Here is a 57,671-nt window from a genome sequence, read left to right as displayed (position 1 = left end):
CAATGAATATAACGAAGGAGATACCGTTAGTTTTCATGTAGAGACTGACGATATTTATATTTTTCATAAACAAACGGAAGAAGCTATTTATTAAGTATAGGAAATCACTAAAAAATTAAAAAATATTGAAACAAAAGCAAAAAAGATATCTAACTCATTCACTTTCTCTTAGGAGGCAAAATGGTATGAACATTAAAAAAGTATTTACAAAGTCGACGATCACAGCGATAGCGCTGAGTACAGCAGCAACTTTCTCGTATGCAAGCCCATATGATGATTATAAAGATACTACGTTAGTAGTTAATTTCCCTGCACACCCTCACTATAATGCCGTGATGAAAATTTTACCTGAGTTTACTAAGGAAACTGGGATTAAAGTTGAAGTTGACCAACTTCAATATATGAGAATGCGCGAGAAGCAAACTCTAGAATTAACAAAGAGCAAAGGTGATTATGACCTAATCGCGTACGTCGTTTTCTCAAAAGCTGATTACGTTTACGCTGACCAGCTGGAAAATCTAGCCAAATACTTTATGAATCCCAAGTTGGCAGACCCAAACTTTGACGCAGAGGACCTGATTGATGGATATGTCGCAAACATTGGTGTTGCTGGTGGTAAAAAAGGCTACCTTAAAGGCCCAACTGGCTCGTTGTTCGGTCTACCTTACGGCTCTGAAACCTCAATCTTAGGGTACAGGAAAGATATTTTTGAAAAACACGATTTAGAAGTACCGACCAATTACAAAGAGTTATTATCGCTAGCTTGTGAAATCCCTAAACTTGAACCTGGTATGGGTGGTTTAGCGTCACGTGCGGCGTCAGGTCACCACGCTTCACATGCATTTCTTTTACATCTAGCACCTCTGGGTGGCCGCATTTTTGATGAACAATGGAAACCAATTGTTAACAATGCTCAAGGTGTTGAAGCTGCAAACGCATTGAAAACTATTGTAGATTGTGGTGTTGAAGGTTCGAAGACATTTGGTTTCGCTGAGGCGGGCACTTCCTTCCTACAAGGTCAGTCTGCAATGTTCTTAGACTCGACTGTTTTCGCTGGTCAGGTGAACGATCCAAGCAAGTCTAAAGTTGTTGGTAAAATCGGCTGGGCGCCACACCCTATGGGCGTGCGCAAGGGGTCACAAACTGGTGGTTTCGGTATTGGTATTCCAAAAAATGCACAAAACAAAGATGCGGCATTCTTGCTCATGCAGTGGTTAACGTCTAAGAAAGCTGACAAACTCGTTGCTTTAGCAGGCGGAAACCCTTCTCGTTACTCTACGCACTTTGATAAAGATGTGAACGCGAAATTCCCTCACATGACAGTATTTGGTGAAGCACTTAAAGACGCAGATCCAGATTGGCGCCCAATTATCCCGGTATGGGGTAAAATTAATGCTGACTTAGGTACTAGCTTATCGAAAGTATTGACTGAGGGACTTGATGTTCAAGAAGCGCTAGATGGCGTTGCCGAACGAGCAGAGAAAATAATGGCAGAAGCTGGGTATTATTCTTGGGAAGATAAGTAATTAACTTCTGATAATAATTTGAGTTAAATGGGAATCCATTTCGCCCTGATGTTTAGGGCGAATTCACTACAACTCTGTATAAAGCGGTGTTTTAAATGAAAGATATTAATATTAATCGCATGACTCCGTATGTGTTCTTGGCTCCTGCCTGCATTTTTTTAATATTTGGTCTTCTCTATCCAATTTTATATATGATGTATGCTAGTTTCCTAGATTGGAACCCGAGCCAATTAATTAGTGAAGCTGATTGGGTCGGTTTAAAAAATTATCTTAACTTGTTTCAAGATGATGCATTCCTTGAATCTCTCGGGGTTACTCTGAAATTCGCTGCTGTTATCGTATTTCTAGAAGTTGTACTTGGTGTAGGTCTAGCATTGTTGCTTGATAGAAACATTCGCGGAATGTCCCTACTAAGGACGATATTTATTTTACCAATGATGATTGCTCCCATTGTTGTTGGATTAATGTGGCGTTACATGTACCACCCGACGATCGGTATTTTCAATCGCACGTTAAACGCGTTGGGTTTTGAGTTCATTCCTTGGTTATCTGATGCAGACTGGGCATTAACGTCGATCATAATTGCAGACGTGTGGCAGTGGACACCCTTTATTTTCATCCTCTCACTTGCTGCCTTGCAATCATTGCCTAAATCAACCCTAGAGGCGGCCAGAATAGATGGTGCGACGCAATGGCAACAGATCTTTTACATCAAGATACCTCTGATGATGCCGGTACTCATCGTAACCCTGTTGCTTCGCTTGATTGATGCATTCAAGGTACTTGAGGTCATTTTGGTTATGACCAACGGCGGTCCTGGTCTATCTACTGAAATTTTATCTCTCAGGATCTCTCGTACAGCTTCTGATTTTAGAGAGCTTGGAGAGGCCGCGGCCATGTCAAATATGCTGCTTGTGGTGCTGATGATACTGACCCTAACTATGTTCATTTACAACCGGATAAATGAAAAACGAATCGAGAAGCTGGCGATTGTTAAAAAGGATGAAGAAGAATGAGCAACTCAAAGGAAAATAAACAAAATCCAGCGTTCTACGCGTTGATCGCGGCGCTAATTGTCATGTCGCTCGGTCCGATATTGTTGATGTTGACGACGTCACTAAAATTGAATGTGGATATTTTGAGTGACACAAGCAGCCTGTTCTTCACACCCACATTGAAAAACTATGAGACTGTTTTGTGTGATGTGTTGTGGTACACACCTGAACACGTCGATTTTTGCAGTCCAACGTTTACTCGATCTCTTGGGAACTCGATTTTCATAGCGACCGTGTCGACTATCATCACTTTAACTATAGGTTGTATGGCTGCGTATGCGTTAGTTCGCTTTCAATTTATGGGTAAAAGCACTGTATCTTTGACGACATTGATGATGCGTATGGTCCCACCAGCGGTGTTGTTAGTACCTGTGTTCGGTATTTGGACTTTTGACTACGGTTTGGATGGGACCTTTAGTGGGATAATTTTGCTTTACGTCGCGATGAACCTACCTTTTGTCATATGGATATTACAGAGCTTTATCGCACAAGTCCCACTGCCTCTAGAAGAAGCGGCCAAAGTTGATGGCGCGAGGCCGATGCAAATTTTCTTCTTAGTCGTGCTCCCCATCATTAAGCCTGGATTAGCTGCTGCCGCAATCTTTACATTCAGAATCGCATGGAACGAGTTCCTGTTGGCTAACGCATTATTAGGGCGTGATACCAGAACTGTACCAGTAACCATCGTTAATTCTTTAACGGAATACGATATTGACTGGGGTGTCATTATGTCAACGGGTATGTTGTTGGCGGTACCGCCGATGATTTTCACTTTTATCGCGTCAAAACAAATCATCACTGGCATGACTGCAGGTGCGGTTAAAGGTTAATAGATCCATTTTTTTACAGCTACTTAGGTATACACATGAATTTAGATAAAGGCTATCAATTAGTGATTGGAACATACAGTGATATTGATGCGCTGGCTCACCAACCATACTCTCCTAAACCAGGTCAGGGTATGTACTGTGCCACGTTGACCAAAAATGGACAGCTTGTCGTCAATAGCTCTGTAACGTCGCTTAATCCTGCTGTGCTGATTCCCGGTACGGATAAGAAGTATTTGTACGCTATTTTGGAAACGATCAGAGAAAACGGCACTATCGTACAATATGAAGTTCAAGCCGATGGTAGTTTGACTGAACTATCCTCTTTTCAGGCGAACGGCAAGTCAACTTGTTACTTATCTTTTTCGCCAAATAATGACGCTGCGATTGTCATTAACTACTGGGATGCCATCATTGACGTTGTTGACGTAGATGGTCACGGCCGTCTTGGAGAAGTTCTGCAAACTTTCAAACAGTATTACCGACCTGAGTCAGAATGGCGCCAAGTGCAAGATCGTGAAGACCATTGGAGTAACAGACAAGTTGGTCCACACGCACACTGCGCGCATTTTTGGCATGAGTGGGTATTTATACCTGATCTCGGAGAGAACGCGGTATTCCAGTACCGTTGGGACCCAGAAACTCGCTCGCTAGCAAGAGACACTTGGATTGAGTTCGAACCTGGTTCTGGCCCAAGACACATGGCAATGCACCCCGATTTGGATATTTGTTATGTATCGAATGAATTGTTCAACACGGTTTGCGTCGCTCACTTAGACAGCTCTGATCCTTCAGCAGTTAAACCCCGTCTGATCCCTATTCAATATGAATCTACATTGGATAATCACGACCAAATTAGTTATGTGTCAGAGATAAAGTTATCTCCGGATGCAAAGTTTCTTTATGTATCCAATCGGGGCGATAACTCAATTGCAGTATTTAAAGTACTGGAAGATGGTAAGTTAAAGCGAATTGACATTACTTCAACGAACGGAAAGTTCCCTCGTCACTTTGCGATTTCTCCTTGTGGCAAGGCGGCTATTATCTCAAACCAAGATACTGGTACTGTGATTGTATATTGTAGGGACGTGGAAACGGGTTTGATCACGGTGACTGATGAAATCATTGAGGTTCCAGCGCCAAACTATATCCGTTTTTTGGAATTGTAAGGTCTTCGTTTGATAGAAAAGTCAGCGATGCGTGATTAAATTTTATCGTTGCGACCTGCTTGTGCACCATCGGTTTCGCGCTAATTTAATGCTGACAAAAGCGTTAAAACGCCACCGAAGCATTACGCTAAAACGGTTATTGATAAAGCATGTGGGTAATGGATCATGAATTATTGGATAGGCATTGATTGTGGAGGAACGTATTTAAAAGCGGGTATCTACGATCTAACGGGGCAGGAAATTGGCGTATCTCGTTGCTCTCTCGAACTTATTTCTGAGCACTCGGGTTGGGTTGAGAGAGATACGGCGCAGCTTTGGGCTTCTACTTGCGCCGTTATCAAGCAGGCTATCGAGGAAACTCAAGTCGACCCTGCACTTATCAAAGGTGTCGGAATTTCCGCGCAAGGTAAAGGGGCATTTTTGCTAGATAAGCAAGATAAACCCATGGCGCGCGCTGTACTTTCTGCAGACCAACGAGCGATCGATGTGGTCAAAAGATGGCAGCAAGAGGGTATACCGCAAGCGATCCATCCCAAAACCAGACAAACCCTATGGACGGGACACCCAGTGTCTATTCTGAGATGGTTCAAAGAAACGTTACCTGAGCAATACAATCAGATCGGCACGGTCCTTATGAGTCACGATTATCTCAGATGGTGCCTGACAGGAGAAAAACACTGCGAAATTACCAATATATCTGAATCGAATCTCTACAACTTCGAAACAGAACAATACGACTACGAATTAGCCGAGTTGCTGGGCATCCCTGAAATATTTGATGCACTTCCCCCCATCATCGGGGCCACGAAAGTAGCGGGTGTAGTAAATGTAGCTGCTTCGAAATTGACCGGTCTTCAAGTCGGGACGCCAGTCGTTGGTGGGGTGTTTGATGTGGTTTCAACTACCATTTGCTCTGGTGTTCGAGATTCGCGAGCATTAAATTTAACGATGGGAACCTGGTCGGTAACAACGGGCGTTATGGATCGCGTGCACGAGATCAATGAACCTTACGATAAGCCGCATGTGTTCGGGCACCACGCGCAAAAAGCTCAATACATTACTCACGATGCGAGTCCAACATCTTCTGGTAATTTGGAGTGGTTTACAGAGCTCTTTGCCGACCAAGACTTCGCAGAAATAAATCGTTCCATTAGTGAGTTACCTAAAGCAAGTTCGTCTGTGTTGTTCGCACCATTTTTGTATGGTTCAAACGCTGGCTTAGGTGTTAAGAGCGGTTTGTATGGCGTGCAATCTCTTCATACCAAAGCGCAAATATATCAGGCCGTTTATGAAGGGGTTGTGTTTAGCCACTTGTATCACCTTGACCATGTTCGCCTTCTATATCCTAACCTTGAATACCTCGTCGTGTGTGGTGGGCCTGCACGGTCGAAAGAATGGATGCAAATTTTAGCTGATGCCAGTGGGCTTCCTCTTGTACTACCCAAAATAGAAGAGACGGGTTGCTTAGGCGCCGCAGTCGTCGCCATGGTTGGTAGTGGTGTTTATGACTCAGTGACCGAGGCTATGGATGGCATGAGTATCGACCACGATAAGATTTTACCTGACCAAGACGCATTCGCTGCGTATCAAGTGAAAAAGCAAAAGTATCGCCTATACGTCGAATCTCTGAGCCAGCTTGAAAACGCATTGAGCAAAGTATCTTCTGATTAATCAAAACTGGAGAAAGAGTTATGATCCCAAAATTGCAGGTCGCTCTGGATGTGACAACTGAAGTGCAAGCACTCCAAGCGGCGCAGACGTTAGCTCCATTCGTCGATGTATTGGAAGCTGGCACCCTAATTTGTTTTGCCGAAGGAATGTCTGTCGTACGCGCATTACGCTCTCAGCATCCCACTAAGCCGCTCGTAGTGGATATGAAGCTTGCCGATGCTGGCAACGACCTGGGTGAAATGGCGTTCAGTTCAGGTGGATCGTTACTCACGGTCATATGTGCCGCGCCCATTGCAACGATGGAGAGTGCTTTACAAGTCGCCAACAAATACGGAGGCGATATTCAAATCGAATTATTTGGTGATTGGACGTTCGACCAAGCGAAGGAGTGGCGCAAGATTGGGGTATCTCAAGCGATTTATCACCGAGGAAGAGACGCCCAGGCCAAAGGCCAATCATGGTCACAACAAGATCTTGATTGGTTAGAGCGCATGTGTGATATGGGATTCAAAATGTCGGTAACGGGGGGGATCACCCAAGATACGTTACCCATGTTTACCCATTTACCCATTGATACCTTTATCGCAGGTAGAGCATTGCTCGATGCGCCTGATCAACAACAAGCCGCGACTTCATTTAAAGAATCATTAACTTCACTTTGGGGAAACAAAGAATGACATACATTGACGCTTCACGCACCCATCCTATTGGTATTTATGAGAAGGCATTGCCCAAGCATCTAAGTTGGTCTGAGAGGCTTGCACTGGCTAAGTCCTGCGGCTTCGACTTTGTTGAGATGTCTGTAGATGAAACCGATGAGAGGTTGGCCAGATTGGATTGGTCTAAGGATGAGCGTAAATCTCTCGTTAACGCTACCATTGAAACCGGTATTCGTGTGCCATCGATGTGTTTGTCGGGACATCGCCGATTTCCTTTTGGCAGCCATGATGCTGCGACTCGTGAGCGCGCATACTCGATTATGGAGAAAGCCATTACATTGGCTCAGGATCTCGGCATTCGAACGATCCAATTGGCTGGTTATGATGTGTATTACGAGACGCAGGATGAAGGTACACTTGCGCGTTTTGAAGATGGCCTGAATTGGGCCGTTGATTTAGCAGCAAAATCTCAGGTGATGCTGGCCGTTGAAATCATGGATACGCCATTTATCAATTCGATTACTAAATGGAAAGCATGGCAGGAAAAGATCGACTCGCCTTGGTTTACTGTGTACCCAGATGTCGGCAACTTATCTGCGTGGGGCAACGACGTCACCGCCGAGTTAACATTGGGTATAAACCAAATTGCATCCTTGCACCTAAAAGACACTTATGCGGTCACAGAGACGTGCAAGGGCCAATTCAGAGATGTACCATTTGGTGAAGGTTGTGTTGACTTTGTAAATGTATTTAAAACACTAAAGACATTGAATTACCGAGGTAGTTTTTTAATTGAAATGTGGACAGAGAAAGCAGAAGAGCCTGTGGCAGAGCTAATCAATGCCCGTCGTTGGATTGAGAATAAAATGGAGCAAGGGGGCTGGCATGTATAAGCAACTCAAAGAGGAGGTTCTTGAGGCTAACCTAGCGCTACCAAAACATGGACTAGTGACATTCACTTGGGGCAATGTCAGTGCCGTAGATCGCGAACGAGGTGTAATTGCTATTAAACCCTCTGGGGTTGAGTACGATGTGATGCAGGCCAATGACATTGTCGTACTGGATCTCGAAACGGGCAAGGTGGTAGACGGGGACAAGAAACCCTCATCGGATACGCCAACTCATTTGTGCTTATATCGTGCTTTCACTGAGATAGGGGCTATTGTGCATACGCATTCTCGACATGCTACCATCTGGTCACAGGTGGGGTTGGATATTCCTGCTTGGGGTACCACGCATGCCGATTATTTTTACGGTGCTATTCCTTGCACACGCCCTATGTCGACCGAAGAAATACAAAATGAGTACGAGTGGGAAACCGGTGAAGTGATCGTCGAAACTTTCACTAAACGTCGCATTGACCCTAATCAAATGCCAGCTGTATTAGTGAACGCTCATGCGCCTTTTGTGTGGGGAAAAGATGCATCGACCGCCGTCCACAATGCTGTGGTGCTCGAAGAGGTGGCCTATATGGGGCTCTTTTCACGACAGTTGTCGCCAAATCTTGGTCCAATGCAGCAGACGTTATTGGATAAACATTACCTTCGTAAGCACGGATCGGGTGCGTATTACGGTCAATCTTGATTGTGGTATAACAAAATAGTAAGAAAAATTTTATCAAGTCAATGAGCTATCTCTTGATCATATTTCAGCTTAAAAATCCATCAATGCTGCTGTTTCCTTGCTTAGATAGTAGCCGCTAAGCATATCTTGTAGCTTGTCCCAGCCCAGCCACATAGTTGCCCAACTATCGATGCCTGTACGCTTGGAGTCATAAAAACCACCTAGCCTGCCAATGGTCTGGTATGCCCACTTGAGCGTCGGAATTTCATTGTAGAGCGTTTTAGAGTAACGTCCGCCGCGCTTGTTGGCATTGAGCCAGAGGATGCGCCATTCATCATCAGTAAGTACGTTTGTACATGGCTGTGATTTTATCGCCTCAGCTTGTTCTATGTTTCCACGAGCCTTGAGCTGTACTGCAAGCGTCAAGCTTTCTCGCAGTTGCATCTGCCGCACGCCGACAAAGGCTAAAATTGACACCATGCGCTCAAGGTTTTCCGGTTCAGTCATGCGTTGACGCTCAGCACCAGTTTCCACGCTTTGTGGTAATCCTCAACACGCCAACGCTGAGAGTAGATGTAGGTGAGTTTCATGGCTTGTTTGTTCTGTGAATACAGAAAACCACGGGTTTACCCGTGGATGAATGCCCATTCCAAAATTACAGCGTAAGCTGTTTGTAATTTTGGTCAACGCTTTAGCGTTGTCACGGTAAGTACCCCGGGCATGCACGGGGGAATCTTCGGTGGACGCTGTAACATAAAAGACCCAGCGAAATATAAAAATGGTCGCGTTGCCGACCCAAATTGTGTGGATACCAACCCAGCCAGTTGGCACTTATCTATCCTAAATCAACTGGGTATTTCCAAAAGCAGTCTAATCATGGATGCAACCTACGGTTATCAAGTTTGGAATCAACCTGTTGTTGGTTGTAAGGTGACCTATTTTGGTCCGCAAACGAACCAAACCGCTTCATAACCTGCCGCAGTAACCATTGACCTGAGTAATTATCATAGAGATAGATTATCTAGTTACCGTTCTTCAAACGCCCAAAGCGTGGTTGGCGTTCAGATTGTGGTTAGTTATGTAGTAGAGACACACCCAACCCATAGACGCAGTGACTCGCCACATTACGATGGTATTACTAACGCTACTTATTATTACGATTTGGAGCTTGATCAGAATGGCAATGCAATCGGTGGTGAATGGTATCAGAACCGGCATCCAGATTTCTTGTGGACACCGGCTCCTCAATCAGTGGCTAAGTCTTACTATGATGGTGAAGGTTAGTGGGACATTACACAGCCTGTGCCTCAATCTTGGCAAGACAACGCTCGCAGAGCATCTCAAAGTACTCAACCGCTGACACCGGTAGTGAAGGCTTTGTTTGAAGCATCGAATGGCACGGCCACCGATGGTGAATGGCGAGGCATTGTTAATGAGTCAGAAGATGGATTGAAATGTTTAGATGCCGAGGTCGATGGTTCTAAATCAGGTCTAGTCATTTATGGTTGGCGCTGTCACGATGGTGACAATCAAAAGTAGAAAATGAATGCGGATGGCAAGTTGATCAACAAAGCCGCACCAACTATGTGTTTTGACTAAAATGGTATTGATATCAGCTTAGAGGCGTGCCGAAATCACGAGACTCAACAATGGCGGTGGGATAATGGCCAGATCAAGAATGGCTTGGCAAACTCACTAAAATGGAATGAACGCACTTGGTTGGTGGGAGCTGATATCAACGATAGTCAGTGGCGTTGGAAATAAGCTCAATGGATGGCCCGCATTGTGCGGGCTTTCTATTTCTAGACTAAGGGTGTCAATCAGAAGGTGGAGAAAGCATTAGCTTAATTTTCTCCATCTTGGATAGCTGCGTATTCTTGAGGTCTGTCCATATTAGCCTCCATTCTTGGAAAGTAACCGTGATAGGGTTGAAGCTATTGACTGGTTTGGTGACGCCGTAATGTACAGTTTCCACTTCTGGCTCGAAAGTGCCAAATAGCTTATCCCAGATTATTAGAACGCCAGCGTAGTTTTTATCGATGTATTGCGGGTTCCTGCCGTGGTGAACTCGGTGGTGCGATGGTGTGTTAAAGAGGTACTCAAGAGGCCCTAAGCTTCGAACCCATTGTGTGTGGACAAAAAACTGCAAACCTAGGTTTAAAAGCACCACAAAGACAACCCACTCCGGGTCGAACCCTATGATGACAAGAGGCAACCAGAATAGCCACATCCCCGCGATTGGGTACATTAAGCTTTGACGAAATGCAGTACTAAAGTTCATCCTTTCTGAGCTGTGGTGAGCGACATGAGCGGCCCACATCCAGCGAACACGATGACTCGCTCGATGGAACCAGTAATAGAAAAAATCCTGTAAAATCATGAGCACCATGAAACTCAACATGCTCATCTCTATGTCCATTAAACGCCAACCAAATAACCAGTGGTAAAGCTGAACGATCAGCAGCCCGGTCAATAGATCCGACAGCTGATGCATGCCTGCCAATGTGAAATTACAGATCAGCTCGGATAGCTTATAACTGGAGTTTTCTGGTAAGCGGCCTTGCTTCTGACCAATAAAATACTCGGCCAGCATGCAAATCATGAATAAAGGTGCCAGTACCAACAGCAGCCATTCTGGATGATTGATTAATGCGTCGATATTCATGTTGTATCCTTGTTGAGAAGTCATACTTGAGGTGTCGAGTTCATCGTCTGTGATTGAGTCACCACGAGAGTTTTGTTACCAACGAGCAAAGTGGTCTTCCGTTAAACCAAGTACATGATCGAGTTGGTGCGTGATGCCATCATTGTCTTGGATTGAACCAGAAAAGTGTCCGATGAACTGGCGAAAATTACTCTTTAACAGCCATAGGTTGAGTTTCTCGCTGCGATGGTTGAGGGGAGTAAAAGTCAGGTTGATACGTCCATCAGAAGAGGTTATCTGCCAAGGTAAATGTATGTCTTGGCGGCTAAATGTAAACTGAGCATCAATAAGTAAGTGCCGGGTCCCGTTAATCCACAGTGCGTTTTCACAGCCTCCTGTTTCATTGACACCGGCCGCGAGGTTAAGGCCAATGTTCGAGTTATTGACTAGCGTATTGATGCTAGCCCAACGCCAACTGGTTTCACGTCGCATGTATCCAGCGGAAAAGTCATAGCCAGCACGTGCATTGATAAGAGAGACCTCATGTTGGTTTATCTCAAGTGTCCCAGTTACTTTGAGTGCATTGTGTTTTTGGGTGTAGGTCCACCCTGAATAACCAGTTGGTGTGCACATCGACATAGATAAGCTATCGGGAGCTGGCAGCAAGCAAAAATCAGCATTAATGAGCTTGGTATTGATTGCAACGTTCCACTGTCCTTCTTTGATATTGAAAATAATGCTTTGACCTGCAATTTTTGTCGTACCTTCAAAGGGGGAGTGAGTGATTTGCTTATCAAGCCCTAAAGGTCGCAGCCAATTGGACTCTTCTAAGTGGTTACTCTCTATGTTGTATACGTAACAAAATGCCGAACTCAAGTAACGAATGTCAGCAATAGCCACACCAATGATGTGAGTCTGTGTAACTAAGCTTACAAACTGAAATTGTTTGTAGTGGAAGTGTTTATGCCAAGGGTTTGCTTTTGAGTCCATGGCGTTTCGATAATCGAAGTTTTCTATGTTTAGTTGCTTTGGGATGCCATCGAAATGCCCGATGGTTGGTTGACCATTGGAGTTAATCACGCAGTCTGGGGCTGGAAGTGTGTTTATCATTGCGAGGCTTCACATTAATTTAACAGTTAATCCCATTGTGCGGTGAGTTTAGTAGAATTTGGAGGTCATATTCGGACAAGAGTGCGCGTCAATTCACGACTTGAACACTATGGAATACCTCAGTGACCCAAGTGCAATGAGTGATGAGGGAGATTGGATTGGAAATTATCGCAGAGTACATGCCAACGGAGCATCGGCACCAGTTAGGTACCTTAGATGTCACACTTTTACTCAATACGTTAGAGCAAAAAGGCGTGAACGTTGAAACACTGCTAGGTTGTGCGGGGTTGGAATGCTTAAATTGGAGAGACCCAAATGGAAAGCTAACATACGGGGATAAATTGTCTATCTTTCGTATGGCGAATCAGAATTTCCCGAATGAGGGATTAGGTTTGTCGCTTGGGGAACATGCGAGCTTGAGTCATTTTGGGGTGTTAGGTTATGCGTTATCAACCAGCCCAAGTGTTGAAGAGGCGATCAAAGCGGGCTTTAAATATCTGCGGTTAAACGGGCCTATCTTTTCTGTAAAGTTGATTCGTGATGGTGAATTCGCTGCGATACAAATTGACAACACGCTAGAGGTAGGTGAATTGCTTCCTTTCTGCAGTGAGTACTTTCTTAGTTCAATCGTCGCTTTGTTTAAGGAGTTGACCGGAGAAGCGTTATCGATTGAAGCGCTCTCGTTACTTTACCCCAGCCCAAATTACGCAAAACTTTATGAGAAGCGCTTTCAGTGTAAGGTCACTTTTGAGGAAAATGCTTGTGAACTCTGGTTCGATGCCTCTGTTTTATCTCAAGTGTTACCGACTCATGATGCCTCGACTCTAAAACGTTACCTCAGGTCTTGTCAGTCGATTGTCGAGACGTTGGAGTCTGAGCATCTGCTTACTAACCAAATCAAAACCATCTTTTATCAAACCGCAGGTCATTTCCCTAGCATAGAGCGATTGGCAGAGCTGTTTGGCTGCAGTTCTCGTACCCTTAGGCGCGAACTGAGCAATTACGAAACGAGTTATCAGCAGTTACTGACAGAAGTGCGAGTCGAATTAGCCAAAGAGCTACTGCTCGCTACAAACATGAGTATTGACGATGTTGGTGAAAGGCTTGGCTACAATGATCCTGCCAATTTCAGAAGAGCATTTAAGGGCTGGCTTCATAAATCACCAGCACAGTTTCGCGATGACCTCAGCTGATCCGCTCTCTCGCTAGTTGGCTAGTGATTTGAGGCTATCTTGTTGAACGACGTTATTTAAAGAAGCTCTCCCGAAAGCCAGATATCTGTTGTTGATAGTAGCTATTCCATTCTTGGCTACTCCAGTCCCTATGGCTGGTGGATCGCAATACATCTAAGGACGACTTAAATTGAGCGAACTGTTCGTGATAAGTTGCCACCGTTTGTTGTTGCTGCGCCACTTGCTGCTCTCGAGCCACAATGTTGCTTGCTTGTGATTCATCCAAATAGGTCTCTTGCAGTTCTCTTTTAATGGAGACTAGCTCGGTTGGACTCAGGCTACTCGGAAGTAACGAGATAGCGAGTTCGTATTTTTTGGCTGCGGTATCTGCGTTTAATATTTCGGCTTGGCCTTCCCATTCCATAAGTAGGTTTTGGTAATACAAAACAAACTCCGTTGCTTCGACTTCTTTGATCAAGCTAGCGCTAAGCGTGAAGTTTAAGTGTGCGAACTGATCGGAAAATAGCTGGTGAGTAAGTTCTCCCCATACTTGTTGTGCAGAACGCTCAAATACTCGAACCCTTTCTTTTAAGGTCTCTATCGATTCGAGAGGCATGGTGCTCTCTACCGATTTCCACTCTGCAGAGAGAGTTGGGTAGTGGTTGAGTAATTCAAACCATTCGCTCGGTAACTCATCTTGTAACAGAGTGAGTTGTTCTCTGCAGTTACTAGCTTGTTGGCACTGGAGCCAAAATTGGTCGAGAGCATTGAGCAAGGCTTTACCCTCGAGATCTAACAGTTGTTCTGCAAAAACAATGTGATTAACAGATTCTGGCTCATCTGTTGGGTATGAAGTGTTTGTTCGATTGTCGGCGATGTGATGAGCAGTCAACGGGCGATCTTCGGTGGAATCAGAAACGCTGCCGTGTTCTACCATAGGAGGCGAAGTTTCAGTTTCTTTTGATGACCATGAATAGCTAATCATGCCCACCAATGTGGTGAGCATGATGATTAATATAACGCGATGCATGTTTACTTTACCGCGCTACTTGATCACTGCACTAACAGGGAAATGGTCGGAGAGATTGTAGTGTTTCCAGAGTTCACTGCTGGTGGAGCGAGGCACATCGACACGGTTATTGTTGTGAGTTTTAACCGCGAACTCAGAGCTGACGACGACATAATCAAGATATTCAACGTTTTCTCCACCAGACATTGGCTCACCGGCGAAGTTATTTATACGTGGATCGAATGTCGATTCCGTATAGCCTGAATACTGGGGTTCAATCGCTTGAAGGTTGGCAAACATCTCTTGGTAATCGCTAGGAAATTTAAGCTTGTTTACATTGAAGTCGCCGCTGTAAATGACCGTTTCTGACGCTGGAATATCTAGAGATTGAGCCAACGCGCGTATTTGCTTGAATTGACGTTGTCGGTAGTCACGAGCGGTGTCCGTGTCGAACGATGCAGTGTGAGTACCGAATACATGGTAAGCCTGACCATTTTTGATTATCTCGGCGTAGTTCACACCCTTGTCAGCAAAGCAATCAGTGCCGGTACAGTCGGGGAATACATACTGAGCTTCATTAACGATAGGGTAGCGGCTAACAATAATTACACCGCCGTCATAGATGTTGATGCCATCTTTATTGAGCATCTTAGTTTGGTAAGGGTACTCTTTGGCCAGTTCACGTAAGAATTCAGCTCGGCCGTTAGCAAAGACTTCTTGAAGTGCGAGTACATCGTAACCTTTGACATACTGCGGTATGAGGTCATAACGGTCACCAATGTGTGAAGCAATCACAGGGAGCGCCCATATGTTGTATGTCATGACTTTTAGTGTATTCGCATCTGGCTCTGGCTGTTCGTCTATTTTTTCTGGAGTGATGGTGTAATAAATATCATCGTAGCGCGCGGTGTTATCGGCTTTCAGTGCAAGCTCGGTATTTACGTCAAAGGCATCGGTTGTACTACGGTGGATATTACGGTCGTTGTGAAGCGTTAGGTTGATATCAGCAGCACTTAAGCCATGTTGTAACGTAGAATTGTACCAGTATCCCTTCATGGTTTGATTGAGAATGATGCTTTCGCCAATAGCATTCGAAACCACAGTATCAAACTGATAAGTTTCCCCTGATTTAACACCAGTCCAGCGATTAAAGCTGATCAGTTTTTTGGTCTCCCATGGACCAATTTGATCAACGTGTTGTTGCCATTCGTCTCCAAATTTAAGGAGGTCTGTACCACGGTGACTCGCTTGAATCGTCATTACTTGGTTGGTGTTATTGGTCAGATACACGTCGGTATCGGCGATAGCAGGGGTAGCTAAGAATGAAGCTGATGCGAGTAATGCACTCAAACAAGTCCATTGATTTTTCATTGTTTACGTTATCCTTACTGATGGGTGTAATGAATAACGTAGCCAATAGATATTACGTTTGGGTTATAACTATATATGCAAATATTAAATTATGAGATATATGCCAAGGTTTCATAAAATCAATCATTTATTGAAAATGAAAGCATTGTTTTAATGGAATGATAAGTGTTACGTGCGCGTGGAATAGACAGTAATTAAGTATCGGCAGGGGGCATATTCCTAACTACCTCCCAGTTTGAGGCAGTGAAAACCTAACCGGTTATATTGTTCAAAGTGTGAAGTGCGATTAACGCAAAGCGACACGACGATTTATCTAGAGTGACTTAAATAAATCTAATAATTGATCCGCAATTTCTATTTGTTCAGTAAACAGAAAGTGCAAAAACAGGTATGATAGTGCTGTTTTTAATCCTGAACTGGGAAAGTCATGGCAAAGTTAACACTCCAAGAGCAGATGCTTAAAGCTGGCTTGGTAAATGAGAAAAAATTAAAGAAGGCGAAGAAAGGCTCTAAAAAGTCTCGTGTTCAAGCTCGTGAAGCAAAAGCGGCAGCAGAAGAGAACAGACTGGCGCAGCAAGCGAAAGATAAAGAGCTAAACCAACAGCTGAAAGAAAAGCAGTTGAGCAAAGAGATCAAAGCTCAAGTGAAGCAGCTGATCGACATGAACAAGATCGACCTAAAAAATGGTGAGATCAAATATAACTTCACCGATGGCACTTTGGTTAAATACCTATACGTTGAAGAGCTGACTCAAAAGCAATTGAGTAAAGGTATCTTGAGTATTGCACGTCAGGGTGAAAGCTATGTTGTGATTCCAACAGCGGTAGCAAACAAAATTGCGATGCGTGATGAGGAGTCAATCGTTGATACTCAAACAGCAAGCACTGATGAAGTGGACGAGGATGATCCGTACAAAGACTTCGTGATCCCTGATGATCTAATGTGGTAGCACCAAGTTAGCCGCTACTTGATTCGCTGCATGTTGATGGCGCTGAAAGACAAAAAAAGCCCTGATGATAACATCAGGGCTTTTAATTTTGGTGAATACAAACTTAAGCCCAAACGATTTGATAGCGGGACAAACTCTGTTTCTCAACGTTATTAGAGCTAGTCAGCGATAACCTCTGTGATATCGAACGCTGAATCTAATGGGTAGTCGTTGAGCTGGTGATATTCAATATGAGATTGCTCATAACCATCAAAATAACAGTCACCAATTTCGTTACGTGGACAAATATGTATATCGTCTCGTTCAATTAACTCTGTTGAGCAACATCGACAGTATTTCATAGCTCCTCCTGTTAGGGATCTCTGTCTTTAGCCGGCTTCATTAACTCAAACTTTTGTGTCGTTGTGATTGCATTTTTAAGTCATGTAACAAGTTTGTTTGTCATAAATCGGCGCTTTGAAATAGCGGTTAGCCACTAACAAAGGGTCAGTTGTATATGACGTTTAGCTGGTCGCATCTGGCTTTTTGAGCCTTTTTACTGGATACTACATATATTGAAGCGAAAGCGGCTACCACCTCCAAGCATTCTCACATTTTCTTTTCTACCCAGCGCTTTCCATGCCGTGCTTTCTTCTGCGCTAAGGTTTGATGGTTGGTAATCCAAGTTAGCGTATCGCGATACCACCACTTGTTTTTGCATGTTTTCTGAAAGGCTGTCGATAACGTTTGTTGTTACTTTGCCGTCAGAGTAGGCCATAACTAACACTTCGTCGTTGTCTTCCAGTGCTGAAGCTAGGGCTGTTTGGTTGCCTTCGTTGTACTGAACATCCCGGTAACCTTGCGTCTCTTCTGTTTTTTTACCTGAAATAGCTCGGTATAACAGATTCTTTTTCCGTTTTTTTAGCGAACTCAAAGGCGTTTCGTTCGCGGCACTGTATAGGTTGACCACTTTGATGTCGTTCTGTGCTGCGTACTTCAAAATGGAACTCTGGTTACTAAGTCCTCTTCGTGTGAGCGCTGGCGAGTTTTGTAGGCTTTGAGAAAGGCGCTGTTCGGTTGCATCAACGATAACAATCGCAGGGTTATTCCCTTCACTTAATGATTGTTGGAGCGCTTGTTTAACTTCAATATGAGCTTGCTTTCCTTCTACAGTATCCCATTTAGGGGCATGCTGAGGTGTTGCTGATGGTCTAGTTTCAAGAGTATAGGGTTGATAGTTGTAGTGCTCTTTCGGCCAATAGGTATTGCGTTTCTCTTTTCCTAGCTCATCAGCCAAATGAAATTCGCTCACTACTTTTTCATTTTTTAAATACGCCTTCGCCTTCTCTTGTCCCAGTGCTTTCCAATGGAAATACATCTCTTCGCGAAGGTTGATCATTGATTGTCTGGCACTACTGATTTCCGTGACAGGATCTCGCCCGTTTTCAGCGTTGTTGTAGTGTGTAATTCCTGTCGTTTGGTACTCATAATTCGGAATGACATATTCTGTGATTTGGTTAGTGTCGGGATGTCGATGAGATTGTGGTGTATTGCCTTGCGGAACAGCGCCGGAAGCAAAGTCACGAGCGTGAATAAGCTCATGCCCTAAAGCAACAGTTTGATCAAATGGTGTGTTCTTCCCTGGAATGTTAACCATCTCAGTGGTGGAGAAGAGAATCGTATTCGATACACCTTTGCCATTAAATTGTCGTTGCCATGCCAATGAAGCCTTTTGCTGGTCTTCGAATATCGAAGGCACTGTCTCGAATAGTCGGCCTGGACCTTCCGGTTCTCTGATCACAGTGACAACAGTAGCCTTTGATTGATCGACTCCGACAGTATGTTCAATTAACGGTGCAACAGCATCATCGGGTGCATTTACTGGTTCGTAGGTAGCAACTTGTCGCAAAATCTCACGCCCTGTTGGCGATAGTTGCAGGTTGCGAATCAACACGCTCATGTCTGCAAGGTAGGCGTCACTCTTGGTTTGCACGTATAGATTTCTCGACATGCGATAAAGGTTTCCATAAGCCGCAGAATTGTATCCTTCGATGACTTTTACGCCGTCTGGAGCATCATAAAAGAGTCCAAATTCAGATCCTTTTCCTGCAAATGTATGGCTTGAATGAATGAGCAGTAACAAGGCCAAGAAGGCTCGTGTAATTTTATGTTTCATAAACTTATTCCTCTAATGCCAGTTGGATTTCAATCCAATCTTCTAGCTCTATAAGCAGCATATGGTTGATGTGTGGAAGCATAGTTAAGTCATCCTCCTTAACGATGGCTCCTAGTTGTGTTACTGCCGTTTGAATATCACCTTGGCTTAACGGGCTCTTGATATCAGCTAGGTGTGACCAAAGCGGGTGAGTTGAGATTCCTCCAACTTGAAACGCGATGGTGGTTTGATGATCTTGTGATAGATAGCTCAGATGCAGAGGTGATAGCGTGCTGTTGAACAGTTGATGTTGATGAGTACTGCCCAGTGAAGTGTTGGCTTCAGACTGCTGATGTTGTGCGATTTGCAGATAAAGAGACAGGTCACCTAATAAATATTGAAGTTCATTAGCACTGGTTGTCTGCATTGCCATTTCTGAGATTTTATCGATCGCTTGCTGCATGTTTCGTTCAACATGAGCTGCCGGTTTAGCCAGCACCTCGTCTAAAATGTCCGCCATTTGAGGAGCGAAGAATCTTAGATTTTGAGCAGCATAAACACTTGGATACGGGAGCGAATAATTGAGGGATCGGATATATGACAGTGATATCGCACGCTCAAACTGAGGCTGTATAAAACTTTTAAATATCTCATATTGGTTGAGCTGGCTTAACACTCCACCTGTCGGGCGCTCGGTTAGCAGCAGTTCATACCAACGACTGATCTGGTACCAACTAGTACGATTCTCCAGTTTAGAGCTATCGAGTCCTTTGTTGTTGAGGTAATCCGTTAATGTTGTTTGATAACTCAGAGTCTCCAAGTTTGAGAGGAGTGATAGTTGTTGCTCAAATATCTGATTAGAAAGTTGGCCAGATATGTAAGCGCTAGCGGTATTAATGAGTTGAGTTCTAAACAAGTCTGCAGGCCAGCCAGAGGTTATTTTCGATGCTATATATTGGTCGACATTGAACTCGACTCTTTTCATCAATACGCTTGAGAGCTCAGGGTCTTTTTTAGGGTGATAAGTATCGTATAGAGCGCCCGAATCTTTACATGTATCGATAGAAGCTTGGATTCCTCCAGGAGCAACGGAAGGAATGCCCCAGCAAGTTCTTGCGGGCCGTATTTCTACAGTCGCGGTTTTGAGTTGTTCCTCACTGAGGTAATCGAGATCCCACATTTCTTTTGCATATTCTCTTAAGCCACTTTGTCTTGCTTGAAACTCCAAGGTAACCCGGTTGAGTGTGCTTTGATTGATCATTGCAGTGATGTGTGGTTTCGCTCTGTTGCTTACTTGGCTGATTAAACTTTGTCGGTGTTTTTCCAGCTGACGAAAAGCAATCCCGACCAGTTCCGTTTTCTTGGTGTGTATTTTTAAAGCAAGTTCGTGATATTCGGGTGCGTTTAGCTTGTTAATGAGGTTACCAATTCGAACTGGTCCTTGATGTGTGATGCAGTTTTCGAGCTCACTCGGGGAGGTATATGAACCTTGGCATAAAGGTTGGTGTAAATTCGCATTAATAGAAACATAGCCCAGGGATTTCAAAAGCTCTAGGTCGATCCGTGCCATCTGCTTAGATAGTTGTCTATCGTATGCAGAAGCGAGCCGGCGATATTCGGTATCGGCTTGTAGAAGTAGGTGGTCGACATACATAGAAGCACTCTGCTTTACATGATTGTCATATTTGTTAATCAGTGTAATGGCGTCTTCTTTTTTGTGGTGAAAGCGAGAAAACTCTGAGGAATGGTGAGCGAATACGTAGTGTGTTTGTTGCTCAAACTCTTTAATTTTCTGTTTGGCTGCGAAGTACTTGATATCACTCGACAATAGGTTTAACTCATCACCCACAAGTGGAACGATGGAAAAAACAGACGCGGCTTTATCAAGGCGGGTAGAGGATTCCTGAGCGAATGTACTCACTATATTGTCGAGCCAAAAGCCCACTGCAACCGCATCTCCAACAGGCCCTAAAACTTCCAACGTAGAAGAGCCCGCTTTACCGAGGCGGTTGAATAGACTCTGCTCGCTTAGTGGACTTTCAAAAGTTTGCGGTACGCTCGCGAGCACTTGCTCTGTTTGTGGCCAAGCGGCAGAAAAAGAGTTCGTATGAGCACTGTGCTCGAGTTCGCCAAGTGCAATGCCAAACTGTGGCTCTGAATACACTTCGTTTCGAGCCCAGGACGTAATACGATTCTGGTTAATTGCATCTAATGATTGAGTATCTTGGACACCGTCACTAAGACAAAATGCAACGGATAAGGGGCTATAGACAATGGCAGCGAGCCGCCATAAATGGATTTTCTTGGTCATAGTTATATATTGGCTTTTTGGGTGGTTAGGATTAAAAGTATTTCTCGAACACTGTTCACGGACGACAGAGGGAAACTGCCTAGAATGGTTGTTGAATAAGTGCTTTGGCTTTTGGGGATTGAAGTAGCAAAAAAGCTCACCACCCAAGTGATGAGCTTAGTGTTGGGGTACTGCTGTGTTTTTAATGTTGTATTGGAGTAATCATCAGCTGGGCATTGTGATAACCGAGTCGATTTAGCTTGTCAGGGGCGAAATCGGTAACGACGGTTACATCATCAGCATGGTAGGTTTTGTGGTTAGTTAATACGCTCAAGACATCAAATGAATCGACAGATTGCTCAGCACCGATATCGATCATCCCAGAGTATTGTGATTTGGCATAAAACTGACCAGACACATGAGAGTAAAACGGGCGAACACTCGCGCCTGCGGCATATTGCATGCTGTTCAGGCCATATTCATTGATTGCCCAACTCCAATCCCACCATTTCATCTCACCAGGAATATAACGGTGATCCCATTGGTAACGGATATTGGCTTGCTCATCGCTATTGGTACCCATGGTGAACGTGTGTGAAACTGTAGGACGGTTGGTCGGGTGTGAATCCAAAGCATTTCCGCTATAGCGGAGAAAGCCAGTGAAGCTCACATCGTAACCCATGTTTGCTCTGATGCGATAAGGATAAGAAATCGTTGATCGCAAGAACTCAACTTGAAAAGGAAGCACAGAGTTAGCGGGTACTGTTAGGACGGCTTGAAGGTCACTCGCCGTAGAACGCTGCCCACTATTTGTATCGGCGAAATGCTGGCCTTTTTTTAACACCACTCGAACATCCGTTTTTCCTGCTTGAGGCCAGTTAAAGTCTTCGTCCATCAAGACAACATCTGCTAGGTCAAAACGATTGGTCTTGTTCCACTGTGTTGATTGTAAGAAATGAAGATCGACGATGATCTGCTTTGGCTGATCTGTCTCGTTGATTGCATACGCGGAAAGAGTGTTGATCAGCTCTTGCTCTGTTTCTTGAACGTTACCGTACGAAAATGAATTGGTATCAAGTGTGTAGGAGAAGTTATCAACTGTAATTGTCGTTTTCTCATTGCAACGGTCACCTGAACAGCTGCCAGTACTATTCCCTTTGATTTCCCAACCATTGCGAATCTGATTGATACCCATATCTTGACCTACATAGCGTCCGTTATCGCCGCCCACCCATGCGTAACCAAGATTGTTTGCTAGGTATGCTAATGGTCTAACGAAATTCGCATTGTCGTTGACTAAGGCTCTCTGTACTTCGAGGTTACTGTTTTCCTGGATAGCTTGTGCTTCATAGTATGGTAAGCCCGCTTCAGGTTTATTAGGGTAACACCAGGTTTTACCGTTTGGTTTTCCATGCTTAATAAGGCCGTGGTAGCCAGAGCCCATGATCACCCAATCATCTCGAAGGCCGATGATATCCCAAACGTTCATACGAGAGACAAGAGCCGCTTTGTGCTCTTGTGCTTCTGAGTAAGTAAGTGGGCGATAGTCATGACGACAACTATCCTCGCCAAGGTTGTCTAACACAACTTGGTCTGAGTAGATCTTTGCGTTAACGGAATAAGGCATTAACGATATGGCAGCGCTAATTAGTACAGTTTTACTGACGTTGAACATGAATAAGTTCCTAATGGCCATTGTTTGGCTATTTTTATTAGATTCTATTTATAGTTTTGTTTTGTATGTGTGCGAAGCCGAGGGCTCCTAGCGGCGTGTACTCTGTCACATAAAAGGAACGTAAAAATACTGAAATGAATTGAAAATAAATCCATAAATATTTCATAGCCTTACGATTGGACGAGCGTCGTTTGATAAAGCTTTTTCTTTTTATGTTCTATTTTGATGAGTAAATAGGTTGGATTAGAAAGTAACTAGTGTTGAGTATTCTAAAAATTGAAGGGAGAGAGTTATAATTTAGAGTATCACAGGCATAAAAAAACGCAGCGATAAACCTAGGGTCGTCGCTGCATTTTCATCTACTTGATTACTGAGCGTTTTCGGCAACCATAGAGTACTCTGTTATGCTTCACCAGGCTTCTCACGTTTGCTGTTCCAACCCATAAAGTTGTACATATTGTACCTTGCAAAACCGATTTGCTCGTGCAATGCGAAGTCAGTCACAGTAAAGTTGTACCACAAAGGAAGCCACGATATCTGAGCAGCCATGTAATCGGACCTAACCGGAATTACCTCTAATCCAAAGTGGTTGAAATAGAGTTCACTGCGGCGAATATGTAGGCCAGATGAAACCAGAATAATGTTGTCGAATTGGTGGTGCTTCATCAGGTCGCTGGTTAGCTGTGCATTTTTCCATGTATTCACGCTGTTAGGCTCTCGGATTATGTCAGATTTTGGCACTCCAAGTCTCAGCAATTGTTGCTCGTAAATTTCCGCTTCTGTCACGCCGTTGCCTTGTGCGTCACCCCCACTGATGATTACTTTGCACTTAGTGTCCGACTTTACACAATCTTTATATTGGCTTGCCGTTTCACTGATTCGCCCATAAGAGAAAAATGTTGGTTCGAAGCTTTGTGTGCTTTGAATAAACTGAGTGCCAGCACCGAGAAGAACAATTGCATTATTATCCGACCATTGTATATCTGGCTTACTTTCGTAATTTGCTTGCAGATCATCTAATAAATAACGGGGAATTAAACCTGTACCAATCAGAAAAAATGACGGTAAAAGAATAAAGGAAAGAAAATAAGAGGTTTTTCGCCACTGAAGTACACGAGCCACGAAAACGAATAATAGGAGAAGTAAAAGTATAATGAAGCTCATTGGAATCCTGTTATCGAACTTTTGCTATGGTTAAACATCATGTTTTAAGTGTTGCATCATATACCATTTTTATAAAGTTATTCTAGATAACCCATTGTATTGTAAACAAATGCACGCTCAACATTCAAAAAGCAACTCCGACACCAAATAGATAACAAAAAACCGATGTACGGGCATCGGTTTTTTGTTTGATGAGTTGTATGAGTCAGAATTAAGCGTTCGCTTGTTCCAAATCTTGTTGCTTGTCTTTCTTACCTAACAAGCGACTTGTAATTGTACCGGCTGTCATTGCACCAGATACGTTAAGCGCTGTACGAGCCATGTCGATAAGTGGTTCGATCGAGATAAGCAGTGCTGCGATAGTTACTGGAAGGCCCATCGCTGGCAGTACGATAAGTGCTGCGAACGTTGCACCACCACCTACACCTGCAATACCGAAAGAGCTCACTGTAATGATTGCAATCAGAGACAGAATGAAGTTGATGTCCATCGGGTCGATGCCAACCGTAGGTGCAACCATCACTGCTAGCATTGCAGGGTAGATACCAGCACAACCGTTTTGACCAATTGTCGCACCGAAAGAGGCTGATAGGTTAGCAATTGCTGGTGGCACGTTTAGCTTCGTGATTTGAGCTTCAACATTCAGTGGAATCGTTGCTGCAGAACTACGCGAAGTGAAAGCGAACGTTAGAACAGGCCAGATTTTTTGGAAGTACTCTTTCGGGTTTACGCCAACAAAAGAAACCAACACACCGTGAACGACGAACATCAGTAGAATTGCTACGTAAGAAGCCACGATGAAACCTAGTAGGCTTAGAATGTCAGAAGCGCTTGATGTTGCTACTACTTTCGCCATTAACGCTGCGATGCCATATGGTGTTAGTGCCATGATCATCTTAACTAAGCGCATCACGATAGATTGAGCCGCTTCAACGAACGTACGAATTGGTGATTCTAGCTCTTCTTTCTCTGCCATTACTTTGCGAGCTGCAATACCCGTTAGCACACCAAAGATCACAACCGCTATGATAGATGTAGAGCGAGCACCGGTTAGGTCTGCAAATGGGTTGGTTGGGATGAAGCTAACCAGCATTTGTGGGATCGTTAGATCCGCAACAGTACCAATGCGGCTTTCTAATGTTGCGATACGCGCTGTTTCGCGAGCACCTTCTGTTAACCCTTCAGCAGATAGGCCAAATGCTTGAGTCACAACGATACCGACAATCGCAGAGATTGCCGTTGTCGCCAGCAATACAGAAATCGTGATGCCAGAAATCTTGCCCAGTGAACCGTCTTTCTCAAGTTTCACTACCGCAGCAATCATTGAAATCAATACTAATGGCATGATCACCATTTTCAGTAGGCCAACGTAACCACGACCAACAATGTTTACCCAGTCTAGTGTTTCTTTGATTACAGGGTTACCCTCACCAAATAGCAACTGAAGGCCAAGACCAAAAGCACTACCGAAAACTAAACCTAATAGAACTAAGCGCGATAACATGTTTTCTTTTTTCTGCTGTCCGTAGAGAAAGAAGAGGATACCAGTGAATACCGCTAAGGCAGCGATAGCTGAAAATGACATTTGTTTTCCTTATGAATTTCGTTAAATCGATAGGGCGCTTAGATATATGGGCGCAAATACTGTTAGCTACAGTAGCGACCTGTAACAAAACGTAAAATAAGGAAAAGTAATTAAATAGAACAATAGGTAATATTCGCTGAATGGTATGAGTAGATATTCAACACTATGGTGAATAGGTGAGCTTTTTAGCGATATTTTGCCAATAAATTGAGCATGTCATTGGATGAGTAAATTTCGATATTTTGGAAATTATTTTCGAACAATCGGAACAACATGGCCTGAGCGACATCTTTCGACTGGATAGGACGTAGGTTTTTGAATTTCCCAAACATAAAAGGTGATAGAAGGGGAAACACGCTTTGTAGCAATTTTTCATCGGCTCTTGGTTCTTCTCGCTCGCCAACTAATGGTCCGGGGCGTGCAATGAACAGTTGCTTGAAGCTGATGCGCTTTAAGTTCTGCTCCATTTGACCTTTGCATTTGAGGTAGTGTGAATAGGAATCGACGGATGCACCGTAACTTGATACGACCGCGACTCGTTGCACTCCCAAGAACTTCATCGATTGTGCCACTTGAATGACAAGCTCAACATCGACCTTTCGTAATGCTTCTTTCGAGCCTGCCTTTTTCTTGGTGGTGCCTAAGCAAATGACCCCGAGGCTGGGCACGGTTTTGGTTTCGTCCCAACTGGTGACTTGCAGATCACTGTGAATCAGCGTGTGGAGTTTTTTTGAGTGGAACTGTAAATCGAGCGCTCTTCGGGACAAAGCGTAAATGTTCTCTATTGCAGGCTCATTGATAAGTAGGTTCATCACATCACGACCAATTAGCCCGGTAGCACCAGCCACTATGATTGATGTCTTATCTCCAGAAATGCTCATAACTATCCCTAACTTTTATGTAAGTCACTGTTTCAGTTTAAACTGTATTTTTGGCTGACGGATACGGGCTTATAAAGATTTTAGACTGATCTCCAAACATAACAAAGCCCGTTGTACGACGGGCTTTTTAGTTGCTTCTCAACGTTTAGGTGAAGGAAAGTGGGATTTTCCTTACTTTTTTGCTAGCTTTCTTTCCTGATTTATTTGGTTTTCTTATATTTGAATTTGGAATCATCGTACCTCCTAAATCAATTTTCTGGATGTTACTTTTTTCTGCCTGTTATGTTTCTAGGTGTTGCATTTCATAGTTCATAAAGTGGGTGTTCGCCGTGTGGCGACTTATCAATAGAGAGATTAACAAGCCTTTTAGTTATAGCACATAGGGAGCCAAAACGTAAGTCGTTGATTTTTCACCTCAACGATCTAGGTACTCAAGCAGGCTGTCTTTTTGATTCTCAATTTGAGTAAAGTAGTTTTGAATTGCTTATATAAAGTGCACTACTGTACTTTCTTTGACATAACTATAGATACAACCTTACTTAACACGTACACTGAGCTGAAATCTCCATAGACCAAGGATGTGCTATGAACCTCAAGCTTGATACTCTTGCCCCTACTCAGATCTATCACCTAATGACGCAAACAGTTGTCCCTCGTCCTATAGCGTGGGCATTAACGGAATCCGCGGACCAAGAATACAATTTAGCGCCTTTCTCTTATTTCACGCCTGTTTCAAGTAATCCGCCACTGCTGATGTTATCGATCGGGAAGAAACCATCGGGAGAAATTAAAGATACCACTCGAAATGCCCATGAGACGGGTAAGCTAGTTATACATATTGCATCGTCGAGTTCAGCTGAAGTGATGACCGCTACGGCCGCTACCCTTGAGCATAATGAGTCAGAAGTAACAGCGAATAACATTGAATTAGTTGAATTTGAGGGTTTTTCTTTACCGAGAGTGAAGCAGTGCGCTGTGGCTTTTGGTTGCACACTCTACGAGGTCAAAGAGGTGGGTGAAGTGCCACAAAGCCTTATATTTGCGCAGATTGAGCAGGTATATATAGCTGAAGAGGTGATCGATAAAGAGAGCGACCGCCTGGAGATAGATGCGCTCGCACTGGATCCTTTATCTCGACTAGGTGGTGGTGAATACGCCACGCTATCCAACGTGTTCTCTGTGACTCGTCCTAAGTAAGCGTTATTCAATTGAGCTTCAACCGGATAATAACGCTAAACCCCATTCTGTAACCTAAGTACCAATAATTTTATGTTTGATACCAAATACTCACAGCAAATCCAACACCGTATTGATCAAAAAACTAAGCCGCTTGGGGCATTGGGTTTACTTGAAAAAACTGCCTTTCAATTAGCATTAATTCAGAGCCAAGGACAAGAGTCGGCGGCCGAGCATATCGAATTGAACAAGCCGAGCATCATTATATTCGCAGGCGATCATGGGATCGCTGACGAAGGTGTGAGTATTGCGCCAAGTGCTGTCACGCAACAGATGGTCTTGAATTTCCTAAATGGTGGTGCGGCGATCAACTGTTTCTGTGCAGTGAACAATATCGACATTACGGTAGTCGACACGGGCATCTTATTGCCCGTTGAAGCTGATTCATCAATGCTAGTGTCACAACGTTTGGGTACACGCACCAATAACTTTGCCAACGAAGCCGCAATGAGTTTAGAAACGGTAGAACGTGGGATTGAACTGGGCGCAGATCTTGTGTCTAGAACCATTTCGAATGGCACCAATATCATCATGTTTGGTGAGATGGGTATCGGCAATACCAGCAGCGCGTCAGCGATTTTAAGCGCCCTAGCAAAGCGAACTGCGGCAGAGTGTGTTGGTTTAGGTACAGGTATTAATTACGAACAACTCGCACGTAAAGTGGCGCTGGTTGAACAAGGTGTTGCTCGTTGTAAAGGACTCGATCCTAAATCGATTTTAGCTCAAGTCGGTGGTTACGAGATCGTGCAAATGGTGGGTGCTTTCCTTGGTGCTTACCACAACAGAACGCCAGTGTTGGTCGATGGCTTTATTGTGTCAGTTGCGGCGTATGCTGCGACCTTGATTGAGACGAACTGCCGCGACTACATGATCTTTGCGCATCGCTCTGAAGAGTCAGGGCACAAAATTTTACTAGAGCTGCTCGATGCTGAGCCGTTGCTCGACCTTGGTTTAAGGCTAGGTGAGGGGACTGGCGCAGCACTGGCGATGCCAATCCTTCGAGCGGCGGCAGAGTTTTACAACAATATGGCGAGTTTTGAGAGCGCTGGAGTCACGGTTTAATGAGTGATACACCACAAAGATCGTTAAAAGATCGCGCAGCTTATCAATGGGAACTGTTTTCTTTAGCCATGGGTTTCTTTTCTCGTTTGCCGATTCCAAAGAATACACCCTATTCAGAAGAGCGCATGAACCGCTCTGGTCGTTACTTCTCTACTGTTGGCTTACTCCTCGGTGTGTTGTGTGGTGGCGTATTTTTATTGCTTGATGTTTTACTACAGAGTGCCATTGCCATCTTTTTTATGATGAGCTTCAGCTTGATGCTCACTGGCGCTTTCCATGAAGATGGCCTTACCGATATGGCGGATGGCATTGGTGGCGGCATGACATTGGAACGTCGTTTGACCATCATGAAAGATAGCCGAATTGGTACATATGGTGCTTCTGCTCTGATCATGGCGTTGCTAGGTAAGTGGGTGCTTTTGAATGAGCTGGTCAGTATGGCCGGATTGTTCATGGTCATTGTAACCGGCTACACCTTTAGTCGTGCGATTGCGGCATCCCTTATTTACGACATGCCTTATGTCAGCGACTTGGATACTAGTAAGAGCAAGCCTCTAGCCAATAAGCAAACTAAAGGCGAACTTGTTTTTCTTATGCTGATTGGTTTGTTGCCGAGCTTGTGGTTTGGTTTGGTGTTTACGTTTGTATTGGCACTCATCGCTTACGTGTTCAGGTTAGGGTTCAAAAAGTGGCTCATCGCGCGAATTGGTGGCTTCACAGGAGACTGCTTGGGCGCTGCTCAACAGTTAATGGAACTACTGATTTACATCGTGTTTGCTGCGGCTTTTTATAATGGCTTTATGTAACCAATTCACGGTGGTAGAGGTCATACATGACAACGAATAATCAAGCGTATCAGAGTCATCGACATCTTGTTTTAGGTGGCGCGCGCTCGGGTAAGTCGAGTTTTGCAGAACAACAAGAATTATTTGCGTACGCAGTATGTTTAAATGGTCGTTTGCATTACATAGCGACCGCCACTTATCTAGACGCTGAAATGCGTGATCGAATCGCTCATCATAGAGACCGCCGTGGTATACAGTGGATAAAACATGAAGTACCTGTCGAATTAGCCGCTAAACTGCAATCATTTAAGCAAGACGATGTGGTACTGGTTGATTGTTTAACACTATGGCTCAATAACGTCATCTTCGAACTGGGTGAAGATGCAACTAATGCCCAGGTCGAGGCCGCGATTGAATCCTTGGTTGCAAGCGTAAAGCGAAGCCCGGCACAGATCATCATGGTATCGAACGAGGTAGGTTTAGGGGGTGTTCCTCTAGGGAAAGTATCGCGCTTATTTGTTGATAATGCGGGTCGCATGAACCAAGCACTTGCTCGTGTTGTAGAACATGTCACTCTGATAGCCGCGGGGTTGCCACTGCATCTAAAGCCTTCAAATCACTCTATCAACGCCCAAGGCTAGGTTACTGATATGGTCAATGGAACCACTAAAAACATCTATTTGCTTAGACATGGCAAAGTGGAAGGGAAGGCTGCGCTAAACGGTGTCTCTGACGTCTTGGTAAATCCGGAGCTTCAACAGCAGATTTGTCACGCTCTGGTACATCAGGGGATAGCGGTTGATGCGGTCATCACTTCACCGTTGAAGCGTTGCAGCGATTTAGCTCACTTGTACGCGGAGCGCATATCTGTGCCTTTATCTGTTGCTCCTGAATTTCAAGAAATGAACTTTGGCGAAGTGGATGGTATCGCATTTGATGAGCTCAAAGACAAGTGGGCAATGCTCGACACCTTTTGGCAAGACCCATCGAACCATAGGCTGAGTGGTGCAGAAAGTTTACAGTTCTTCCACGAAAGAGTCACTCAAGCTTGGTCGCAAGTTTTGAACGTTTCAAGTGACAATCTATTGTTGGTTACTCATGGTGGCGTAATACGAATGTTATTGGCGCATTGCCTTGATATTGATTGGAAAAATCCGAGTTTGTACTCAAAGTTGTCGATCGAGAATGCGTCGATAACACATATTCAAGTTGCTCAGTTCGCGCAAAGCTTTATCAGTGTTAAAGCGATAGGGCTGCCCGTACTCTGAGTGCCAAAGCACAGTTATAACAAACAACAAATTGAAACTTATAAATAGAAATAAAGATAGAAGTAAAAGGCGGTATTCATAACTGCTGTACCAGATTGGTACTACTACCTACGTGAAAGGAATTTAGTCATGACAACACCTAGTTGGGATTTAAGCATTGCTTACCACGGTCTTGATGATGCAAAAATTGAACAGGACATTGAACTGATTCAACAGTGTATTGACCTGTTACATCTACATGTTGAAAAGCGCCACATTATTTTGGCGATGCAAAATGCTATTCAAACTTCAGAAGCGGCTGGTACATTACTTAGCACTATCAATACCTTCGCTAATTGCCACGCGTCAGTGGATGCAACACACACAGAAGCAAAAGCGTTGCTTGGCCGTGTTGCAAAGCTGAACTCTGAAATGTCACAAGCATTTAGCCCATACGAAGACACTTTGATTCACGCAGAACCTGAGTTTATTGATGCTGTTTTAGAACATGAAAGCGCAGATGTTGCAGGCCAGCGCTTTGCGATTGAAAGCTCACGTAAATTAGCCAGCAGTCGACTCAGCGTTGCAGAAGAGCAGTTATTAGCAGCGATGAAAGTTGATGGTCGTGATGCATGGGGGCGTTTGTATGACAACCTAACCGGTTCTTTGAAACTATCGCTAAAACTTGATGGTGAAGAAGAAGCACTTGGTTTCTCGCAAGCCGCGAGCTTGCTGTATGGCAGTGAATTCGACAAACAAGAACCAGCATGGCGCGCTGTTCAGGGGACAATGAAGACTCACCAAGAGTCATTTGCTTCGATCTTAAATGCGCTGGCAGGCTGGCGTCTGACTGAAAATAAAAAGCGTTCGAAAATCAGCGATGTACATTTCTTAGATCCTAGCTTGCATAGCAGTCGCATCGAGCCAGAAACGTTAGACACTATGATGTCTGTCGCTAAAGCGAATCGCGAAGTGGGTCAGAAAGCGGGTCTGCTAATGGCAAGAGTCCACGGCTTAGATGAAATGAAGCCTTGGAACCATTTAGCAGCAATGCCGCCACTGGGTGACGCTGAATCTAAGGCTTACCCTTTTGACGAAGCGATTGAGGTGATCAAAACTGCTTTTGCTGAAGTGAATCCAGAGATGGCTGATTTTGTCGCTTTGATGGTTGAGAATGGTTGGATTGATGCTGCACCATCGGCCAACAAACGCTTAGGCGCGTACTGCACAAAGTTTGCTGCAACACGTACACCACTGGTGTTTATGACATGGAGTGGTAGCCGCTCTGATTTAATGACACTGGCACACGAGCTTGGCCATGCGTTCCACAACTGGGTTATGAAAGATATGCCGTTGTGTAAGACACGTTACCCAATGACGCTCGCTGAAACGGCGTCTATCTTTGCTGAAAACATCGTGCGCGATTTCTTACTTAAACAAGCACAAACACGCAATGAGAAACTAGAAATGCTATGGGAAGAACTCTCTTCTTCGTTAGCTTTGATGATAAATATCCCAGTACGTTTTGAGTTTGAAAAAGCGTTCTATGAGCAGCGTGAAAAAGGTGAACTGACGGCTCAACAACTGTGTGACCTGATGGAGAGCACTTGGAAAGAGTGGTACGGCGATGCAATGACTGAGGCCGACCCTTACTTCTGGGCGAGCAAATTACACTTCAGCATCTCTCAGGTGAGTTTCTACAACTACCCATACCTATTTGGCTACCTGTTCAGTAAAGGCGTATACGCTCAACGTGATGCTAAGGGCGAACAGTTCTATGGCGACTACGTGTCTTTGTTGCGTGATACGGGCAGCATGATGGCGGAAGAAGTGGTTCAAAAACACCTTGGAATGGACCTGACTAAAGCCGATTTCTGGCAACAAAGTATCGACATGGTCAGAGTTCAAATCGATGAATTTGAGAGATTGCTCAATCAGGAAGATTAATTGGTCTTAATCTGTTCATGGTAGGTCAGAGTCGTGTTAGCTTACGTGGCTCTTATCTTGCTGAACTAACCTGAAGTAACGAAAAGTCGCTTTAAATGAGAAAGTTATTTGGCACAGGCCTCGGTTTGTTAATAAGCAGGAAATATATATGGGTAGTATTTGTGAGTGATAACGGAGTTTCTATTGATAAGTGCGATCCTAGCAACACAATTTCTATGTACAATTTATTAACATACGGCCGTGCAATTAAGGAGTAGCGCATGACGAAGACCCTATTTCGCCAATCATTTCTTTTTGACAGCCTAGATCTTGAGCAAGAAGTGTTTGCAGGACAGACCGTTTTGAGTAACGGTGTTCAAATTAAGCTTCATCAACGTGGTGTATTGGAAGTCATTCCCGCGGATTACAATTCTGAAACCAAGAACATCATCTTTTCAAGCGGTGTACATGGCGATGAAACGTCACCAATGGAGCTGATTGATAAGCTCGTTGAAGATATTGAAACAGGCTTTCAGGCCGTGAACGCTAGATGCTTGTTCATCATAGCTCACCCAGAAGCAACTAACGCGCATACCCGTTTTCTTGATGTGAATATGAATCGTCTGTTTGATGACAAACAGTACGAAAGTAATCGAGAAGTGGATATCGCCCAGAACTTAAAGTTTCTGGTGACAGAGTTTTACAAAGAAACCAAGCCAGCAACTCGTTGGCACTTAGATCTACACTGTGCAATCCGTTTATCTAAGCATTATTCATTTGCAGTGAGCCCTAAGGTTCGCCACGAAGTACGTAGCAAAGAGTTATTCGACTTTATCAACAGTGCTCACGTTGAAGCCGTGTTGCTGTCAAACGCGCCAACCAGCACTTTCAGTTGGTATAGTGCAGAAAACTTTGAAGCGCAAGCTCTGACTATGGAACTTGGGCAGGTTGCAAGAATTGGTGAGAACCAGCTGGATAAGCTAACCGCTTTTGATTTAGCTATGCGTAATTTAATCGCGGAAGTAGAGCCAGAGCATCTGCCTAAGCCAACCATTACTTATCGAGTGAGCCGTACTATTGTTCGTTTACATGATGATTTCGACTTCATGTTCTCAGACTCTGTAGAGAACTTTACTGCATTCAAGCATGGTGAAGTCTTTGGTCATGATGGTGACAAGCCATTGATGGCGAAGAACGAAAACGAAGCGGTGGTGTTCCCTAATCGCAATGTCGCTATCGGTCAACGAGCAGCTTTAATGGTGTGTGAAGTGGAAACGCGATTCGACCATGGCCAGTTGGTTTACGATTAATCAGTAAAAGCGATGACGGTTCGTTGAATAACCGCTCAACTGGTTGAAATATCAAGGTTCACATTACGGTGTGAATCTTGAGTTTATTTGGGGATACAGGTAAGGTTACGCGAACAATTTCAAAGTAGCTTGATATGGATTTCCAACAACTTCTTCACCAAAAACAGCGTAAATGGATGCGAGCCATTTATCTGATGGCAGCACTGCTAATCGCGCTGAGTGCTATTTACCTAATGGTTGGCGATCTCTTCATTTCCCCTCTGGGAACCTTTTCCTCATTAGAACAAAAACTACTGATTGATTTACGCTTACCTCGATTACTAGCGGCTATTGCCATCGGGGCAGGGCTAGCTGTATCTGGCGCAAGCTTACAAGTCTTATTAGGTAATGTATTAGCAGAACCGGGTGTGCTCGGCATTTCTGGTGGTGCAAGCCTCGCCATGGTGATTGTGTTGTTCTTCTTACCGTTTGCTCCTACCCCAGAGCTCTTCATGGCCGCAGCGGTGTTGGGGTCACTCTGTTTCACAGTGATTCTGGTGAGCATGGTAAAAGCAATGCGGCTTACCACGACCAAGCTGCTGTTGGTGGGTGTCGCATTAGGTATTCTTTCTGGAGCGATGGTGACATGGGCATTCTATTTTAGTGATGACATGAGCCTTCGTCTGTTGATGTACTGGCTAATGGGTAGCTTAGGCGGCGTGACTTGGTATCAACACTCGCTGACATTAGTGATGATCCCTGTGATTATCTGGTTGTGTCTGCAAGGCAGTAAGCTCGACAAACTGATGATTGGTGAGACCCATGCGGCGCAACTGGGTGTGAACGTACCTAAGTTACGTTGGCGCTTAATCTTCGCAGTATCCATCTTGGTAGGCTGTGCAGTGGCGCTGGGTGGTGTAATCAGCTTTGTTGGCTTGGTTGTGCCACACTTACTGCGTTTAGCAATTGGTACCGATAATAAATATCTACTGCCTTTGTCTGCCGTTGCGGGGGCTGCGTTGCTGGTGTTTGCTGATGTTTGCGCACGAACTTTACTCGATTCTGCAGAATTACCTTTGGGAGTGATGACCACAAGTATCGGTGCGCCTATCTTCATTTGGATGTTAATTAAAAACCATGATTCAAATTAAGAGCCTGAGCGTCGGCGCTCGTTTGTTACCCCTATCATTTGAGCTCAAACCGGGCCAAGTGACTCATGTTATTGGGCCTAATGGCAGTGGGAAGAGTACTTTGCTGGAAGCCATTTCGGGTATTGGTGAGAGCTATAAAGGTGATATCAAGCTCGATGAGAAAGACCTATCTGACTTATCGTTACAAGACTTATCATTGCACCGTGCGTACTTGTGTCAGAGTGCAAGACCGGCTTTCAATTTAGAAGTTTTCCAATACCTGGCATTATCGCTACCAAACTCATCACAGGGGCTTGATACCGAAATCAATTCAGCCTTGGAAGAGATAACTCAGATGCTCGACATAGCGGATAAGCTTCATCGCTCAATCCAAGCTTTGTCAGGTGGTGAGTGGCAGCGGGTTCGATTGGCGGGCATGTGCTTACAAGTTTGGCCAACACTTAACCCATATGCGAAGTTACTGATCTTAGATGAACCCGCGGCACCGTTAGATATTGCGCAAGAGGCGTTACTTTATAAGCTCATTGAAAGAGTGGCGCAAAAGGGTATCGCCGTAATCATGGCAAACCACGACCTTAACCGAACCCTAAGACACGCCGACCAAGTGCTACTGCTCGACAAAGGCGTTTTACAAGCTTCTGGTACCGCGGCAGAAGTACTGACTCCAAAGCAACTTGAGTCTGTATTCAACACTCAAGTGAAAAGTGTGGCTGTTGATGGAATTATGGTATTGCTGTTTCAATAAACCAGGTGGCAGGTAACTAAAAAATCAAATGCCAAGTGTTATCGATATTAATGCTACGTTTTAATAAGAGGCTGATTTTATTGGTTTTATCTTTCGTTTGGGAAGCGTGATTAGACGAGTAGTGGATGAAGTCACACAGAACGCTCAAGTGGAGGTCACAGGCGGCAGCTCTTTAGGGAGTTACCAAGTGCAATAGGGTTTGAGTTAAACCATATGTTTAATAAATTAATTTAAATCGAACTGCCATATAAAATAACGTTTCTTCCTAAAATAAATTCTAAACGTTTTTTTTATAATGTTTAATTTTTTAGGGTGATGCCTTTCTTTATATGTGATAGGTCATTATTAGTGGGCGTATTAAATTTTTAAAAATAATTATTAATATTTATTATGTGTGATCGAGTTAACATTGCTAACTTAATAGCCTAAAACTCCAATGACGTATAAAGATTGAAATAGTATGGTATCAACTCTATTTACATTAGAAATTGAGTATCCAATAATGACAAAAAAAGTAGCAATTATTCTTTCTGGTTCTGGTGTTTTCGATGGTTCTGAAATTCACGAAGCCGTAATGACGTTTCTATCTTTAGAAAAAAATGGATTGAATTATGAGACATATGCTCCTGACATTGAGCAAGCTCATGTTATTAACCACTTAACTGGGCAGCCTACAGAAGAATGCAGAAATGTATTAGTGGAGTCAAATCGTCTAACAAGAGGTACAACTAAGGACCTTTCTCTTCTAAATGTTGAAGAGCATGATGCTGTTATTTTTGTTGGTGGATTTGGTGCGGCTAAGAACCTGTCTACATTTGCTTTTGATGGTCCTAGTTATACGGTTGATGAAAAAATAAAAAACACAATTAAAGCATTTCATAGTAATTCAAAATACATTGTTGCGATGTGTATTGCTCCTATGGTTGTTGCTAAGTGCATTGATGCAATTGAGCTTACTATTGGTAATGACAAGCAAATCTGCGAAATTTTGGAATCTGAGTTAGGCCACAATCATATTGAAGTGACATCTACAGGCTCACATGTTGATGAAAAATCGAAAGTTATTACGACTCCGGCTTATATGCTAGCAAGTAACCTTAAAGAGCTTGAAGTGGGTATTAATGATGCTGTGTTAAAGCTTGTTGAAAGAATCTAAAATACAATTATATCTATATATAAAACTGAATAGACAGGCTCTATCGTTAAATATTATGAGTCAATTGCTTTAAGCACTAAGGCGACATATCCACTGGTACTAAAATTAACATTGAGTGAAATGTGAGTATGTGTTCGCCTTAGCTAACTTCCAATTTTAATTAGAGATTATCTTTTGTATCCTATATTACGTTTAGTTAAAACACTTTTATCTTCACGAAAAGAGAAGATAAATTATTTACATCAAGACTCAATACAATTTCGTTGTCACCCATGGGATATTGATATTTTCCGCGAAATGAACAATGGGCGTATGATAACCTTATTTGACCTTGGAAGAATCTCTTTGGTTTCTAAATGCGGTTTTCTTAGAGTCTTATTGAAAAAGAAGTGGGGGTTAGTTGTTGCTGGAAGTTCCGTCATGTATCGGAAAAAAATTAGAGCTTTCGACAAAATCACAATGTACACTCGTGTTGTTGGTATTGATGACAAATGGATCTATCTTGAGCAGTCTATGTGGGTTAAAGGAGTACCTTGTTGCTCAATAGTTATTCGTACAGCAGTTACATCTAAAAACGGCCTGGTAGCTACAAAAGATGTATTAGATGCTTTTGGTGAAAAGCATAGCACCTTATCAACAGAAGTATGGGTCACCAATTGGATTGAGAATGAGAAGGACCGCAGTTGGCCTCCAAATGTCGAAATGGGTTATAACTACTTTCGATTATAGCTGTTGTTCCGTTTCGATGATGGGAAATATTTCCAGTAATTAAACTTCCTTAAGTTTATTTTCTGATGATCTAATTTTTAAAAAATATGAACTCAAAGTCATAATAGATAATCAGGAGTTATTATGTTATTCAATATCACAATGGAACACACTTTATTTTTCTTTTAAAGTTATCGGGGTATATCAGAAACTAAACCTCCACTTACATATGCTTACTTTACTTTTCTTATCACACTTGTTAATAAATGTATCAATAATAACATAAATATATTTTTTAATATTCAGGTGATTCATGACCACTCAAAGTAACCTACAAAAAGAGATTACATATCCAGCCAGTTATAACCTTCTATCCATCACGAAGCCAAGCAGTCATATTACTTATGCAAGTAAGGAGTTTTGTAAAGTTGCTGGGTACACTCAAGAAGAGCTCGTAGGGAACCCACATAATATGGTTCGCCATCCTGACATGCCCGCAGAAGCTTTCAAAGATATGTGGGAACACCTGAAGTCGGGCAAGTCCTGGATGGGTATAGTTAAAAATAGATGTAAGAATGGAGACTATTATTGGGTAGATGCATTTGCTTCCCCAATTATTGAAGGCGGTGAGACTGTAGAATATCAATCGGTGCGCTTAGTTCCAAGCCGTAAGCATGTAGAAAACGCAGAAAAGATTTACAAACAGATAAAGGCGGGACGAACGCCTTGTAAGCTAAAAGGTGTACGTAGTCGTTTGTGGCAACGAGCAGCGGTTTCTATTATACCACTATCAGCAATTGCAGCAGCAGTGGATCAATTTGTGTATCAAGGAATGGGAGTATGGCTGTTGATGATAGCTTCCATTACTAGTATTTATTTGTTGACTCGCCGCTTGGAGTCATTATCAGAAGAAGCACGTAAAGTGTTTGATAATCCTTTGATGGAGCTTGTTTATAATCAACATGTTGATGATATCTCTGAAATACAGTTAGCGCTTAAAATGCGTCAATCTGAGCTGAACGCTGTTGTTGGGCGAATACAAGATTCTAATGAACAAATAAGTTCGGCTGCTCAGTCGTCTTCCAACAACTGTGATACGACTGCAAATAAACTCTCTAATCAAACCTCTGAAACAGATCAAGTAGCCGCAGCTATTAACGAAATGCATGCTACTGCAAACGAAATTGCTCAGAATGCGCAAAGTGCTTCTGAAGTGACTGAGCAAGCAAACAGGGCTGCGAGTGAAGGTGTGCAATCTGTAAAGGAAACAGTTGATTCAATAGCCATGTTATCGAATCAATTACATGAAGCTTCAGATGTTATTACTCAGTTAGAAGAACATGGAAAAACAATAGATATGGCACTGACAGTTATCCAAAGTATTGCTGAACAAACTAATTTATTAGCGCTAAATGCTGCAATTGAAGCTGCACGAGCTGGGGAGCAGGGCCGAGGTTTTGCTGTCGTAGCAGATGAGGTGCGCACACTTGCACAACGAAGCCAAGTATCAACGAAAGAGATTCACAGTGTTATCTCACTGATCCAATCGAGTACTCAGAGAGCCGTTCAAGTAATGTCGGAAGGTAATCAACTTTCTGAAGTGTGTGTAAGCAGTGCAGAGCTATCCGGTGAAAAGCTTAATGCTCTTATTCATCAGGTTAACGATATTTCAGACCGTAATACTCAGATAGCAGCAGCAATAGAAGAAATGGCGTGTGTAACAGAAGAAATGAACTCAAATGTGCAGTCGATTAGCGAATTAACGGCTGAAACTAATACTTTAGCATCGGAGACCCGCGATGAGTGTGAAGGTTTAGTTCGAAACTTAGACTCACAGGGGCAGTTGGTATCACAGTTTAGAGCAACCAATTAAATTTATTGTTCAAAAAACATGCTGCAGCTCTAGAAATGATGTCGCTTGTATGCATCAATGTGCATAATGTTTTCATGCTTATTTTTAATATCATTATAACCTTATACCTTGCCCACTTTCTCCCATTCTGAAAGTGGGCTTTTTTCTCCATTTCTTGCCGTGTCTCAAAGATAAAAGTCATCGCCATCTTGTTGCCATTTCTCAATTTAATTCGTTATAAGGTATTATTTTGTAGCTTTTATTTTCACACCTCGATAAAGCGCCAAGTTTTATTTCCGTTTAAGGCCTGCTCGTCGATTTCTACCTAATCTACCTCCTTTAAATATTACTTCTCGAAATTTTCATGATAAAAATAGTCTATTTTTTATAACAATTGTTTCACTTTAAAGTTGTTTGAATATATAAAAAAGCAAGGTAACAGTCGTTTCATCATAAAATAAAATTATTACCTCGCTATATTGATTTTTCCGTGTGATTTTTGTGTTGCATATGTTCTTTGTATGCCTCTGGTGTTTGTTTTTTTTATGATGACGTGACAGCAGATAAAGGCCTTCAGCTAGGTAAAGTTAGGGTTATCGCCACTGCTGGCGTGAGCGTTGCTGCGCTTGCTGGGACGACAGTTTATCTGGCTCGCAAAGGTGTTTTTCAAGACGTATTCCAAGTTCTTGTATATTCTGCAATTACAGTTGGTCCTGTTTCTGACAATATAAAACTAAATGTGTCTTTCGATGATATGTATGAGATCCAGCAAGGAAATGGTGGTAAGCAAGCTTTAGAAAATTATTTAAACTTTCCTTCACGAGAGTATGTCGCTGAATATTTTGAGAATCAGATTTCAGAGTCCGATCTTAACTTTATGACTGATATGGGATTTAAAGAACTCCACACTGGTTTGCCAGTCAATCATCTTCCATTTGATGAAAGCGCGACATACATCACAAAAACGGTTTCAGATATCGCGCCTATAGAAGAACAAACTGTCATCAAGTTTGACTCTCAAGAGGCTGCTGCAAGTTTTGTGAGGCAGTTAGATTCGTACTTATTGAGGGAAGAAGACGCTATCCCAGGGATCAGTCGGCATGTGAATAGTATTAGTGTCATTGTTGGTACTGATAAAGCAAATGCAGTTGTAGCTGAACATATATCTGTAATTATTCTTCACAGTGCTAGTGAGTTTGAAGCTGGTGATACTGGTCTTATGGGAGTAGGCGAAATTGTTGCCAGGTTTGCGGTTGCCAACGGTTTTGAACAGTCTATCGTTGATAGTCTGCCGTTCATCTACAACTCAACAAGCCTCGCAAGTGTTGGTTGGAGTTCAGTTATAGAAGCGTAAGTCAGGCTGCAACTACTGCCATTTATAGTTCCTACCAAGTCGAGATGACTGCAGAAGAGTTTTTGCAGCAGCAATGGAAGTCTTGGAGGTTACTGGTATCGTAGCGTTACTTTAGTCCCAATTTGATAATTTCATTAACAGGGTGCTGAAGTATAAGCATTGTGCATATTACGGCCTATCAATTCTAACGCTCAGCACCTTAATCATGTCGAGTTACAAATTAAGTGAGACAGCAATGGAAAAAGTTGGACTAAGATCTCACTTATCTAGCTGATTAAATTCTCTTTTGACTATGAGAACCTTAAAGCGGCTTACTCATTAAACCGCTTTTTCTTCACTTTGAATATTGTTTCTACAATTAAGACAGAATACTGAAATCCAATAATTAGAAGCAACATCATCTATCTACAACGCTTTTGTTTGAGTTGTGTGATTCCGATTCCTATCGATATAACACTCACTGTTATTGATAAAATTGACGTATATATTTTTTGTTGTTCTTTAAACGAAAACTATAAATCCTTGAACTACAATCCTGATTGATTAGCAGTCATTGGCATTGTTTAGGATAAAATAATAGAGAGTGAGAAAGTGACAACAATAAATCATAATCTTCTTAAAGCAACAGTAGGGATGGCTTTGCTATCGAGTATGCCGTCAGTGGCAAATGCTCATGGTTGGTCTGAGTTTCCAAGTGCACGTCAGAATACCTGTTACGAGCAAGGTGGTATTTGGTCGGGCACACCACCAAACGCAGCCTGTGCTCAAGCTAAAGAGATTTCTGGCTCATATCCGTTTGTTCAGCGTAACGAATATGCAAAAAATATACAGGATTTCAACAACATCAATGCTGTAAAAACAGCGATTCCCGACGGCACGTTATGTTACGCCAATGATGCGCAAAAGCGTGGTATGGGCGCACCTCACACGGGTTGGACTCGTACCGAGCTAAGCACTGGTACCTTTGAATATGTATTCAACGCGACGGCACCGCACAACCCTTCATTCTGGGAGTTTTACCTAACCAAACCAAATGCAGACTTGAGTAAAGGTTTGGCTTGGGGTGACTTAGATCTTATCCAAGAGGAGGGTAACGTCCCTGTAAATGGTGGTAAATACCGTATCGATGTAACCATTCCTTCGGACCGTTCTGGCGATGCAATTTTATTTGTGCGCTGGCAGCGTAATGATTCGGCAGGTGAAGGCTTCTACAACTGTTCAGACATCACCATTACTGGTGGTAAAACTCCTCCGCCAGACCCTACACCGCAACCAGATCTAGTACGTGGCGACCTGTTTGTGTCTGATCAGTTCGGGACACCAGAAATTGGCGACACAGTTAAGTACGACATCATCAACAAGTATGGTGAAATCGCACGTAGCTTCGACATTGTGATTGATGCGAGCAATGTGAACGATTGGGCTCGTCTGCTAGCTTCTGAAATTAACGGTTGGCATGAAGAGTTCAAAGGCGGCGCGATCTTCATCGGTGACTGGCATGCTGAAATGCAGCACTACATGTACTTCCAAAACGATCCGTCTCGCAATTTCTTTAACTCAAAAGATAGCCGAGCTTCAGGTCAATTGACGTTGATTGAAGGTGGCGACGGCGGTGTTGAGCCGTTGAAAGGCGATATTTACGAACTTGTTAAGAGTGACAATGTCGTTAATGCGGGCGACAAAGTTGTGATTGCAACAAGTGAAGCCGCAAACCTTACGCAAACACAAGGTTCTGCAGTAAGCATTCAAAACAATGGTACGGCTTCAATTGTGGTTGATACTACAGCGATCACAACGAACGAAACCTTGTCTTTCATTGCTAGCTCTATTGAAAGTGAGAGTGTTGAAACCTTCACATTTGAAGTGATTGCTGAAGATGGTGGTGTAACACCTGACCCAGACCCAACGCCGGATCCAGATCCGACTCCAGACCCAGACCCTGCACCAAACCCGGGCACATGGGATTCATCTAAGGTTTACCTTGGTGGTGAAGTTGTGACTTACTCTAACCAGTCATGGAAAGCGCAGTGGTGGATTCAGGGCGGCGAAAACCCGCAAGCGACTTATGAAAACGATAAGTGGGGCGTTTGGCGTCCAGCTAACTAGTCAGCTAGTTGACCTAAACTGAGTAACTAAGACACGACATTCGCTTGACGAGTGTCGTGTCTTTTCTTATGGGATAGATAAACAAGTCGACCGTGAAGGTAATTGGGTTTAGGGTGGGGCCTTGTTATACCTAAATTTCCGAGTACTTCGAATATTCAAGGTTGAGTAATTGTTTACACGTTTGATAGAAAGGAGTTTTTGATGAAAAAATCACAGATACTCGCCAATACAATCAAGAATCAGATAGAGCAAAATATTTGGCTGAGTGGTGAGAAGATCCCATCAATTAGAGATGCATGTAAGCGCTATAAACTCAGCACAGAGACGGTATTACAAGCCTATCATCAGCTTGAAGACCAAGGCTATGTTCGCTCAAAATCCAAGTCTGGTTATTTCGTGTTACCACGCAGAAATGTGTTCGTTTCGGATCATTCAAAGCAAAAAGCTATCAAGCCGTACCCCGTTAGGATCAGTGACCTGCTTTACGATGTGCTTCAACGAGCCAAAGATCCTAGTATCATCCCACTTAGCTCGGCATTTCCAGACCCTGCTTTGTTTCCGCATCAAGCATTGTCTCGTAGTTTAGCCAGTGCCAGCCGCCAAATGCCTGACAACAGCATGCTCACTAATTTACCTCCTGGCAGTGAAACACTCCGCAGGCAAATTGCCCAACGCTATCAAATGCTCGGTATAAATGTCCTGCCAAACGATATTGTGATAACTTCTGGAGCGATGGAAGCACTTAATCTTTGTCTGCAATCTTGCACAGAGTCGGGTGACTTGGTCGCTATCGAGTATCCTGCGTTCTATGGTGTGTTGCAGACCATCGAAAGGCTAAACCTTACGGCAGTTGAAATACCAACGGACCCAGAAACCGGAATCGATCTTGATGTGTTGGAATCTGTGTTCGCTTCAATGGACATCAAAGCGTGTTGGTTCATGACGGAATCACAAAACCCAGTCGGCTATTCGATGAGCGACAACAATAAACGAAGGTTGGTTGAGTTGGTGAATCAACATAAGATCCCAATGATCGAAGACGATGTGTATCGTGAGCTTCACGTCGGTAATCAAAGCTCATTGCCTGCCAAAGCCTATGACACTAGCGAGCAGATCATGCTTTGTGGCTCGTTTTCCAAATCATTGTCGCCCGGCTTTCGAATCGGTTGGGTAGTTGCAGGGAAACAAGCGTTGAAGATTCAACGATTGCAGCATCTATCAACACTTTCCAGCAGCATTCCTATTCAGCTAGGTTTGTCTCACTACCTAACGTTTTATAGCTATGACAATCATCTGAAAAAGCTTCGTAAACTTCTGAACGAAAGGAAGAAGGCGCACATAGCACTTCTAGAATCCAATTTGCCTAAGAGTGCTCTGATTCATAAAAGCCAAGGTGGTTACTTCCTTTGGATAGAATTGCCTCAATCAGTTAGTGCTGAGAAGCTTTATGAGCAAGCTCTTGAACACAACATATCTGTCGCGCCAGGGATCATATTCAGTAGTGACAAGAAGTTCTCCCATCACATTCGACTTAATTGCTCGTATGCTTGCGACGACAAAATCGCAGAGGCCATTCGTACGCTAGGTGGTTTGATTCAGGCAATGGAATAACAAGTCTAAGTCGTTAGTCTACCTTCGACTATGTTTACCTGAAATCTAGTTTGTCACTCGTCAGATAATTTAATCTGTTCTGTTTTTTAACAGCTTATCTGTTCTAGTTTAGTTTGTTCGAACTGTGCTGAAATACGCTCCAATTCTTAATGTTAAAGCCATCATTATGATGTTTGGAGCTTAAATGTTTGATGTAGTTGAATTGTCGCGTTTGCAGTTTGCGCTAACCGCTATGTTCCACTTTCTCTTCGTCCCGTTAACTATCGGTATGTCTTGCTTACTAGCGATCATGGAATCTATCTATGTGCTCACCGGTAAGCAAATCTATCAAGATATGACTCGCTTCTGGGGCAAACTGTTTGGTATTAACTTCGCCTTGGGTGTCACTACTGGTTTAACCATGGAGTTCCAGTTCGGCACCAACTGGTCTTATTATTCTCACTATGTTGGTGACATCTTTGGTGCTCCTCTCGCCATCGAAGCCCTTGTCGCATTCTTCTTAGAATCCACGTTTGTTGGCCTCTTATTCTTCGGTTGGGAAAGATTATCGAAACCCCAACACCTTGTTGTCACTTGGTTGGTGGCGTTAGGCTCTAGCTTCTCTGCATTATGGATTCTGGTTGCTAACGGTTGGATGCAAAACCCGATCGGGTCGGAGTTCAATTATCAAACCATGCGTATGGAAATGACAAGCTTCGCTGAAGTGGTGCTCAACCCAGTTGCTCAGGTTAAGTTTTTACACACAGTCGCTTCGGGTTATACCTGTGGCGCGATGTTTATTCTTGGCGTGAGTTCATATTACTTGCTAAAAGGTCGAGATATTGCCTTTGCCAAGCGTTCTTTCGCTGTGGCTGCATCCTTTGGAATCGCTTCAATTATCTCAGTAATCGTACTCGGTGATGAGTCCGGCTATCAACTGGGTGACGTTCAGAAAGTAAAACTTGCTGCAATAGAAGCCGAATGGCACACCGAACCTGCACCTGCGGCGTTCACCTTGTTCGGACTACCCAAACAAGAGGAAGGCAAAACTGACTTCGCTGTGAAAATTCCTTACGTTATGGGGATTATTGCAACGCGCTCTTTGGATGAGAAAGTGATGGGTCTTCATGACTTGCGTGACCAACATTTAGTGCGTATTCGAAGTGGTATTATTGCTTATGAATTGCTAGAGCGTTTGCGAGCTGGCGATACCTCATACGAGACGGAGCAAGCCTTTGTGCGAACCAAGCACGACCTCGGCTACGGCTTATTGCTCAAGCGATACACAGACATCGTGACTGATGCGACTGAACAGCAAATCCAACAAGCAGCCGACGATTCAATCCCAACTGTGTGGCCCCTGTTCTGGTCATTCAGAATTATGGTGGGTTGTGGCTTCATTATGTTGTTTGTTTTTGGGACGGCTTTCTTACAAACCTACCGTAAAAACATCACTCAAAAGTCTTGGCTATTGAAAGCGGCACTTTGGTCAATCCCTTTACCTTGGGTAGCAATCGAAGCAGGTTGGTTTGTTGCTGAGTATGGTCGTCAACCGTGGGCAGTTGGTGAAATTCTCCCTGTTGCGGTAGCGGCATCTTCGCAAACCGTTGAAAACTTGCTGACGTCTCTCGCGCTAATTATTAGCCTCTATACGGTCTTCATTATTGTTGAAAGTTACTTGATGATTACCGTCGTCAAAAAAGGCCCAAGCAGTTTAAAAACGGGGCGTTATCACTATGAACAAACAACATCGCTTGACGCCAAATTGGCACAACAAGTTCAACAATAAGGTGACTGACTCATGTTCGAATATGACACATTACGTTTAATTTGGTGGGTGCTAATTGGTGTATTGCTGATTGGTTTTATGATCACAGATGGCTTCGATATGGGAGTAGGAGCGTTATTACCGTTTATCGGTAAAACTAACTCTGACAGACGAGTGATGATTAACTCCATCGCACCCCATTGGGACGGCAACCAAGTGTGGTTAATAACAGCAGGTGCCGCTTTGTTTGCAGCTTGGCCTTTGGTGTATGCGACATCCTTTTCAAGCTTATATGTTGCGATGTACTTGGCTCTTATCCCATTGTGGCTGCGTCCTCTTGCGCTTGAGTATCGAGCTAAGATAGATAACGATCAATGGCGTAAAGTGTGTGATTTAGCGATTTCATTTTCAGGCTGCTTTCCGCCGATTTTATTTGGTATCGCGTTTGGCAACTTGATGCAAGGGCTTCCATTTTCTCTCAATAGTTTGCTTATGGTTGAATACCACGGATCGTTTGTTGATTTGCTTAATCCGTTTGCTCTGTTGTGTGGTTTTGTTGGGCTATTGATGGTGCTGTTGCAAGGCAGTGCTTGGCTGATGATGAAAACGACAGGTGCGCTATACAACAAGGCAAGATTGGTTGCGCAGCTGAGTGCGGTATTTGTGGCTAGCCTGATGGTAATTGGCGGTTTAGTGATAAGTCAAATGAATGGCTATCTGATTGTCAGTGAGTTAAACCATAGTGCTGTTTCAAACCCGTTAAATAAACAAGCGATAGCAGAAACCAGTGCTTGGCTAACCAATTTTGAGACTTATTCTTGGATGGGGTTTGCGCCGATTGGCAGTGTGCTCATTCCAGTCTTAGCGCTGGTGAGTGCCAGATTAAAGTGGGATGCGCTGTCTTTTATAAGCTCAAGTCTGACTAATGCATGCGTTGTTTTAACGGCTGGTTTCGCGATGTTCCCATTCATTCTTCCATCGAGTGTTAATCCAAGCCATAGCTTAACGTTGTGGGATTCAACATCGAGTGAATTGACTTTGAACATCATGACAGGCGTGGCGTTTGTGATGGTGCCAATTATCCTGTGTTACACAACTTTTAGTTATCGCACTATGTTTGGGCGACTCGATAGCAAGTATGTCGAACGCAACGGACATTCACTGTATTAAGGAGTTTTCCATGTGGTATTTTGTTTGGATATTAGGCTTATTTCTAGCCTCTGCATTTGCAGTGTTGAATGTAATCAGCCTAGAGAAAAGTGACTTAGAAACTGATCGCTAATTGATGTTTGATTAGTAAAAAGACCAGAAGCACGATGCTCTGGTCTTTTTTATGCTTTTAAATCTTGGCTATGCTGCTTTCTAGTTAGTGGCACGAAATGGTAAAACTCACTAAGAAGGGTTGATTAGAATTATTTCTAACGCGACAAGTGCATAGGAAAAAACACGAGTCACTTTATCTTATTTGAATGGATGCTTATTTAACTCGAAAGAGGACTAATAATGTACGAACTAACACGGATTCTTAGCTTTATGATGGGTAGCGCAACTAGTACGGCTGAAATGGAAGTGAACACGCAATTCACGAGCCTTGAAGAATGTAACCAAGAAGGTGCTGCTCTGGCTAAGAAGTTAAACACTACCGATTTAACAGTCATGCAAGTTCAATGCGAGCGTGACTAACCCCAAAATATAATTAAGCACTGGGCACAGAAGTTTGTGCCCATGCTGCCTCATCTGTGTATATACCATTAGCGCAAAGTAGCCTTTCTGAGTTAAACTTTTTAGCATCTACCATTAATGTTTCATTCAAAATCATTGGCTCGCCTCGTTGATACTCATATTTACTCAATTGTTAAATAGAAACAATTTTATCTAACCTATTGTTAAATATTTACTATTTGATAATGTGTTTAGGTGCACATAAAAAGTGTACTTCAGATTTAGCAAAAAATAATAACAGTAGGAGTTGCGATGAGTATTGTAGTGAGACGCTCTGAACCGTCAGATGCAAAGGGAATAAAAGAAGTTTACGAATGCACTAATGCTTATACCGGTACGCTGCAACTCCCAAATCCATCTCTGGAAACTTGGCAAAAACGAATCTCAAATGTTCCAGATAATGTGTACTCTTATGTCGCGTTATTGGACGGAGAAATTGTTGGTAACCTAGGTTTAGAAGTGTATGTAAATCCGAGAAGGCGTCATGTCGCTTCTTTTGGTATGGGTGTTAAAGACGATGTGTTAGGCAAAGGTGTAGGTAGCCAATTACTCGCAACGGCAATCGACTTATGTGACAACTGGATTAACATCAAACGACTGGAACTCACCGTTTATACCGATAACGAACGAGCGATCAGCCTATATAAGAAGTTTGGCTTCGTGATTGAAGGGGAGTCAGCAGGGTTTGCCTTCAGAAATGGCGAATATGTGGCGGCTTACCATATGGCGCGACTGTTATAACGTCTAGGTTGTATTAATAGATAATAAAACGCCACGTTGTTATAACGTGGCGTATGCTATTTCAGTTGGCTACCTACTTAAAAGCCAATATTTGATGCACTTAAGCCGTTAGTGGCTCAAGGTTTGCTGGGCGGTAATGCACTGATTTCAGTACTTTACCTTGACGAACTGTTTTACCTTCAGATACGAAATCTTCAGCACATTTAGCGATGATGTATTCACCTTTTTGAACCGCCATTAGCTTGATGTTCTGCTCAGCATAGAACGCTTCTGTCTCTGTGTATTCTGTCTCGTTACGACATACTTTACTCATGTTGCTTGAGTGTACTTCATCCCAGCAAGGTAAGAAGTCTATTGAGCGGTTTTTAGCAACGTTCAACAGAAGATCGATCAGATAGCTGATCGCTAGGTTGTCTTCTACTTTAGATTGGCCAAGGTGAACCAAACGTCCCATCAAAACATAAACGCTGTCTACAATAGCGTCCGCTTGTTCGATTTTAGAGTCAGCTTCTGCCAATTCTGTCAGCTCTTCGATCGCTAGAGAGGTATGTAGCGTATCGCCTTTTTCATCCATTGTTTCAGGAGCAGCAACAGGCAGATCAAAAGTACTGCGGAACTCTTCAATATCGCGGTAAAGATGATCGTAGATTTCTTGGTTTAGTTGAGAAAGGTTCATATTCCTATCCATTCTGTTTCGTTAATGGGTCATTTTAACAAAGGTAGGAATAGGGTGCTAACGCAAAGTCGAAGAACTCGACTTTTATTCATTGGACCAATGAGGTATTTTGCACACAAATCAATTGATTATTATGATTTTCTACTCTTTATTCTCGTTTATATTAGAAATATTAATGTTGTCGCTCACTTAGGCAGCTGTGGTTGATATTGATTTCTTTAAGTCAGTGAACGACGGCTATGGGTATCAAATGGGCGATGTTGTGCTAAAGAAAGTGGCCGATGAGTGTTTGTATGTTGCAAAAAATGGACGAGATCAGTTCGTGTCTCGTCCATATTACCAATATTTAGATGATTAATCTTGAGAGCTGAGAACTTAACTAAACAGGTACGGGAACAGTTTGCGTCGCTCTTCTGGCGTTAACGATTCAACACGAGCGATGTTGGTATCTGGAATCGCTTCAGGGTTAGGGTAATGCTTCAATACCTTTTCCATGCTCGCTTCACGAATTAAATGGTAAACCGGACAAGGGGAGCGGTTGGTTAGGTTTTCATCGTCTTCAGGATCCGCACCGCCAAAACAGTAATCAGGATGGAAGGTCGCCACTTGGTAAACGCCTTCCCAGTCTTGCTGCTTAATCAAAGCTTCTACCCAATCGATGAACATGTTGTAGTCGAGGAAATCTTGCAGCATGTTAGGAACAACCACCAGAGTCGTTTCTAGCTCAGCGACTGGTGTGTTATCCAACTCCACAAATTGAGTCATGATATCTTCTAGCAATGCCTCTTCGGTTTCTGCTTCACTCACAAAGATCTTAATCTGCTTATTACGTTGTGGCTTTGCTGCAAATGGGCACAGGTTTAGGCCAATAACAACATCGTCTAACCATTGTTTTACTTGGTCATGGATGGTTTGAAGATCAGTGTTTTGAGTGTTCGACATAACAGGTTCCGAAATGAAATTTTGCGTAGGATATCAGAACGGTTGTTAATCAAAAGCACTAATTGTCTTGAAAATGCTGTTTTTTCTAAGCTTCAGCGAGTTTAGATGTCGATACTTGAAGTTGTTTCAACTGGTAGACCCAAGCAAATATCGCGACATAGAAGATTGAGCCTCCCGCAATCACGCCATTCCAACTAAATAACTGCCAGCAGTATAAGAGTAAGAACCCGCCCAAACTGCCACCAATATAGTAGTGCACAAGGTAGAGCGCTGTTGCCGTCGCTTTGGCGCTTGGTGCTTTTTGACTGACCCAAGAGTAGGCTAGTGTATGCGAGAAGAAAGCCCCGCCACTTATCAGCAATAACCCTGCAAGCATGAAAGGAATCTCATCAACCGCAGAGACCAGCATTCCCAGCAAGCTTATACACACACCGAGCAGAATGCCGTTTAACGGGTCGAAACGTAGCGTCCATTTGTTAGACAGCTTCGAGCTGACGGTACCCGCTAGGTAGCAGAGAAAGATCAGTGATGCTAAGCCAACTGGAACGGAGTGAGGTTCTGACACCAATCTAAAGCCCATTACGGAATACAGGTTAACGAACAGAGCGAAATTGGCTCCACCAATCAACATAGCAAGCCACAAGGTACGGTTGCGAAAATGCATTATAACTGAGCGATTATGATGAAAGAACAGCCCTTTTTGCGGCTTGAAGTTTTGCTGCTCTGGTAGTCGATAGGCAATAAATAAAGCGCATAATAACGAGCCCACAACAAAGATCAGCACGGTAGCGTGCCAATCGAAATAGTCTGTCAGCAAGCCGCCTAACACACGGCCAAAGATACCCCCTAATGAGTTGGCAGCAATATAGCCACCAATCGCGACTGCAAAGGCTTTGGACGTGAGCTCCTCCACCATATAGGCGACAGCAACACCGGCGAAAGCTGCGACCGCGATCCCCATTAATGCTCTAGCAATCACGAGTTGCAACAGTGTGGTGGTAAATGCCATGCCTAAACCAATCATTGGAATCACAAAAAGACTAAATAGAATGATAGGTTTTCGACCAAATGACTCTGAAGCGATTGCCCACGGTACTAAGCTAATCGATAGCCCGAGCGTGGTTGCAGCAAATAGCCAGTTGATTTGGGTTTCAGACACTTGGAAGTGCTGAGCCATGTGCGGCAAGATAGGTTGAAACACATAAAGATTACAGAAAATGATAAATGAACCAATCGCTAATGATTGAGTGATCCGTTTGTATTGAGTACTGCCTTTATCGAACATTTATCTTGTGCCTATGCGAGGAGTTAAGCTATTTGTGAACAAGTTATCAGCACAATGGTGATTAAAGAAATATATTAAAAATATCATCTCCATATATTTAATATATCACCATGCTTGAATCAAAACCCCTTCGACATTTTCTCACCGTAGCTCAGTTTGGTAACTTTACCCAAGCAGCAAAAGCGTTACATATCGCTCAGCCAGCTTTAAGTATATCGATTAAAAAACTCGAGCAAACACTTGATCTGATTCTGTTTCGAAGAGGAGATAAATCGGTCACTCTAACGGAAGAAGGGAAAGTACTGCTTGAGCATGCCAAGCGTATCGCGCAGCAGTTTGATGATGCAGAGCTGGCGATGAATGAATTGAAAGGCTTGGAAAAAGGGGAGGTACGTTTGGGGGTGCCAAGTATGATGGGGAGTTACTTCTTTCCACAAGTTGTTATGGCATTTAAAAGCCAATACCCAGATCTCAAGCTGACGTTGAGCGATGCGGGCACGGCTTCGATTCGCGAAATGTTATTAAACGGCGAACTCGATATCGGAGTTATCAATCATGAAAATGTGCCGAGTGACCTAGAGACTGACCATTTGCTCAGCTCTGAAATGTTAGCCGTTGTCGGTAAAGAACACCCATTGGCGTCACAGTCATCGATCACCTTTGAAGAGTTTTTTGATCAAGAGCTAATCATGTTTAAGTCAGGGTATTTCCATCGTGATTTCATCGACGCGACCTGCAAAAAATACGATTTAGATATGACCATCGCATTCGAGACTAACTTGTTGCCAATGATTCTTTCTATTGTAAAACGCGAGTTTGCTATTACCGCACTGCTTAGCTTGGTAACAGAGTATGAAGACGACGTGGTTGGTGTGCCATTTAAAGATCCTGTAAAACTCAATCTATCTTTGGCGTGGCGAAAAGAGGGCTATTTGTCTAAGGCTGATAGAACCTTTATCGATTTCATTAAACAATATGTGTGATTAGTAAAATATTAACAGCTTCTAATTTACTTGGTATGCATGCCCGTTAAATAATACTAATACTTTTTAAGTAGCTAGTAAGGGACTATGAAATGTGGATGTAAGGAGCAAACGTTAATACGAGTTCGTAGAACGTTTCTCGACCGAGTGTTAGGGAACAAGGGCTGATATAAATGCAGCAAGTGAGATACTGTCTTTTAAATAAAGGGCTAGGTATTGAGATGAAAGAAATGAGTCCGTTTGAAAAGTAATTCGTCGATTATATTATTCTGTGAAAAATGTGTGCCCAACAATATGGTTATGGTTAACAAGCGGTGACTGGGAGATATTAGCTGTCTTTAAATTAATTAATTAGGCAACCCTAGCTCCATGAAATGTAAGTGTAAAGAACGAAGGCTCATTAGAGTTCGCAGAACATCAGTCGATAAAGTTTTCGGTATAAAAGAGAAATACAGATGCGCGTCTTGCAGTGGCGTTCTCAAGGTAAAAGGATAGTGGCGAAAAGGGAAAGGTAGACCTTGGTTTCCGATACTCATAACACAAAGCCCGAATATCTTAGGTGAGATATTCGGGCTTCGTTGTAAAGAGGTATAGCAACTTACATAGTGTTAAGTATTTTTTGAGTTATACATCTTATCGAAATTCTTTTGGTTCCATCCGACCATAATCTGGTCGCCGATTTTAAGTACCGGGATAGAGCGAGCGCCCATCGCTTGTAATTCTTTACGGCCGCGTTGCATCTTGGCATTCGTTAAGCGGTAAACAATCTTCTTAGAGTCCAAATATCTTTGGGCATCTTTACAGTGCGGGCATTTGTCTGCCACGTACAATACAACACGTTTCATCTTTACTGTCTCTTTTTGAGTCTAGCTCTTGGTGAATCTCGTTAAAGTGTAACGAATCCTAGGTGATTAGAAAAGTGTGATCAGTTACACTATGCGGCTCAATTCTCGACGTCACAACGTTTTGATGTGACGCAACTTGTACGGTCTTTCAGCATGCATCCTTCATTACGCTATATTCAAGGCTATCCTAAACACATTATCGATCCTGTTACTCAGCTTGTTGAGTCAGGTAAATTGGTGCCGTGGTTTGAAGCTCGCTACCCAAAAAATCATGAAATAAAAAGCGAGAAAGCCCTGTTTGATTATGCGATTGAGATTAAAAATCGCTATATGAAGAAAACACCCCCCATCAGTAAAGTGATTTATGATGGCAAGATCCACCTAATCAACAATGCATTAGGGTTGCACTCTTATGTTGCGAAAAACCACGGTGGCAAGATCAAATCGAAGAATGAGATTCGTATCGCAAGTGTATTTCGTAATGCCCCTGAGCCTTTGTTGAGAATGCTGGTGGTACATGAACTGGCGCACATCAAAGAGAAAGACCACGACAAAGCGTTTTACCAACTATGCTGTCACATGGAACCGGAATATCATCAACTAGAGTTAGATGCCCGTTTGTTCATGATTTATTTAGATTTAAAGAAGTAGCCCAATGAGCCAATCACAAAAAAGAACCACGCTAAGCCTATCAAAAAACAGTGCTTCTGATAAAAACTGTAACATTGCGGATTCAAAAGCGACTGGACAGAACAAAGCCAAGCGATCTTCTGGGAAACCAAGCAATAATAAAGGCGGAAAGGGCAAAGCTCCTTTTAAAAAAGGCACTTCTAATAAGAACGCGCCAAAAAGATCGAGCGGCACTCAAAAGCCTGCTAGCTCGAAGCGCACTGGTGGTTCACAACGCAATAAGAATATCGTTAAGCCAGCAGCCGGTTTGCACCCAAGAAACCAGCACACAGGGCGTTACGACTTCGAACTATTGGTTGCAGCTTTACCAGAATTGAAAGCTCACTTAGTTAAGAACCCAGTAGGTGAAGACACGATCAATTTCTCTGATCCATTGGCGGTTAAACTACTCAACAAAGCGTTATTGGCGCATCACTATGGTGTTAAGCACTGGGATATTCCAGCTGGATACTTGTGTCCGCCGATTCCTGGTCGAGCGGACTACATTCACAGAGTAGCAGAAATCCTTAATAGCGACGGTCAGGGGGAACCTTATAATCATCAATCCGTGAAAGCGCTAGATATCGGTGTTGGTGCGAACTGTATCTACCCAATTATCGGAGCCACGGAATACAAATGGCGTTGCACGGGTAGTGATGTTGACCCTGTGTCGGTGAAAGCCGCGAATTTCATTGCTGAAAGCAACGTTAACTTAAAGGGTAAGATCAAAGCGCGTTTGCAAACAGACTCTGAATCTATCTTTAAGGGTATTATCAAAGATAATGAACGTTACGACGTCACTATCTGTAACCCTCCATTTCACAGTTCTCTAGAGGAAGCGGAAAAGGGGACACAGCGTAAACTAGACAACCTAGCGGCAAACCGAGCCAAGAAAACGGGCCAAACCTTCAAACCTGAAGCGAAAAAAGCCAAGCAAAATAAGCCAACATTAAACTTTGGCGGTCAAAAAGCGGAGTTATGGTGCCCAGGTGGTGAAGCGGCATTCATCATGAAAATGGCAAGAGAGAGCCAACAGTTTACGACTCAAGTGCTATGGTTCACGACACTAATTTCGAAGAAAGACAACGTTGATATGCTTCGCTCTGAACTTGGTAAGCTCAAAGCGAAACAAGTAAAAGTTGTAGAGATGTCTCAAGGCCAGAAAGTGAGCCGCTTTGTGGCATGGACTTTTATGGACGACGAGCAAAGACAAAAGTGGATCGCGCTTAAATAACGGTTCACACGTCAAAACTCGAAAGTATCGTTAATTCTATTAAATAAAACGGGCTTGTTGTTCAATCAACAAGCCCGTTTTTTATCAAATTTGGGTTAAGCAGAGAGCAATTCATTCAATTTACTTTGGTACTTCTTCTCAAGCGAATGGTTTCCGGCTTTCTTTTCGAGATCGACTAAGATTTGAAGCGATGGAATTTGATAGCCATACCGCTGGTGGAACTTAAACAGACGAAGTCTAGCGTCATTATAATTGGCTTCGCTCACTTCAATTTTAGATAGCTGTAATATTGATTTTACTCGGTTCGGATCATGGTCAATGGCGCGGGTGAAGTAGTACTTGGCTTGTTCTGTATTACCTGCCTTAAAAGCACAAAAAGCCGCATTCTCATAACTGGCGGATACTAAATAGTAATAGGGCTGATCAATGGCGCGATTAAAGTACTTTTCGGCCTGTATATACTCGCCTTGCTTACACAAAAACGTCCCGTAGTTATTGAGCACGTTACCGTTTCTTGAGTCTAGGCTTAACGCTTTTCGATACGCAGACCTCGCTTCATCGACTTCACCCACTTGTTCATAGTAATGGGCCATAGAGAGCCGAGCACGGTAATAACTCGGCGCATGTTTAATAGCAAGTTCTAGGTTTTCACGTGCCTTTATCATGTTGCCTAGGCCCATGTACCCCAAACCTAATTGAATGCGAGATTCTGACATCGCAATAGGATCGCTTTCTACTTTCGGAGGCCTTTCTGTGACAGAGACACAGCCAGACAGTGAGATAGAGGCAATTAGAGCTGAGAGTAGGGGATTTGAAAACAATGACTTGGCAGGCATGTGAAGCTCCTTATGAACACCAGACAATCATATGAAATTGGTAAACATAAAGTGGTAAATCTGTGGTGGAATGCGATCCACTCTCCATAAAAAAGCTGCGCCCAATAAGCATGTTTTCAACGTTATCGAAGTAAACAGCTTGTTGGGCGCAACATTGTATCTTTGATAAATCAGCGAATAATTAATCGTCTTTGGTGAAGTTCTCTTCACTGAAGTGATCCAAATCGTAAGGCGTTTGTTGATAAACGCAGTAGTTTAGCCAGTTTGAGAAGAGTAAGTGCCCGTGACTTCGCCAGCTCGCGACCGGTTTGTTGTCTGGGTTATTGTTTGGATAGTAGTTAATAGGGATGACTGGCTCCATGCCTTCGCCCAAATCACGGATGTATTCGTTGTGAAGCGTATGCGCATCGTACTCAGGGTGACCGGTTACAAATACGTTTCGCTTGTCTTTGGTTGCCGCTAGATACACACCGGCGACGTCTGAAGTCGCAAGCACATCTAGGTCGGTATGCTCTGCTAGGTACTCAGGTGAGAAATCTGCATAGCGGGAGTGTGGCGCTAAGAAGGTGTCATCAAAACCACGAAGAATAGGGTGGTAAGGTTTATGGATCTCGTGATTGTAAACGCCAGACAGTTTCTCTTTACGAGTACGCTTTGGTAAGTCATACAGTAACTTCAAGCCCGCTTGAGCAGCCCAGCACACATAAAGAGTCGAGGTAACGTGCTTGTTAGCCCACTCCATGATGGTTTTCAGGTGATCCCAGTAGATAACATCTTCAAACTGAACCAAACCCAATGGCGCACCTGTGATGATCAACCCATCAAAGTTACGATTTTTTACCATCTCAAATTGACGGTAAAAGTTATCGAGGTGCTCAGTCGGTGTGTTTTTACTTGGACGGTCATCGATTCGAAGCAGTTCAACATCCACTTGCAACGGGCTGTTCGATAGAAGGCGCAAGAATTGAGTCTCAGTTTCAATCTTCTTTGGCATTAGGTTGAGGATCAAGACTCGAAGTGGTCGGATTTCCTGTGTCGATGCTCTTGATAGCGGCATAACAAAGATGTTTTCTTCACGAAGAACATCGCTCGCTGGCAATTGGTCTGGAATGCGGATAGGCACAGCTTTCTCCCTAAGCTAGATATGTAGACGTCTATACATCTAAATCTATAATAGTTTGATACGCTTGTCGATATACATAGTCAATAGTTGTAAATTATTTGTGTTTTTATCAAGAGAGCACTTAGTCACCTTGTGGTTATTGTATCTGCTTATCAATGCAAAAATGTGTAGAAGAGTGATTGAGTG

The 57,671-nt window shown here is 43.3% G+C and carries 54 protein-coding genes and 1 pseudogene (1 of these 55 running past the window's edge); 37 read left to right on the top strand and 18 right to left on the bottom strand.

Annotated elements, in window-relative coordinates:
- The 9 genes from ACTRWI_RS10500 to araD all read left to right on the top strand — a co-directional run.
- On the top strand, positions 1–94 hold the end of the coding sequence (locus tag ACTRWI_RS10500) for an ABC transporter ATP-binding protein (protein ID WP_499131151.1). It extends 995 nt beyond the left edge of the window; 94 of the gene's 1,089 nt are visible here — the last part of the coding sequence; the start codon falls outside the window, past its left edge; it ends in the stop codon at positions 92–94.
- A gap of 91 nt (positions 95–185) precedes the next feature.
- Complete coding sequence (locus tag ACTRWI_RS10495; protein ID WP_499131149.1) at positions 186–1,526, top strand: extracellular solute-binding protein; 1,341 nt, start codon at positions 186–188, stop codon at positions 1,524–1,526.
- Positions 1,527–1,621: 95 nt separating this feature from the next.
- Positions 1,622–2,542, top strand: a complete 921-nt coding sequence (locus ACTRWI_RS10490) for a carbohydrate ABC transporter permease (protein WP_499131148.1) — start codon at positions 1,622–1,624, stop codon at positions 2,540–2,542.
- Positions 2,539–3,411: a carbohydrate ABC transporter permease gene (locus ACTRWI_RS10485; RefSeq protein WP_499131146.1), complete on the top strand. Its 873-nt coding sequence runs from the start codon at positions 2,539–2,541 to the stop codon at positions 3,409–3,411. Before ACTRWI_RS10490 ends, ACTRWI_RS10485 begins: the two co-directional genes overlap by 4 nt.
- Positions 3,412–3,446: 35 nt before the next feature.
- Positions 3,447–4,577, top strand: a complete 1,131-nt coding sequence (locus ACTRWI_RS10480; RefSeq protein WP_499131145.1) for a lactonase family protein — start codon at positions 3,447–3,449, stop codon at positions 4,575–4,577.
- 165 nt (positions 4,578–4,742) lie between these two features.
- Positions 4,743–6,248 (top strand): FGGY-family carbohydrate kinase, encoded by a 1,506-nt coding sequence (locus ACTRWI_RS10475; RefSeq protein WP_499131144.1) that lies wholly within the window; start codon positions 4,743–4,745, stop codon positions 6,246–6,248.
- Between the two features lie 20 nt (positions 6,249–6,268).
- Positions 6,269–6,925 (top strand): 3-dehydro-L-gulonate-6-phosphate decarboxylase, encoded by a 657-nt coding sequence (locus ACTRWI_RS10470; RefSeq protein WP_499131143.1) that lies wholly within the window; start codon positions 6,269–6,271, stop codon positions 6,923–6,925.
- Positions 6,922–7,800, top strand: coding sequence for an L-ribulose-5-phosphate 3-epimerase (locus ACTRWI_RS10465; RefSeq protein ID WP_499131142.1), 879 nt, complete (start codon positions 6,922–6,924; stop codon positions 7,798–7,800). The genes ACTRWI_RS10470 and ACTRWI_RS10465 overlap by 4 nt, the downstream gene beginning before the upstream one ends.
- On the top strand, positions 7,793–8,491 hold the full coding sequence (araD, locus tag ACTRWI_RS10460; protein WP_499131141.1) for an L-ribulose-5-phosphate 4-epimerase: 699 nt from the start codon (positions 7,793–7,795) through the stop codon (positions 8,489–8,491). The genes ACTRWI_RS10465 and araD overlap by 8 nt, the downstream gene beginning before the upstream one ends.
- A 69-nt stretch (positions 8,492–8,560) precedes the next feature.
- Here araD and ACTRWI_RS10455 read toward each other — a convergent pair whose 3' ends face one another.
- A complete protein-coding gene (locus ACTRWI_RS10455) occupies positions 8,561–9,004 on the bottom strand; it encodes a hypothetical protein (RefSeq protein WP_499131140.1) in 444 nt (147 codons plus the stop codon).
- A gap of 186 nt (positions 9,005–9,190) precedes the next feature.
- Here ACTRWI_RS10455 and ACTRWI_RS10450 point away from each other — a divergent pair.
- Both ACTRWI_RS10450 and ACTRWI_RS10445 read left to right on the top strand, forming a co-directional pair.
- Positions 9,191–9,754, top strand: a pseudogene (locus ACTRWI_RS10450) (hypothetical protein).
- A gap of 18 nt (positions 9,755–9,772) precedes the next feature.
- Entirely contained in the window at positions 9,773–10,009 is a 237-nt protein-coding gene (locus ACTRWI_RS10445; RefSeq protein ID WP_499131138.1) for a ricin-type beta-trefoil lectin domain protein, read from the top strand.
- A gap of 277 nt (positions 10,010–10,286) precedes the next feature.
- On the opposite strand, the gene ACTRWI_RS10440 is transcribed toward ACTRWI_RS10445, so the two are convergent.
- Together ACTRWI_RS10440 and ACTRWI_RS10435 are read right to left on the bottom strand one after the other, a co-directional pair.
- Positions 10,287–11,135 (bottom strand): sterol desaturase family protein, encoded by an 849-nt coding sequence (locus tag ACTRWI_RS10440; protein WP_499131137.1) that lies wholly within the window; start codon positions 11,133–11,135, stop codon positions 10,287–10,289.
- A 75-nt stretch (positions 11,136–11,210) separates the two neighbouring features.
- On the bottom strand, positions 11,211–12,224 hold the full coding sequence (locus tag ACTRWI_RS10435) for a DUF2804 domain-containing protein (RefSeq protein WP_499131136.1): 1,014 nt from the start codon (positions 12,222–12,224) through the stop codon (positions 11,211–11,213).
- 158 nt (positions 12,225–12,382) lie between these two features.
- On the opposite strand from ACTRWI_RS10435, the gene ACTRWI_RS10430 reads away from it, so the two are divergent.
- Positions 12,383–13,417 carry an AraC family transcriptional regulator gene (locus ACTRWI_RS10430; protein ID WP_499131135.1) on the top strand — a complete coding sequence of 345 codons (1,035 nt, stop codon included), beginning with the start codon at positions 12,383–12,385 and terminating at the stop codon, positions 13,415–13,417.
- 52 nt (positions 13,418–13,469) lie between these two features.
- Here ACTRWI_RS10430 and ACTRWI_RS10425 read toward each other — a convergent pair whose 3' ends face one another.
- Together ACTRWI_RS10425 and ACTRWI_RS10420 are read right to left on the bottom strand one after the other, a co-directional pair.
- Positions 13,470–14,426 carry a hypothetical protein gene (locus ACTRWI_RS10425; RefSeq protein WP_499131134.1) on the bottom strand — a complete coding sequence of 319 codons (957 nt, stop codon included), beginning with the start codon at positions 14,424–14,426 and terminating at the stop codon, positions 13,470–13,472.
- A 15-nt stretch (positions 14,427–14,441) separates the two neighbouring features.
- Complete coding sequence (locus tag ACTRWI_RS10420) at positions 14,442–15,776, bottom strand: sphingomyelin phosphodiesterase (RefSeq protein WP_499131132.1); 1,335 nt, start codon at positions 15,774–15,776, stop codon at positions 14,442–14,444.
- Between the two features lie 427 nt (positions 15,777–16,203).
- Here ACTRWI_RS10420 and ACTRWI_RS10415 point away from each other — a divergent pair, with 427 nt between their 5' ends.
- Entirely contained in the window at positions 16,204–16,725 is a 522-nt protein-coding gene (locus ACTRWI_RS10415; protein ID WP_499131131.1) for a DUF2058 domain-containing protein, read from the top strand.
- A gap of 158 nt (positions 16,726–16,883) precedes the next feature.
- Here ACTRWI_RS10415 and ACTRWI_RS10410 read toward each other — a convergent pair whose 3' ends face one another.
- The 7 genes from ACTRWI_RS10410 to ACTRWI_RS10380 form a co-directional block, all read right to left on the bottom strand.
- On the bottom strand, positions 16,884–17,066 hold the full coding sequence (locus ACTRWI_RS10410; RefSeq protein WP_499131128.1) for a hypothetical protein: 183 nt from the start codon (positions 17,064–17,066) through the stop codon (positions 16,884–16,886).
- A 194-nt stretch (positions 17,067–17,260) separates the two neighbouring features.
- Positions 17,261–18,880 carry a M91 family zinc metallopeptidase gene (locus ACTRWI_RS10405; protein WP_499131127.1) on the bottom strand — a complete coding sequence of 540 codons (1,620 nt, stop codon included), beginning with the start codon at positions 18,878–18,880 and terminating at the stop codon, positions 17,261–17,263.
- A 4-nt stretch (positions 18,881–18,884) separates the two neighbouring features.
- Positions 18,885–21,170 carry a hypothetical protein gene (locus ACTRWI_RS10400; RefSeq protein ID WP_499131126.1) on the bottom strand — a complete coding sequence of 762 codons (2,286 nt, stop codon included), beginning with the start codon at positions 21,168–21,170 and terminating at the stop codon, positions 18,885–18,887.
- 181 nt (positions 21,171–21,351) lie between these two features.
- A complete protein-coding gene (locus tag ACTRWI_RS10395) occupies positions 21,352–22,824 on the bottom strand; it encodes an aerolysin family beta-barrel pore-forming toxin (protein ID WP_499131124.1) in 1,473 nt (490 codons plus the stop codon).
- Between the two features lie 402 nt (positions 22,825–23,226).
- Positions 23,227–23,988 (bottom strand): YdcF family protein, encoded by a 762-nt coding sequence (locus tag ACTRWI_RS10390; protein ID WP_499131123.1) that lies wholly within the window; start codon positions 23,986–23,988, stop codon positions 23,227–23,229.
- Positions 23,989–24,199: 211 nt separating this feature from the next.
- Positions 24,200–25,573: an L-cystine transporter gene (locus ACTRWI_RS10385; RefSeq protein WP_499131121.1), complete on the bottom strand. Its 1,374-nt coding sequence runs from the start codon at positions 25,571–25,573 to the stop codon at positions 24,200–24,202.
- Positions 25,574–25,758: 185 nt separating this feature from the next.
- Positions 25,759–26,454, bottom strand: a complete 696-nt coding sequence (locus tag ACTRWI_RS10380) for an NAD(P)H-binding protein (RefSeq protein ID WP_499131120.1) — start codon at positions 26,452–26,454, stop codon at positions 25,759–25,761.
- A 585-nt stretch (positions 26,455–27,039) separates the two neighbouring features.
- On the opposite strand from ACTRWI_RS10380, the gene ACTRWI_RS10375 reads away from it, so the two are divergent.
- The 20 genes from ACTRWI_RS10375 (at position 27,040) to ACTRWI_RS10280 (ending at position 48,892) form a co-directional block, all read left to right on the top strand.
- Positions 27,040–27,651, top strand: coding sequence for a flavin reductase family protein (locus ACTRWI_RS10375; protein ID WP_499131117.1), 612 nt, complete (start codon positions 27,040–27,042; stop codon positions 27,649–27,651).
- A 72-nt stretch (positions 27,652–27,723) separates the two neighbouring features.
- Positions 27,724–28,752 (top strand): nicotinate-nucleotide--dimethylbenzimidazole phosphoribosyltransferase, encoded by a 1,029-nt coding sequence (cobT, locus tag ACTRWI_RS10370; protein WP_499131115.1) that lies wholly within the window; start codon positions 27,724–27,726, stop codon positions 28,750–28,752.
- Entirely contained in the window at positions 28,752–29,558 is an 807-nt protein-coding gene (locus ACTRWI_RS10365; RefSeq protein WP_499131114.1) for an adenosylcobinamide-GDP ribazoletransferase, read from the top strand. The genes cobT and ACTRWI_RS10365 overlap by 1 nt, the downstream gene beginning before the upstream one ends.
- Before the next feature lie 26 nt (positions 29,559–29,584).
- The gene (gene cobU, locus ACTRWI_RS10360) at positions 29,585–30,178 is read left to right on the top strand and encodes a bifunctional adenosylcobinamide kinase/adenosylcobinamide-phosphate guanylyltransferase (RefSeq protein ID WP_499131111.1); all 594 of its coding nucleotides are present in this window, start codon (positions 29,585–29,587) and stop codon (positions 30,176–30,178) included.
- Between the two features lie 9 nt (positions 30,179–30,187).
- Complete coding sequence (locus ACTRWI_RS10355) at positions 30,188–30,805, top strand: histidine phosphatase family protein (RefSeq protein WP_499131109.1); 618 nt, start codon at positions 30,188–30,190, stop codon at positions 30,803–30,805.
- A 129-nt stretch (positions 30,806–30,934) separates the two neighbouring features.
- Positions 30,935–32,731 (top strand): M3 family oligoendopeptidase, encoded by a 1,797-nt coding sequence (locus tag ACTRWI_RS10350; protein WP_499131107.1) that lies wholly within the window; start codon positions 30,935–30,937, stop codon positions 32,729–32,731.
- Positions 32,732–32,991: 260 nt separating this feature from the next.
- The gene (locus tag ACTRWI_RS10345) at positions 32,992–34,020 is read left to right on the top strand and encodes a succinylglutamate desuccinylase (protein WP_004741837.1); all 1,029 of its coding nucleotides are present in this window, start codon (positions 32,992–32,994) and stop codon (positions 34,018–34,020) included.
- A 134-nt stretch (positions 34,021–34,154) separates the two neighbouring features.
- Entirely contained in the window at positions 34,155–35,150 is a 996-nt protein-coding gene (gene btuC / locus ACTRWI_RS10340) for a vitamin B12 ABC transporter permease BtuC (RefSeq protein WP_499131105.1), read from the top strand.
- On the top strand, positions 35,137–35,895 hold the full coding sequence (gene btuD, locus ACTRWI_RS10335; protein WP_499131103.1) for a vitamin B12 ABC transporter ATP-binding protein BtuD: 759 nt from the start codon (positions 35,137–35,139) through the stop codon (positions 35,893–35,895). The genes btuC and btuD overlap by 14 nt, the downstream gene beginning before the upstream one ends.
- Before the next feature lie 460 nt (positions 35,896–36,355).
- Entirely contained in the window at positions 36,356–37,051 is a 696-nt protein-coding gene (gene elbB, locus ACTRWI_RS10330; protein WP_499131101.1) for an isoprenoid biosynthesis glyoxalase ElbB, read from the top strand.
- A gap of 174 nt (positions 37,052–37,225) precedes the next feature.
- Complete coding sequence (locus ACTRWI_RS10325; protein WP_499131099.1) at positions 37,226–37,780, top strand: acyl-CoA thioesterase; 555 nt, start codon at positions 37,226–37,228, stop codon at positions 37,778–37,780.
- 292 nt (positions 37,781–38,072) lie between these two features.
- On the top strand, positions 38,073–39,632 hold the full coding sequence (locus tag ACTRWI_RS10320) for a methyl-accepting chemotaxis protein (protein ID WP_499131098.1): 1,560 nt from the start codon (positions 38,073–38,075) through the stop codon (positions 39,630–39,632).
- Positions 39,633–40,164: 532 nt separating this feature from the next.
- Positions 40,165–40,965, top strand: a complete 801-nt coding sequence (locus tag ACTRWI_RS10315; RefSeq protein WP_499131096.1) for a hypothetical protein — start codon at positions 40,165–40,167, stop codon at positions 40,963–40,965.
- Positions 40,966–41,556: 591 nt separating this feature from the next.
- Positions 41,557–43,071, top strand: a complete 1,515-nt coding sequence (locus tag ACTRWI_RS10310; RefSeq protein ID WP_499131093.1) for a lytic polysaccharide monooxygenase — start codon at positions 41,557–41,559, stop codon at positions 43,069–43,071.
- Between the two features lie 201 nt (positions 43,072–43,272).
- A complete protein-coding gene (locus ACTRWI_RS10305; RefSeq protein ID WP_499131091.1) occupies positions 43,273–44,682 on the top strand; it encodes an aminotransferase-like domain-containing protein in 1,410 nt (469 codons plus the stop codon).
- Positions 44,683–44,866: 184 nt separating this feature from the next.
- Positions 44,867–46,450, top strand: a complete 1,584-nt coding sequence (locus ACTRWI_RS10300; protein ID WP_499131089.1) for a cytochrome ubiquinol oxidase subunit I — start codon at positions 44,867–44,869, stop codon at positions 46,448–46,450.
- 12 nt (positions 46,451–46,462) lie between these two features.
- Positions 46,463–47,599 carry a cytochrome d ubiquinol oxidase subunit II gene (cydB, locus tag ACTRWI_RS10295; RefSeq protein ID WP_499131087.1) on the top strand — a complete coding sequence of 379 codons (1,137 nt, stop codon included), beginning with the start codon at positions 46,463–46,465 and terminating at the stop codon, positions 47,597–47,599.
- Between the two features lie 10 nt (positions 47,600–47,609).
- On the top strand, positions 47,610–47,711 hold the full coding sequence (cydX, locus tag ACTRWI_RS10290; RefSeq protein ID WP_499131084.1) for a cytochrome bd-I oxidase subunit CydX: 102 nt from the start codon (positions 47,610–47,612) through the stop codon (positions 47,709–47,711).
- A 221-nt stretch (positions 47,712–47,932) separates the two neighbouring features.
- A complete protein-coding gene (locus ACTRWI_RS10285; protein ID WP_499131081.1) occupies positions 47,933–48,112 on the top strand; it encodes a hypothetical protein in 180 nt (59 codons plus the stop codon).
- Between the two features lie 291 nt (positions 48,113–48,403).
- The gene (locus ACTRWI_RS10280) at positions 48,404–48,892 is read left to right on the top strand and encodes a GNAT family N-acetyltransferase (protein WP_499131079.1); all 489 of its coding nucleotides are present in this window, start codon (positions 48,404–48,406) and stop codon (positions 48,890–48,892) included.
- Positions 48,893–48,992: 100 nt separating this feature from the next.
- On the opposite strand, the gene ACTRWI_RS10275 is transcribed toward ACTRWI_RS10280, so the two are convergent.
- Positions 48,993–49,568: a nucleoside triphosphate pyrophosphohydrolase family protein gene (locus ACTRWI_RS10275; protein WP_499131076.1), complete on the bottom strand. Its 576-nt coding sequence runs from the start codon at positions 49,566–49,568 to the stop codon at positions 48,993–48,995.
- 199 nt (positions 49,569–49,767) lie between these two features.
- Between ACTRWI_RS10275 and ACTRWI_RS10270 the strand changes: the two genes are divergently transcribed.
- Positions 49,768–49,926 carry a diguanylate cyclase gene (locus ACTRWI_RS10270; protein ID WP_499131073.1) on the top strand — a complete coding sequence of 53 codons (159 nt, stop codon included), beginning with the start codon at positions 49,768–49,770 and terminating at the stop codon, positions 49,924–49,926.
- A gap of 17 nt (positions 49,927–49,943) precedes the next feature.
- Here the strand turns inward: ACTRWI_RS10270 and ACTRWI_RS10265 are convergent, their stop codons facing one another.
- Entirely contained in the window at positions 49,944–50,510 is a 567-nt protein-coding gene (locus ACTRWI_RS10265) for a DUF1415 domain-containing protein (protein ID WP_499131072.1), read from the bottom strand.
- Between the two features lie 85 nt (positions 50,511–50,595).
- Positions 50,596–51,795, bottom strand: a complete 1,200-nt coding sequence (locus ACTRWI_RS10260) for an MFS transporter (protein WP_499131071.1) — start codon at positions 51,793–51,795, stop codon at positions 50,596–50,598.
- A gap of 110 nt (positions 51,796–51,905) precedes the next feature.
- Between ACTRWI_RS10260 and ACTRWI_RS10255 the strand changes: the two genes are divergently transcribed.
- Positions 51,906–52,778 carry a LysR family transcriptional regulator gene (locus tag ACTRWI_RS10255; protein WP_499131069.1) on the top strand — a complete coding sequence of 291 codons (873 nt, stop codon included), beginning with the start codon at positions 51,906–51,908 and terminating at the stop codon, positions 52,776–52,778.
- Positions 52,779–53,386: 608 nt separating this feature from the next.
- Here the strand turns inward: ACTRWI_RS10255 and ACTRWI_RS10250 are convergent.
- Entirely contained in the window at positions 53,387–53,623 is a 237-nt protein-coding gene (locus tag ACTRWI_RS10250; RefSeq protein ID WP_004741645.1) for a glutaredoxin family protein, read from the bottom strand.
- Between the two features lie 153 nt (positions 53,624–53,776).
- Here ACTRWI_RS10250 and ACTRWI_RS10245 point away from each other — a divergent pair, with 153 nt between their 5' ends.
- Positions 53,777–54,274, top strand: coding sequence for a M48 metallopeptidase family protein (locus tag ACTRWI_RS10245; RefSeq protein WP_061031460.1), 498 nt, complete (start codon positions 53,777–53,779; stop codon positions 54,272–54,274).
- Between the two features lie 4 nt (positions 54,275–54,278).
- Positions 54,279–55,526 (top strand): 23S rRNA (adenine(1618)-N(6))-methyltransferase RlmF, encoded by a 1,248-nt coding sequence (gene rlmF, locus ACTRWI_RS10240; RefSeq protein ID WP_499131066.1) that lies wholly within the window; start codon positions 54,279–54,281, stop codon positions 55,524–55,526.
- A gap of 95 nt (positions 55,527–55,621) precedes the next feature.
- Here the strand turns inward: rlmF and pilW are convergent, their stop codons facing one another.
- Together pilW and metA are read right to left on the bottom strand one after the other, a co-directional pair.
- Positions 55,622–56,362: a type IV pilus biogenesis/stability protein PilW gene (gene pilW, locus ACTRWI_RS10235; protein ID WP_499131065.1), complete on the bottom strand. Its 741-nt coding sequence runs from the start codon at positions 56,360–56,362 to the stop codon at positions 55,622–55,624.
- A 181-nt stretch (positions 56,363–56,543) separates the two neighbouring features.
- Positions 56,544–57,485 carry a homoserine O-succinyltransferase MetA gene (gene metA, locus ACTRWI_RS10230; protein ID WP_499131064.1) on the bottom strand — a complete coding sequence of 314 codons (942 nt, stop codon included), beginning with the start codon at positions 57,483–57,485 and terminating at the stop codon, positions 56,544–56,546.
- Between the last annotated feature and the right edge of the window lie 186 nt (positions 57,486–57,671).

It is taken from the genome of Pseudoalteromonas sp. G5_S1_14_S5, from assembly GCF_054968605.1.
This window is presented reverse-complemented; position numbering and strand designations above follow the sequence as displayed.

Bases quoted from the DNA above. Each gene is read 5' to 3' on its own strand.
- ACTRWI_RS10495 (WP_499131149.1), top strand. From the start codon at position 186: ATGAACATTAAAAAAGTATTTACAAAGTCGACGATCACAGCGATAGCG.
- ACTRWI_RS10490 (WP_499131148.1), top strand. From the start codon at position 1,622: ATGAAAGATATTAATATTAATCGCATGACTCCGTATGTGTTCTTGGCT.
- ACTRWI_RS10485 (WP_499131146.1), top strand. From the start codon at position 2,539: ATGAGCAACTCAAAGGAAAATAAACAAAATCCAGCGTTCTACGCGTTG.
- ACTRWI_RS10480 (WP_499131145.1), top strand. From the start codon at position 3,447: ATGAATTTAGATAAAGGCTATCAATTAGTGATTGGAACATACAGTGAT.
- ACTRWI_RS10475 (WP_499131144.1), top strand. From the start codon at position 4,743: ATGAATTATTGGATAGGCATTGATTGTGGAGGAACGTATTTAAAAGCG.
- ACTRWI_RS10470 (WP_499131143.1), top strand. From the start codon at position 6,269: ATGATCCCAAAATTGCAGGTCGCTCTGGATGTGACAACTGAAGTGCAA.
- ACTRWI_RS10465 (WP_499131142.1), top strand. From the start codon at position 6,922: ATGACATACATTGACGCTTCACGCACCCATCCTATTGGTATTTATGAG.
- araD (WP_499131141.1), top strand. From the start codon at position 7,793: ATGTATAAGCAACTCAAAGAGGAGGTTCTTGAGGCTAACCTAGCGCTA.
- ACTRWI_RS10440 (WP_499131137.1), bottom strand. From the start codon at position 11,135: ATGAATATCGACGCATTAATCAATCATCCAGAATGGCTGCTGTTGGTA.
- ACTRWI_RS10435 (WP_499131136.1), bottom strand. From the start codon at position 12,224: ATGATAAACACACTTCCAGCCCCAGACTGCGTGATTAACTCCAATGGT.
- ACTRWI_RS10425 (WP_499131134.1), bottom strand. From the start codon at position 14,426: ATGCATCGCGTTATATTAATCATCATGCTCACCACATTGGTGGGCATG.
- ACTRWI_RS10420 (WP_499131132.1), bottom strand. From the start codon at position 15,776: ATGAAAAATCAATGGACTTGTTTGAGTGCATTACTCGCATCAGCTTCA.
- ACTRWI_RS10415 (WP_499131131.1), top strand. From the start codon at position 16,204: ATGGCAAAGTTAACACTCCAAGAGCAGATGCTTAAAGCTGGCTTGGTA.
- ACTRWI_RS10410 (WP_499131128.1), bottom strand. From the start codon at position 17,066: ATGAAATACTGTCGATGTTGCTCAACAGAGTTAATTGAACGAGACGAT.
- ACTRWI_RS10405 (WP_499131127.1), bottom strand. From the start codon at position 18,880: ATGAAACATAAAATTACACGAGCCTTCTTGGCCTTGTTACTGCTCATT.
- ACTRWI_RS10400 (WP_499131126.1), bottom strand. From the start codon at position 21,170: ATGACCAAGAAAATCCATTTATGGCGGCTCGCTGCCATTGTCTATAGC.
- ACTRWI_RS10395 (WP_499131124.1), bottom strand. From the start codon at position 22,824: ATGTTCAACGTCAGTAAAACTGTACTAATTAGCGCTGCCATATCGTTA.
- ACTRWI_RS10390 (WP_499131123.1), bottom strand. From the start codon at position 23,988: ATGAGCTTCATTATACTTTTACTTCTCCTATTATTCGTTTTCGTGGCT.
- ACTRWI_RS10385 (WP_499131121.1), bottom strand. From the start codon at position 25,573: ATGTCATTTTCAGCTATCGCTGCCTTAGCGGTATTCACTGGTATCCTC.
- ACTRWI_RS10380 (WP_499131120.1), bottom strand. From the start codon at position 26,454: ATGAGCATTTCTGGAGATAAGACATCAATCATAGTGGCTGGTGCTACC.
- ACTRWI_RS10375 (WP_499131117.1), top strand. From the start codon at position 27,040: ATGAACCTCAAGCTTGATACTCTTGCCCCTACTCAGATCTATCACCTA.
- cobT (WP_499131115.1), top strand. From the start codon at position 27,724: ATGTTTGATACCAAATACTCACAGCAAATCCAACACCGTATTGATCAA.
- ACTRWI_RS10365 (WP_499131114.1), top strand. From the start codon at position 28,752: ATGAGTGATACACCACAAAGATCGTTAAAAGATCGCGCAGCTTATCAA.
- cobU (WP_499131111.1), top strand. From the start codon at position 29,585: ATGACAACGAATAATCAAGCGTATCAGAGTCATCGACATCTTGTTTTA.
- ACTRWI_RS10355 (WP_499131109.1), top strand. From the start codon at position 30,188: ATGGTCAATGGAACCACTAAAAACATCTATTTGCTTAGACATGGCAAA.
- ACTRWI_RS10350 (WP_499131107.1), top strand. From the start codon at position 30,935: ATGACAACACCTAGTTGGGATTTAAGCATTGCTTACCACGGTCTTGAT.
- ACTRWI_RS10345 (WP_004741837.1), top strand. From the start codon at position 32,992: ATGACGAAGACCCTATTTCGCCAATCATTTCTTTTTGACAGCCTAGAT.
- btuC (WP_499131105.1), top strand. From the start codon at position 34,155: ATGGATTTCCAACAACTTCTTCACCAAAAACAGCGTAAATGGATGCGA.
- btuD (WP_499131103.1), top strand. From the start codon at position 35,137: ATGATTCAAATTAAGAGCCTGAGCGTCGGCGCTCGTTTGTTACCCCTA.
- elbB (WP_499131101.1), top strand. From the start codon at position 36,356: ATGGTATCAACTCTATTTACATTAGAAATTGAGTATCCAATAATGACA.
- ACTRWI_RS10320 (WP_499131098.1), top strand. From the start codon at position 38,073: ATGACCACTCAAAGTAACCTACAAAAAGAGATTACATATCCAGCCAGT.
- ACTRWI_RS10305 (WP_499131091.1), top strand. From the start codon at position 43,273: ATGAAAAAATCACAGATACTCGCCAATACAATCAAGAATCAGATAGAG.
- ACTRWI_RS10300 (WP_499131089.1), top strand. From the start codon at position 44,867: ATGTTTGATGTAGTTGAATTGTCGCGTTTGCAGTTTGCGCTAACCGCT.
- cydB (WP_499131087.1), top strand. From the start codon at position 46,463: ATGTTCGAATATGACACATTACGTTTAATTTGGTGGGTGCTAATTGGT.
- cydX (WP_499131084.1), top strand. From the start codon at position 47,610: ATGTGGTATTTTGTTTGGATATTAGGCTTATTTCTAGCCTCTGCATTT.
- ACTRWI_RS10285 (WP_499131081.1), top strand. From the start codon at position 47,933: ATGTACGAACTAACACGGATTCTTAGCTTTATGATGGGTAGCGCAACT.
- ACTRWI_RS10280 (WP_499131079.1), top strand. From the start codon at position 48,404: ATGAGTATTGTAGTGAGACGCTCTGAACCGTCAGATGCAAAGGGAATA.
- ACTRWI_RS10275 (WP_499131076.1), bottom strand. From the start codon at position 49,568: ATGAACCTTTCTCAACTAAACCAAGAAATCTACGATCATCTTTACCGC.
- ACTRWI_RS10265 (WP_499131072.1), bottom strand. From the start codon at position 50,510: ATGTCGAACACTCAAAACACTGATCTTCAAACCATCCATGACCAAGTA.
- ACTRWI_RS10260 (WP_499131071.1), bottom strand. From the start codon at position 51,795: ATGTTCGATAAAGGCAGTACTCAATACAAACGGATCACTCAATCATTA.
- ACTRWI_RS10255 (WP_499131069.1), top strand. From the start codon at position 51,906: ATGCTTGAATCAAAACCCCTTCGACATTTTCTCACCGTAGCTCAGTTT.
- ACTRWI_RS10250 (WP_004741645.1), bottom strand. From the start codon at position 53,623: ATGAAACGTGTTGTATTGTACGTGGCAGACAAATGCCCGCACTGTAAA.
- ACTRWI_RS10245 (WP_061031460.1), top strand. From the start codon at position 53,777: ATGCATCCTTCATTACGCTATATTCAAGGCTATCCTAAACACATTATC.
- rlmF (WP_499131066.1), top strand. From the start codon at position 54,279: ATGAGCCAATCACAAAAAAGAACCACGCTAAGCCTATCAAAAAACAGT.
- pilW (WP_499131065.1), bottom strand. From the start codon at position 56,362: ATGCCTGCCAAGTCATTGTTTTCAAATCCCCTACTCTCAGCTCTAATT.